Genomic DNA, 55,040 nt, shown 5'->3' with positions numbered 1-55,040 from the left:
TCGACCTGGTGGCGCGGGGCGAGGGCCAGTACGTGGCGGCGCCGCCCACCCGGGTGGGCGGGCACGGCGCGGTGCAGTGGGCGCGCCGGCCCACTCCGGCGAACCGCTGGCTGCCCGACGTCGAGGAACTGATCTGCCCCTTGGCGTACGCGTGCGCCCGGGAGGCCGCCGATGCCCGGTCCCGGCAGGGCTGACCGCGCCCGGCTGCCGGTCTCGCCCCCTGTCCGCGTCCCGGCGCGTACGTAGGCTGGCCCCGTATCGCCGGGGACCTACGGGAGGCAATGACCATGCCGGACCAGGTGGAGGACGGGCTCGCACCCGCTGTGCGGGTCGAGGGGTTGTGGAAGCGGTTCGGCGAGCAGATCGCCGTCGCCGGGATCGATCTGGCGCTTCCGGCGGGGCGGTTCATCGGGCTGGTGGGCCCGAACGGGGCGGGCAAGACGACGACCTTGTCGATGGTGACGGGGCTGCTGCGGCCCGACCAGGGGCGGGTCGAGGTGGTGGGGCACGACGTGTGGCGCGATCCGGCGGCGGTGAAGGCCCGGATCGGGGTCCTGCCGGAGGGGCTGCGGCTGTTCGAGCGGCTGTCGGGACGGGAACTCCTCGCGTACACCGGGCGGCTGCGGGGGCTGCCCGGGGACGAGGTCGACAAGCGGGCGGCCCAGCTGCTGGACGTGCTGGACCTGGCGGGGGCGCAGCACAAGCTGGTCGTCGACTACTCGACCGGTATGCGCAAGAAGATCGGGCTCGCGGCGGCGCTGCTGCACAACCCCGACGTGCTGTTCCTGGACGAGCCCTTCGAGGGCGTGGACCCGGTGTCGGCGCAGTCGATCCGCGGGGTGCTGGAGCGGTACACGGCGTCGGGTGCGACGGTGGTGTTCTCCAGCCATGTGATGGAGCTGGTGGAGTCACTGTGCGACTGGGTCGCCGTGATGGCGGGGGGCCGGATCCGGGCGCAGGGCACGCTGGCCGAGGTGCGTGGCGAAGCGCCGTCGTTGCAGGCCGCGTTCCTGGAGCTGGTGGGCGCGCAGGGGCGGGACGCGGGCGAGTCGCTGGACTGGCTGGGCGGTGCCCGGTGACGCTCACGGGGGTCTTCGTACGGCTCAAGCTGTCGCTGCTGCGCAATGGGCTGCGGCAGTCGGCGGGGCGCAGGGCGGCGTATGTGACGTCCGCCGTGCTGGCGTTGCTGTTCGCGGCGGGGCAGTTGCTGGGGCTGGTGCTGCTGCGGGGCAGTGAGCACGCGGCCACGGTCACGGTGTTGCTGGCGGGGCTGCTGACTCTGGGGTGGGCGGTGATGCCGCTGTTCTTCCCGAGTGGGGACGAGACGCTGGATCCGACGCGGCTGGTGATGCTGCCGCTGCGACCGGGGCCGCTGGTGCGGGCGTTGCTGGTGTCGTCGCTGGTGGGGATCGGGCCGCTGTTCACGCTGTGTCTGGCGGTCGGGTCGGCGGTCGCGCTGGCGCACGGGGCGTTCGCCGTGGTGGTGGCGGTGGCCGCCGTGCCGCTGGTGCTGCTGGTGTGCGTGGCGCTGGCGCGGGCGGTGGCGGCCGGCAACGTCCGGCTGTTGACGTCCCGCAAGGGCCGGGACCTGGCGGTGCTGAGCGGTCTGGTGATCGCGGTGGGCATCCAGTTCGTCAACTTCGGTGCGCAACGGCTCGGTCGGGCGGGTGGTCTGTCGGCGCTGGACCCGGCGGCGGAGGTGGTGCGGTGGATTCCGCCCGCGTCGGCGTTCGCGGCGGTCGACTCGGCGAGTGAGGGCGCGTACGGAGAGGCCGTTGCGGGGCTGCTGTTGTCGGTGGCGGCCCTGGGGGCGCTGCTGTACGCGTGGCGGCGGAGTTTGGTGAAGCTGATGACGGCCCCGGACGGTTCGACACTGGCGGCGGCGTCGCGTCCGTCGCGCCGCGAGTCGGCGTCGTCGGGGCCCGGCCGCCTGTGGCCCGAGGGGCGTACGGGCACGGTGATGCAGCGGAGTCTGCGTTATGTGGCGAGGGACCCGAAGACGAAGGCGGCGTGGGTGACGTCGCTGGCGATCGGCCTGATCGTGCCGCTCTTCAACGCCTTGCAGGGCACGGGGTCGGTGTACTTCGCGTGTTTCGCGGCGGGGATGCTCGGCGTGCAGATGTACAACCAGTTCGGCCAGGACACGTCGGCCTTCTGGATGGTCGCGATGACGATCTCCTCGGCGCGGGACGCCTATGAGGAGCTGCGGGCGCGGGCCTTGGCGCTGCTGCTGGTCACCCTGCCGTTCGTGGCGCTGGTGACCACGCTGACGGCGGCGGTGCTGGGCGACTGGCGGACACTGCCGGAAGCGCTCGGGCTGTCGTTCGGGGTGCTGGGCGCGATGCTCGGGACGGGCGCCGTGGCGTCGTCCCGCTTCCCGTACTCGATTCCGCAGGACAGCGGGTTCAAGAACGTGGCTCCGGGCCAGGCGGGGCTGGCGTGGATCTCCATCCTGGGCGGCATGGTCACGGCGGCGCTGCTGTGCGTACCGCTGATCGTCCTGACGGTCCGGCTGGAAGACGGCATGGCCGCGGGGCTGTTCCTGCTCGCGCTGGGCGCCGGCTGGGGCACGCTGCTGACGTGGGCGGGCCTGCGTCTCGCCGCACCGCGCACGGCCGCCCGGCTCCCGGAGATCCTGGCGGCGGTCAGCAGGGGCTGACGTCCTCCAGGAAGGACGTTATGGCGGTGCGCCAGCCCTCCGGCTGGTCGTAGTGGACGAGGTGGCCGGCGTCCGGGACCTCGGCGTACCGCCCCTGGGGGAGGACCCGGACCATCTCCTGGGCCTCCGCGCGGCCCAGTTCGCCGTCCAGGCCGCGGACGACGAGGGTGGGGCAGCGGACCTGGGCGAGGGAGTCCCAGTGGGCGTCGTGGACCCAGGTCTCGCGGGAGGTGAGCATCTGGCGGCGGGAGAACAGGGGGCGCCAGCCGTCGGGGCCCTCGGCCATGACCTCGGCGAAGAACTCGCCGCGTGCCGGGTTGGGGCGCTCCACCCGGGGGTCGTCCTCGCCGAACCATTTCCGTACGTCGGCCAGTGTGGCGAAGGGCAGCGGCCAGGAGCGGAACCAGTCCTCCCATTCGCGCTGGGACGCGGCGCCCAGGGCGGAGGCCCGCATGTCGCAGATGACCAGGGCCCGGACGAGGTCGGGGCGCTCGGCGGCGAGCTGCCAGGCCGTCAGGGCGCCCATGGCGTGGCCGATGAGGGTGACGGGCGCGAGCCCGAGCTGTTCGACCGCGGCGGCGGCGTCGGCGACGTACGCCTCGCGGGTGAAGGGGCCGTCGGCGGGCTTGTCGCTGTGTCCGTGGCCGCGCTGGTCGAGCGCGACGGCCCGGTGCCGCTCGGCGAGCCGGCGTGCGGTGGATGCCCAGTGCGAGGCGCGGCCCATCAGGCCGTGGAGGAGGAGCACCCCGGGCGCCTCGGCGTCCCCGGAGGCATGGCCCTTGGGCGGGTCGGCGAACTCCCAGGCGGCGAGGCGTAAGCCCTCGGCTCCGGTCAGGTCGATGCGTCGCACCATGAGTCCTGACACCCCCTTCTCTCTTGTGCGCGAGCCAGACTATCGAACCTGCATTCGAAAACGGGTGTCCCGCCCGCAACACCGCTCGTTCGAGTGACCCCCCTCAAGGATTGACGGCCGCCGTCGGGGGGAGATCTTCATCGGGAGGCGGGCCGCTCGGGGAAAAACGGTCCGAGGGGACGACCCTGAGAGCTCGGGGCTCCGGGTCAGCACAGGGGAGGTCGGGCCCCGGCGCCGATGGGCGCCGGGGCTCTCCCCATGTCCAGGCGGGCGCATCCACCTGCTCCCTCCCCAGGCGTGGAGCATCGGCTCACACCCACTCAGGTCATATGCCTGAGCCAAGACTGGCACGCGAGCCGGGCGGGCGCTGCGATTCCGGTCGAAAGCGCGTTCCGTGACCGGTGGGGGTCCCGTGACGGGTGGGACTCCAGGCGTCGCCCGGCCCGGGGTCCGGGCAGGGCATCGGGCGACGGTCCGAAGCCGCGTGCGAGGCGGCACCGCCCCGCACGCGTGGCTCAGCGCTTGGCGACGAAGACGTGCGACGCCACGTCGGCTCCCAGCTCCGCGGCCTCACCGCTGCTGCCGACGAGCACGCCGCCCGGCGATTCCGTCACGCTCACCACCGAGCCGGGCTGCACACCCGCGCGGCGCAGCGTGTACATCAGCTGGGCGTCCGTCTGGATCGGCTCGCCGATCCGGCGCACCACCACGGTCTTGCCCTCCGTGCCCGCGTCGAGCTCGGCCAGCGACACCATGCCCTCGTCCAGGAACGCCTCGGGCTCCGCCTTCTCGCCCAGCTCCTCCAGGCCCGGGATCGGGTTCCCGTACGGAGACTCCGTGGGGTGCCGCAGCAGCTCCAGCACACGGCGCTCCACCGCCTCGCTCATCACGTGCTCCCAGCGGCAGGCCTCGGCGTGGACCTGCTCCCACTCCAGGCCGATCACGTCGACCAGCAGGCACTCGGCGAGCCGGTGCTTGCGCATCACGCGGGTGGCCAGGCGGCGGCCCTCGTCGGTCAGCTCCAGGTGCCGGTCGCCCGCGACGGTCACCAGGCCGTCGCGCTCCATCCGCGCGACCGTCTGGCTGACGGTCGGCCCGCTCTGGTCCAGCCGCTCGGCGATGCGGGCGCGCATGGGCACCACACCTTCCTCTTCGAGCTCGAGGATGGTGCGGAGATACATCTCCGTGGTGTCGATCAGTCCGGACATACGTGCCCCTCGAAAGAATCGTGCGCTGGCCCTGACTCAATTCTTGCGCATCACGCCGACAACCGTGCCGCCCTGGGGGCAGGCCCGGTATTGACAGCGCAATGGTCCAGACCGCAACGTGATCCGCGACACGGAGAGAAGGGGCCTGACGCCATGCCTGACGCTACCGGCGAGAGCGCGAGCAGGAGCAAGCCGGCCGATCGGTTCTTCGACGCCGCCATCGGCCTGCTGAAGCGGGTGCGGGACGAGGAGGCGCCGAACATCGCCGCCGCCGGCGCGGCCATCGCCGACACCGTCGCCTCGGGCGGCCGCCTGTTCGCGTTCGGCGCGGGCCACTCGTCGCTCGCCGCCCAGGACGTGGTGTACCGGGCCGGCGGCCTCGCGCTGGTCAACCTGCTCGCCGTACCGGGCGTCGTCGGTGTCGACGTCATGCCCGCGACGCTCGGCTCGGCCCTGGAGCGGGTGGACGGCCTGGCCGGGGCCGTCCTGGACTCCTCGCCCGCCAGGGCCGGCGACCTGCTGATCATCGTCTCGCTGTCCGGCCGCAACGCCCTGCCCGTCGAGATGGCGATGAACGCCCGCGCGCTCGGCCTGAAGGTCATCGGGGTGACGTCGGTGGCGTACGCCGAGGAGACGAAGCCCCGGCACGTGTCGGGCACCTTCCTCAAGGACCACTGCGACATCGTGCTGGACTCCAAGATCGCCGTGGGCGACGCGGAGCTCACCCACGAGGGCGTCGAGGCCCCGTTCGCCCCGGCGTCCACGGTCGTGACCAGCGCCCTGATGCAGGCGGTGATGGCGGCCGCCACCGAGTCCCTGGTGGCCCGCGGCATCGAGCCGCCACTGCTGCGCTCCGGCAACGTCGACGGCGGTCACGAGTGGAACGGCCGCGTGATGACCGAGTACGCGGACCGGATCTTCTTCCGCCACTAGGACCAGGCGACCCGTACGGTCAGGCCGCCGTCCGGGGCCGGGTTCGCCGTGGCCGTCGCCGACGCGCCGTGGGCCGCCGGACACCGGCCGGGGCGGGGCCGTGCAGGGTCGCCCCCGCAGAGCTTGGGGGAGGCGTCGGAAGGGCTCCCGTGCACGAGACCCGAGGCCGCCGGCCTCGAGGAGGTGAGCCCGGAGGGGCCCCGCCCCCACCCACCCGGGGGTAGCCGCCGCCCGGGCGCCGCGCCGGGGGGACCGGGAAAGCGCACAGCCCTCGTGGGCACCGGGAAAGGGCACCGCCCCGTCCCGTTGTGCCCACCCGTCCCGCCCTGCGGAACGAATGCCCACAACGGGGGGGGGCGGGGCCCGGCGGGACGACTGGCCGCGACGGGAGCGCCGGGGCGGTGGGGGTTACCCCGCGAGGTCCACCGCCGCGGCCACGCGGACCGCGACGCTCTCCGCGTACACCGCGTCCGGGCGCTCGAAGGCGGGCCGGGTGCCCGAGCGGAGGAAGGTGACCACGCCGAGCGTCCGGCCCCGGCTGCGGAGCACCGTGCACAGGGCGTGCGTCGCCTCCCGGGGCCACTGGCGTTCGGTCGCCCACGCCTCCGAGGAGGCGCTCGCCCGCACGGACCCGGCCCGGTCGACCGCCTGGAGGGCGGGGTGCCCCGCCGCGTACCGGACCGGGAACCCGGCGCCGGCCAGGCGGGCCACCGGGCCGGGCGCGCCGGTCGGGGAGGCGGCCGCCCGGACGAGCCGGTCGCCCTCCACCAGGTCCACCAGCGCGTGGTCGGCGAACCCGGCCAGCGCGAAGTCCAGGTACGTGGCCGCCGCCTCCATCGGGTCCTCGCACTCCGCGGCCGCACTGCCCGCCCGGTGCAGCTGACTGGTCCGGAACCGCAGCCGGTCGGCCTCCTGTTCCGCCACCTTCGCGTCCGTGACGTCCTGGAACAGCCAGCCGACCCCGAGCGGCACCGGCTCCTCGGCGAGCGGCGACGCCAGCCGCAGGAAGCCGCTGCGCCAGCAGCGCCGCCGCTCCCCCTCCGGGGTCCTGAGCGTCACCCACAGCTCGACGAGCGCCCGGGGCGCGCCTTCCGCCAGCACGTGGTGGAGGGCACCCTCCAGCTCCTCCACGCCCTGCACGACCAGCTCACCGAGCGGCCGCCCGAGCAGGGACGTACGGCCGGTGCCCAGCGCCCGGGCGGCGTGGGCGTTCACGACGGTGGGGCGGAGGTCCACGTCGACGAGGACGACGCCCCAGGAGGCGTCCTCGAACAGGGCCTCGCTCAGCGCGATCGACCGCTCCAGGTCGATCTGGGCGTGCACCTCGCTGAACGCGCAGTAGACCCCGGCCGGCCGTCCGTCCGCGCCGCGCACGCCGGCCGACTGCGTCCGCACGAGGACCCGGCCGCCGTCCTTGCGGACGAGGGCGAACTCGTGGACCTGGCGGCCCGGCGCGTCCATGACGGCCATCAGCCGCTGGTGCACGTCGTCGGCGTCCGCGCTGCGCACGGCCCATCCGGCGAACCCGCTGCGCCCGACGGCCTCCTCGGCGCTCCACCCGAGGATCCGCTCGGCCTCCCGGTTCCAGTGGGTGATCACCCCGTCGCCGTCGAACGCGCACAGCGCGGCGTCCATCCCGTCGAGCAGCGCGGCGAGCAGATCCGCTCCGGGCCCCAGAGCCTTGGCGGTCTCGCTCCTGGACGCACTCATCCCGGCACCCCCTGCAGGACGTGTACTCACGTGCACGTGCACGCCATCGGCCATTCAACTGGAACGTGACTCAGAGCACACCCGGTTCCCGGAAATCACCTGGTGCGAAAAAACCGGTTGTGGGGCGCGGGGGCGGTTCCTAGGGTGTGGGGCACACGAAGAAAGGAGGTGATCCGGAAGTGGTTTCTTTTCGGATGCGTGAGGTGACTGCGGGCTGAGGCCTGCCGTCGCACTCTGTGCAATGTCGGCAGGCCTCCTGCCGCAATCTCCAGCAGTCACCGACCCGCGGGCTCGCCGGCTCATCCGGCCGGCCTCTCCGTCAGGAGAGCCAGAGCCCGCGGGTTTCTGCTGTGCCGTGAGCTGTGCCAGGAGCTGTGCCACGAACATGAGTACGCGGCCCGGCTGCACTGAGTACCCGTGACGATGCCCGGCGCCCCGGCCGCCGCCCAGGATGGCGGCATGAACTCGACCGAGACCGCCCGGCAGGCGAACGACCCCTTCACGCCCAGCACCACGGCCGTACGCGTCTTCGCCGGGACCGGCCTGCTGCTGCTGGCGTTCTCCTTCGTCGTGACCCTGGTCGTGCTGCTGCGGCAGGCGTACGTCGGCGACGGCGCGAACGGCCCCTTGACCGGGCCGGCCCTGTGGTCCCTGGGCCTGTCCGGCGTCGTGGGCCTGTGGGCGCTGTGCCTGCCCCGTGACGCGGTCGGCCACGAGGTGCGGCGTGGAGCGGTGTTCGTCCAGTACGCCCTGGTGGCGGGCGGTCCGGTGCTGGCCGTCGTGGACTTCTCGTAGCCCTACGGCGCCAGCCGCTCGATCCGCCAGGCCTCGCCGTCCCGTACGTACCGCAGCCGGTCGTGCAGCCGGTTCTCGTGGCCCTGCCAGAACTCGACCGCCTCGGGCGCGACCCGGAAGCCGCCCCAGTGCGGCGGCACGGGCACCTGCTCGCCCTCCGGGTAGCGGGCGGCGAGCTCCTCGTACCGGGCGAGCAGCTCCGCCCGGGAGGCGATCACCGAGGACTGCTCGCTGGCCCAGGCGCCGAGCTGGGAGCCGTGCGGGCGGGTGCGGAAGTAGGCGGCCGTCTCGTCTCGGCCGACGCGGGTGGCCGTGCCGGTGACCAGGACCTGGCGGGCGACGGGGTGCCAGGGGAAGAGGAGCGAGACGTACGGATTGGTCTCCAGCTCCGCACCCTTGCGGGAGCCGTAGTTGGTGAAGAAGACGAACCCTCGTTCGTCGTAGTGCTTGAGCAGCACCGTCCGCGAGGAGGGCCGGCCGTCGGGCGTCGCCGTCGAGACGATCATGGCGTTGGGCTCGATGATCGCGTCGCTGTCGACGGCCTCCTCGAACCAGCGCGCGAACTGTTCCATCGGCCCGTCCGCGAGGTCCGCCTCCAGGAACTCGGCGGTGCGGTACTGCTCGCGCATGTCGGCGGGATCGAGAGCTGCTGGGTCGAGAGCGTCTGTCACAGGGCCATCCTGCCGTAGCGATCCAGTCTGCCCGGCACCGCGTGCCACTAATCTCCCTGACCGGTTCGGCGCAGTGTGCCGGATGTCACGCTTCCCCGCATCGGGTGAACCCGACAGACTCATGCGCTGGGTCACTGTTCCCTCCCTACGACGGTGAGGATGACCACCAGCCGTACGGGGCATCACCGCATCACCGGAAGACACCCCGGCCTGTAGCAACCTGTCGTACACCTCACGAGGAGCCGCCTGATGTCCGACTTCGTACCCGGACTCGAAGGAGTCGTCGCGTTCGAGACGGAGATCGCCGAACCGGACAAGGAGGGCGGCGCGCTCCGCTACCGCGGCGTCGACATCGAGGACCTGGTGGGCCAGGTCTCCTTCGGCAACGTCTGGGGCCTGCTGGTCGACGGGGCGTTCAACCCCGGCCTGCCGCCCGCCGAGCCGTTCCCGATCCCGGTGCACTCCGGCGACATCCGCGTCGACGTCCAGTCCGCTCTCGCCATGCTCGCGCCCGTGTGGGGCCTGAAACCGCTCCTCGACATCGACGAGCAGGAGGCCCGCGACGACCTGGCGCGTGCCGCCGTCATGGCGCTGTCCTACGTCGCCCAGTCGGCCCGCGGACAGGGCCTGCCGATGGTCCCGCAGAGCGAGATCGACAAGGCGGAGTCGGTCGTCGAGCGGTTCATGATCCGCTGGCGCGGCGAGCCCGACCCCAAGCACGTCAAGGCCGTCGACGCGTACTGGACGTCCGCCGCCGAGCACGGCATGAACGCCTCCACCTTCACCGCCCGTGTCATCGCCTCCACGGGCGCGGACGTGGCCGCGGCCCTGTCGGGTGCCGTCGGCGCCATGTCGGGCCCGCTGCACGGCGGTGCGCCGTCCCGCGTCCTCGGCATGATCGAGGAGATCGAGCGGACCGGCGACGCCGGCGCGTACGTCCGCAAGGCCCTCGACAAGGGCGAGCGCCTGATGGGCTTCGGCCACCGCGTCTACCGCGCCGAGGACCCGCGCGCCCGCGTGCTGCGCCGCACCGCCAAGGAGCTCGGCGCGCCGCGCTTCGAGGTCGCCGAGGCGCTGGAGAAGGCCGCCCTGGAGGAGCTGCACAACCGCCGCCCGGACCGCGTCCTGGCGACGAACGTGGAGTTCTGGGCGGCGATCATGCTGGACTTCGCGGAGGTCCCGGCGCACATGTTCACGTCCATGTTCACCTGCGCCCGCACGGCCGGCTGGTCGGCTCACATCCTGGAGCAGAAGCGCACCGGCCGCCTGGTCCGCCCCTCGGCCCGCTACGTGGGCCCGGGCTCGCGCAGCCCCCGCGAGATCCCCGGGTACGAGGACATCGCCGGCTGACGGCGACGACGTACGACGACGGCGCCGCACCCGTGAAAGGGGCGGCGCCGTCGCCGTGACGCGGGTCAGCCGAGCGCCTCGTCCAGCAGCGCCGCCCACTGCGCCACCACCCGCTCGCGGCGCGCGGTGTCGTCCGTGAGCAGGTTCGCCAGGCCCAGGCCGCGCGCCATGTCCAGCAGGCCCTGGACCGTCTCCCGTACCCCCGGCCGGGACTCGTCGGCGCCGAGCAGCTCGACCGCGATGCGGTGGGTCTCGCGGCCTACGCGCGCCTCCAGCTCCGTCACCCGGGGGCGCAGCTGCTCCTCGTCGGAGGCGGCCACCCACAGGTGCAGGGCCGCCCGGAACAGCGGGCCGGTGTAGAGGTCGACCAGGGCGGCGACGACCGCCGCGCGGCCCTGGCCCGGCAGGGCGCGCAGCGCCTGGGAGCGTTCCTCGGCGACGTACTCGACCGCCGCCGTGAACAGGTCCTCCCGCGTCGGGAAGTGGTGCTGTGCCGCGCCCCGGGAGACACCGGCGCGCTCGGCGACGACGGAGACGGTCGAGCCCGCCCAGCCGTGTTCCGCGAGGCAGGCGACCGCCGCCGCGAGGAGCCGCTGCCGGGTGGCCCGGCTGCGGTCCTGCTTCGGCTCCTTCGCGGTGGTCGTCACAACACCCATACGGGGTCCCGTCGTTCGAGGAAGGCCGTCATTCCCTCGCGTGCCTCCGCCGAGGCGAAGAGCGAGGCCGAGCGCTGTACGAGGTCCTCCGCATCGCGCTCGAACATCTCCAGCACCCTAGCCGCGACCAGCCTCTTGGCCTCCGCCAGCCCCTGCGGCGACGCCCTGCGCAAGCCCTCCAGCACCGGGACGAGGGCGTCGTCCACATCGTCCCCGACGACCGTGACCAGCCCGATCCGCGCCGCCTCGGCCGCGTCGAACCGCTCACCGGTGAGGTAGTAGCGGGCGGCGGCGCGCGGGTCGAGGCGCGGCAGCAGCGACAGGGAGATCACCGACGGCGCCACCCCGATCCGCACCTCCGTCAGTGCGAAGTCCACACCCGCCCCCGCCGCCACGATGTCGCACGCCCCGACGATGCCCAGCCCGCCGGCCCGCACGTGCCCGTCCACCCGGGCCACCACCGGCTTGGGCAGCTCCACGATCGCCCGCAGCAGCGCCACGAACGTGTACGGGCTGGGCGGGGCCTTCAGATCGGCGCCCGCGCTGAACGTGGCCCCGCTGTGGGTGAGCACCACCGCCCGTACCGCCGGGTCCTTGCCACAGTCGTCCAGCGCCTCGGCCAGCTCGCCGACGAGCCGCGCCGACAGGGCGTTGCGGTTGTCCGGAGAATCCAGCGTCAGGGTCGTGATGCCCCGCTCGTGCGCGGTGGTGACGAGTCTCGTCATGCGCCTTCCCGCTCCCTCAGTTCGCGCCGGAGGATTTTCCCCGACGCCGCCCTCGGCACGCCGTCGATGAACTCGACGCACCGGATCTTCTTGTACGGGGCGACCTTCCCTGCCACGAAGCCGATGATGTCGTCTGCCGTCAGGTCGCCCGCGTGCGGCTGCCGGACGACGTACGCCTTCGGGACCTCGTTGCCGTCCTCGTCGTACACCCCGATCACCGCCGCGTCCGCGACGGCCTCGTGGGTCAGCAGCAGCGCCTCCAGTTCGGCCGGGGCGACCTGGAAGCCCTTGTACTTGATCAGTTCCTTGACCCGGTCGACGACGAACAGCCACCCGTCCTCGTCGACCCGCCCGACGTCCCCGGTGTGGACCCAGCCGTCGGCGTCGATCATCGCGGCGGTCGCGTCGGGGCGGCCCAGGTACCCCTTCATCACCTGCGGGCCACGGATCGCGATCTCGCCCTCCTCGCCGGGGGCGACGTCCTTGCCGGGATCGTCCAGGGACAGGATCCGCATCTCGGTGCTGGGCAGGAGCTTGCCCACCGTGCCGGGCGGGGGGTCGGGTGCGTCCAGCGGGACGACGTGCGTGCCGGGCGACAGCTCCGTCATCCCGTACGCCTGCCGTACCGGCGGCAGGCCGAGGCGGGCCGAGCAGGCCTGGGCGAGGCGCGCGTCCAGCGGGGCGGCGGCGCTGACGACGTACTCCAGGGAGGAGAGGTCGTAGCGCTCGACCGCCGGGTGCTTGGCGAGCGCCAGGACGATCGGCGGGGCGACGTACAGGGCGTTGATGCGGTGCTTCTCGATCGCCGACAGGAACTGGTCGAGTTGGAAGCGGGGCAGGACCACGACGGTGGCGCCCTGGCGGAGAGGGGCGTTCATCAGGGCGGTCAGCCCGTAGATGTGGAAGAACGGGAGAACCGCGAGGATCCGGTCGCCCGGCCCCATCGGGACGGTCGGCTCCAGCTGCGCCAGGTTGGTGGCGATGGAGCGGTGGGTAAGCATGACTCCCTTGGGGACGCCGGTGGTGCCCGACGAGTACGGCAGGGCGGCGAGGTCCTCGTCCGGGTCGATGGCGACGGACGGTTCGGGCGCGGTCGAGCCGAGCATGTCGAGGATCGAGCGGTGCCCCTCGGCCTCGTCGCACACGAAGATCTCGGTCACGCCGCCCGCCAGTTCGGCGGCCCGCCGCGCGGCGGCGAGGAGCGGCGAGACGGTGACGATCCAACGGGCGGAGGAGTCGCGCAGCTGCTTGGCGAACTCCTCGGGAGTGGCCAGCGGGTGGACGGTGGTGACGGCCGCGCCGGCGCGCGTCGCGCCGTAGAAGACGACCGGGTAGGCGACGGTGTTGGGGCTGTGCAGGGCCAAGACGTCGCCCTTGCGCACCCCCGCCTCGGCGAGCGCGGCGGCGACCCGCCGGTGGTAGGTGTCGAGCCTGCCGTACGTGAGGGTCAGGTCGCCCGCCCCGTCGACGAGGGCGGGCTCGTCGGTGTACGCGGCGGCCGAGCGGGCCAGCACCGCGTCGTGGATGGGGAGGGAGACGGTCGGGACGTCCGCGTACTCGCTGTGGAACACCATCACGGCTCCTGTCAGTACGACTTCGGGAGACCCAGGGTCTGGTGGGACACGTAGTTCAGAATCATTTCCCGGCTCACCGGAGCGATGCGTGCCACTCGGGACGCGGTGATGAGCGACGCGAGGCCGAACTCGCGGGTGAGGCCGTTGCCGCCGAGGGTGTGGACGGCACTGTCGACGGCCTTCACGCACGCCTCGGCGGCGGCGTACTTGGCCATGTTGGCGGCCTCGCCCGCGCCGATGTCGTCGCCCGCGTCGTAGAGGTGGGCGGCCTTCTGCATCATCAGGCGGGCCAGTTCCAGCTCGATGTGCGCCTGGGCAAGGGGGTGGGCGACGGCCTGGTGGGCGCCGATGGGGGCCTTCCAGACCTGGCGGTCCTTGGCGTACGCGACGGCCTTGGCCACGGCGTACCGGCCCATGCCGACGGCGAACGCGGCGGTCATGATCCGCTCGGGGTTGAGCCCGGCGAAGAGCTGGAGCAGCCCGGCGTCCTCGTCGCCCACCAAGGCGTCGGCGGGAAGGCGTACGTCGTCGAGGGTGAGCTCGAACTGCTTCTCGTGGGCGTTCAGCTCCATGTCGATCTGCCGGCGCCCGAAGCCGGGCGCGTCGCGCGGGACGACGAACAGGCAGGGCTTGAGTTTCCCGGTGCGGGCGTCCTCGGTGCGGCCGACGACGAGAGTGGCGTCGGCGATGTCGACACCCGAGATGAAGACCTTCCGGCCGGTGAGCACCCAGTCGTCCCCGTCGCGGCGGGCGGTGGTGGTGATCCGGTGGGAGTTGGAACCCGCGTCGGGCTCGGTGATGCCGAAGGCCATGGTCCGGGTGCCGTCCGCGAGGCCCGGCAGCCAGCGGGCCTTCTGCTCGTCGGTGCCGAACCGGGCCATCACGGTGCCGCAGATGGCGGGCGAGACGACCATCATGAGCAGCGGGCAGCCGGCCGCGCCCAGCTCTTCGAGGACGAGGGACAGTTCGGCCATGCCGCCGCCCCCGCCGCCGTACTCCTCGGGGAGGTTGACCCCGAGGTAGCCGAGCTTGCCGGCTTCCGCCCAGAGCGCCTCACGGTCGTGTTCGCGTCCGTGGCGCTGCCCGAGGGCGGCGACGGCGGCGCGGAGGGCCCGGTGCTCTTCGGTCTCGACGACGGTGCTCATAGGTCGGTCTCCTTCTCCGGTGCTTCCTGTACGACGGCGAGCAGGGCACCGACCTCGACCTGGCGGCCGGGGACGGCGTGGAGCGCGGTGAGCGTGCCGGAGGCGGGAGCGGTGATCCGGTGCTCCATCTTCATCGCCTCCAGCCAGACGAGCGGCTGCCCGGCCTCGACGCGGGCGCCGGCCTCGACGTCGGCGACCCGGACGACGGTTCCGGGCATGGGCGCGAGCAGCGAGCCGGGCGCGGTGCGCTCGGCCGGGTCGGTGAACCGGGGGCGGACGGCGAGCCGGTGGGGTCCGACGTGCACGGTGCCGTCGCCGTACGCGGCCACCTCGAAGCGCCGTACGACGCCGTCCACTTCGAGGCTCACCGACTCGGGTGATACGGCCACCACGCGCGCGTGCGGGTGGGATTCGACGGTGAACCCGCCGGCCCGGGTGGGCCGGTAGCGCACCTCGTGGTCGCCGTACCGGGCGCTCTGCGGCTGCGACGGTACGTTGCGGAAGGCGCCGAACCGGCCGGAGCGGCGGGACGCGGCGGCGAGGGCGGCGGCGACGGCCGCGTACTCCTCACCGGGCTCGGGGGCGGTCAGCGCGTCCAGGTTCCGCTCGTAGAACCCGGTGTCGAGGCGCCCCGCCACGAAGTCCGGGTGCCGCAGCGACCGCACGAGGAGGTCCCGGTTGGTGACGGGGCCGTGCACCCGGGCCCGCACCAGGGCGTGGGCGAGCCTGCGGACGGCCTCCGCGCGGGTGGGCGCGTGGGCGACGACCTTGGCGAGCATGGCGTCGTAGTGGACGCCGATCGGGTCCCCCGCGGCGTACCCGGCGTCGACGCGGAGCCCGGCACCGGTCACGATGTCCAGCGCGTGCAGGACGCCCGTCTGCGGGGCCCAGTCCCGGGCCGGGTCCTCCGCGTACAGGCGGGCCTCCACGGCGTGTCCGGACGGGGCCGGGGGCTCGGGAGGCAGCGCGTCGCCCTCCGCCACGCGCAGTTGCAGGGCCACGAGGTCCAGGCCGAAGACCGCCTCCGTGACGGGGTGTTCGACCTGGAGCCGGGTGTTCATCTCCAGGAAGTACGCCTGGTCACCGGCGACCAGGAACTCGACGGTGCCCGCGCCGACGTACCCCACCGCCTTGGCGGCGGCCACCGCCGAGGCGTGCAGCGTCTCGCGGAGGGCGGCGCTCAGGCCCGGTGCCGGGGCCTCCTCGATGACCTTCTGGTGCCGCCGCTGGAGCGAGCAGTCCCGGGTGCCCAGCGCCCACACCGTGCCGTGCGTGTCGGCCAGGACCTGCACCTCGACGTGGCGGCCCCGCTCGACGTACGGCTCCGCGAACACCTCGCCGTCCCCGAACGCCGAGCGTGCCTCGGCGGTCGCCGCCGCCAGCTCGCCGGGCAGCGCGGCCAGGTCCCGTACGACCCGCATGCCCCGGCCGCCGCCGCCCGCCGCCGCCTTCAGCAGGAGGGGGAGGTCCTCGTCCGTGGCCTTCACCGGATCCACGGGCGCGAGGAGCGGGACGCCCGCCGCCGCCATCAGCTCCTTCGCCCGCGTCTTGGACGCCATCGTCTCGATCGCCTTCGGCGGCGGGCCGACCCACGTCAGGCCCGCGTCCATGACGGCCCGCGCGAAGCCGGCGTTCTCGGACAGGAACCCGTACCCCGGGTGCACCGCGTCCGCGCCCGCCGCCAGGGCGGCCTTCACGATCAGGTCGCCGCGCAGGTACGTGTCCGAGGGCGCCGCCCCCGGCAGCCGTACCGCCGCGTCGGCCTCGCGTACGTGCAGGGCGCCCGCGTCGGCGTCGGAGTGGACGGCCACCGTGTCGATGCCGAGCGAGCGGCACGTACGGAAGACGCGGCAGGCGATCTCGGCCCGGTTGGCGACAAGGACAGAAGAGATCATGGAGTGGTCCTCACATCCGGAAGACGCCGAAGCCGCCGCGCGCGCCTTCGACCGGGGCGGTGTGGATCGCCGACAGGCACAGGCCGAGGACGGTCCGGGTGTCGCGCGGGTCGATGACGCCGTCGTCGTACAGCCGTCCCGACAGGAACACCGGCAGGGACTCGGACTCGATCTGCTGCTCCACCATGGCGCGCAGCGCGGCGTCGCCCTCGTCGTCGTACGGCTGCCCCTTGGCGGCGGCGGACGCGCGGGCGACGATCGACAGGACGCCGGCGAGCTGCTGCGGGCCCATGACGGCGGACTTGGCGCTGGGCCAGGCGAACAGGAAACGGGGGTCGTAGGCGCGGCCGCACATGCCGTAGTGCCCGGCGCCGTACGACGAGCCCATCAGCACGGACAGGTGCGGGACCTTCGAGTTGCTGACCGCGTTGATCATCATCGCGCCGTGCTTGATGATGCCGCCCTGTTCGTACTCCTTGCCGACCATGTAGCCGGTGGTGTTGTGCAGGAAGAGCAGGGGGATGTCCCGCTGGTTGGCGAGCTGGATGAACTGCGCCGCCTTCTGGGACTCGGCGGAGAACAGCACCCCTTGGGCGTTGGCGAGGATCCCGACCGGGTAGCCGTGCAGGCTCGCCCAGCCGGTGGTGAGCGAGGGGCCGTACAGCGGCTTGAACTCGTCGAAGTCCGAGCCGTCGACGATCCGGGCGATCACTTCGCGCGGGTCGAAGGGCACCTTGAGGTCGCCGGGGACGACGCCGAGGAGCTCCTCCGGGTCGTACTTCGGGGGTTCGGCCGGCTCCGGATCGGGGTGGGCCTTGCGGTGGTTGAGGCGGGCGACGATCCGGCGGGCCTGGCGGATCGCGTCGGCCTCGTCGGCGGCGTAGTGGTCCGCGAGGCCCGACACGCGCGCGTGCATCTCGGCGCCGCCGAGGGACTCGTCGTCGCTCTCCTCGCCGGTGGCCATCTTCACCAGCGGCGGGCCGCCGAGGAAGACCTTCGACCGCTCCTTGATCATCACGGTGTGGTCGGACATGCCGGGCACATAGGCGCCGCCCGCCGTCGAGTTGCCGAACACGACCGCGATCGTGGGGATTCCGGCGGCGGACAGGCGGGTGATGTCGCGGAACAGCGCCCCGCCGGGGATGAAGATCTCCTTCTGGGAGGGCAGGTCGGCGCCGCCCGATTCGACGAGGCTGACGCAGGGCAGGCGGTTGGCGTACGCGATCTCGTTGGCGCGCAGCGCCTTCTTCAGCGTCCAGGGGTTGGACGCGCCCCCGCGCACGGTCGGGTCGTTGGCGGTGACCAGGCACTCGACGCCTTCCACCACACCGATGCCGGTGACGATCGACGCGCCCACCGGGTAGTCGCTGCCCCACGCGGCGAGCGGGGACAGCTCCAGGAACGGGGAGTCGGGGTCCAGGAGCAGCTCGATCCGCTCGCGGGCGAGGAGCTTGCCGCGCCCCCGGTGCCGGTCGGTGTACTTCTCGCCGCCGCCTTTCAGCGCTTTCGCGTGCTCGGTCTCCAGCTCGGCGAGCTTGGCGAGCATGGCCTCGCGGTGGGCCGCGTAGTCGGGCCCGGTGGTGTCGAGGGTGGTGGGGAGGACGGTCACAGCAGGGCCTCCGGGATGTCGAGGTGGCGGGCGCGCAGCCATTCGCCCAGCGCCTTGGCCTGGGGGTCGAACCGGGCCTGGGCGGCGACACCTTCACCCAGCAGGCCGGTGACGGTGAAGTTGAGCGCGCGGAGGTTCGGCAGGACGTGCCGTACGACTTCCAGCGGTCCGGTTTCCGGGAGGAGTTCGCGCAGCCGGTCGACGGTCAGCGTGTGGGCGAGCCAGCGCCATGCCTCGTCCGTGGGCGCCCACACCCCGATGTTGGCGTCGCCGCCCTTGTCACCGCTCCTCGCCCCGGCGACCAGCCCCAGCGGGGCGCGGCGTACCGGGCCGTCCGGGAGGGGTTCGGGCAGGGGCGGCTGAGGGACGGGCTCCAGGACCTGGGTGCGTGCCGCCGCCGGGATCACCGCGCGTGCGCCGTCCGGGAGTACGGCGGTGTGCGTGACGGTGCCGGGATCGACGTACACCGCCTCGAACACCCCGTAGGGCGCGCCCTTCCCCGGCGGGGCGGTCATGTGGAAGCCCGGGTAGCTGCCGAGGGCCAGCTCGACGGCCGCGCCGCTCACCGCCCGGCCCACCACGTCGGGGTCGGCGTCCCGGACGACCAGCCGGAGCAGGGCGCTGGCCGTCTCCTCGGTGGCGGCGTCCGGCCGGTCGGTGCGGGCGAGCTCCCACCGCACCTCGGCGGGTTTCACCGCAAGGGCCCCCTCCAGCTGCTCGCGCACCAGCCGCGCCTTGGCCTCGATGTCGAGTCCCGTCAGCACGAACACGACCTCGTTGCGCCAGCCGCCGAGCCGGTTCAGCCCGGCCTTCAGCGTCGGCGGCGGCGCCTCGCCCCGTACGCCGGAGATCCGCACCCGGTCGGGGCCGTCCGCGTCCAGCGCCACCGTGTCGAGCCGCGCCGTCACGTCCGGTCCCGCGTACCGCGCGCCTCCCGTCTCGTACAGCAGCTGCGCGGTGACCGTGCCGACGTCGACGACCCCGCCCGTACCGTCGTGTTTCGTGATCACGGCGGACCCGTCCTCGTGCAGCTCGGCGAGCGGGAAGCCGGGCCGGCGTACGTCGTGGCGGGTGAAGAACGCGTAGTTGCCGCCCGTCGCCTGCGTCCCGCACTCCAGGACGTGCCCGGCGACCACCGCGCCCGCCAGCCGGTCGTACTCCTCCGGCCCCCACCCGAACCACCATGCCGCCGGTCCGCTCACCAGCGCCGCGTCCGTGACCCGCCCGGTCACCACCACGTCGGCCCCGCCGCGCAGGCACGCCGCGATGCCGCCGCCGCCGAGGTACGCGTTGGCCGTCAGCGCCCCCTCCGGCACCGGCAGCTGGTCGCCCTCGACATGGGCGACGCGCACCTCCGGCAGCCCGAGGCGCTCCGCGAGGGCGCGCAGGGCCTCGGCGAGCCCGGCCGGGTTGAGGCCTCCGGCGTTGGCCACGATCCGCACGCCGCGCTCGTGGGCGAGCCCGAGGCCCTCCTCCATCTGGCGCAGGAACGTCCTGGCGTAGCCGAGCCCCGGGTCCTTGAGCCGGTCCCGGCCCAGGATCAGCATGGTCAGCTCGGCGAGGTAGTCGCCGGTGAGGACGTCCAGCTCGCCGCCGGTGAGCATCTCGCGCACGGCGTCGAAGCGGTCGCCGTAGAACCCGGAGGCGTTGCCGATCCGCAGCGGCCGCTTCACGACGCGCCCTTGGCCGCCCGGCCGGGGCCCGCCGGTCCGGCGAAGGCCTGCGCGATGTCGAGCCACCGGTCCGCGTCGGGGCCGTCCGCCCGTACCGCCACGTCGTCGCGGTGGGCCCGCTGGGTGACCAGGAGGCAGAAGTCCAGGGCGGGGCCGGTGATCCGCTGGGGGGCGTCCTCGGGCCCGTACGCCCACACGTCCGAGCCGTCCGGTGCGGTCAGCTCCACCCGGAAGGGTTCGGCGGGCGGCTTGAGGCCTCGTACCGCGTACGCGTAGTCCCGGGCCCGTACGCCGATCCAGGCGACGTGCCGCAGCCGGGCGGTCGGGGGGCGTACGGCGCCGAGGGCGTCGGCGACGTCCTGGCCGTGCGCCCAGGTCTCCATCAGCCGGGCGGTCGCCATGGACGCGGCGCTCATGGGCGGCCCGTACCAGGGGAAGCGGGCGCCGGCGGGGGCGGCCCGCAGGGCGGCCAGGAGCCGTTCCCGGCCGTCCCGCCAGCGGGTGAGCAGCTCGTGGGGAGGTGCGGCGGCGCCCGCCTCGGCCCCGTCGTCGACGAAGGTGCCGGGCGCCTCGAGCGCCTCGTCGACGTGGGCGGTGAACCCGTCCGCGTCCGTGACGGCGAGCAGGGCCGCGTCGTCGGTCCAGGCCAGGTGGGCGATCTGGTGGGCGACGGTCCAGCGGGGCGCGGGGGTGGGGGTGGCCCAGCCGTCCGGTTTCAGGCCGGCGACCAGCCGGTCGAGCTCCTCGCTCTCGTCGCGTAGATCATCCAGCAGGGCATCGGACACGGTGCGCTCCCTCCGGGACACGGCAGTGCGGGCCCCGGAGCATGGCAGCGCCCCGAGAAACAAGCAAGCATGCTTGCTTTACTTTTTCGCCGACTGCGACCGCACCGCCCCCATGCTGGCCGCGATGACCAGCGCGATCGCCAACGCGTCGGTGACGGAAAGGGCCTGATGCAGGACGAGGAACCCGGCCGTCGCCGCGATCGCGGGCTCCAGGCTCATGAGGATCGCGAAGGTGGGGGCGGGCAGGCGGCGCAGCGCGAGCAGTTCCAGGGTGTACGGGAGGACGGACGACATCAGCGCGACGGCGAGGCCGAGCCCGATCGTCGACGGCACCAGCAGCCTGGACCCGGCCTCGGCGACACCCAGCGGCAGGGTCAGCACCGCGCCGACGGCCATTGCGAGCGCCAGCCCGTCCGCCTGCGGGAACCGCCGCCCGGTGCGGGCACTGAAGACGATGTACGCCGCCCACATCGCACCCGCCGCCAGCGCGAACGCCGCACCCAGCGGATCCAGCCGGTCGAACCCGCCGCCGCTCAGCAGCATCACGCCGCCCAGCGCGAGCCCGGCCCACAGGAAGCTGGCCGGCCTCCGCGAGGCGATCACCGACAGGACGAGCGGCCCGAGCACCTCCAGCGTGACGGCGGCACCCAGCGGGATGCGGTCGGCGGCCTGGTAGAAGAGGACGTTCATCCCCGCCATGGCGGCACCGAAGGCGAGGACGGTGCCCCAGTCGGCCCGCGCGTATCCGCGCACCTTCGGCCGGCACACCGCCAGCAGCACCACGGCGGCCAGGATCAGCCGCAGCGTGACCACCCCGAGCGCCCCGGCACGCGGCATGAGCAGCACGGCGACGGCGGACCCGAACTGCACCGACAACCCACCGGCCACCACCAGCGCGACCGGCCCGAGGGCGCCTCGCCGCCGTACGGCGCCGTCCGGGTGGGCCGCGGCGGCCTCGGGCAACGCGACGGAGGAGGCGTCTGCGCTACGGGCGGCGGCCTCCGTACGGGCGGCGTCGTTCACACCGGGACCCTCACGACTTTCTCTTCAGGCAGTAGTGTTCATTGGACTTCCAGTCCAACATACTGCACTGTCGGAGCGGAACCCACCCTTCCACCGTAAGCGCCGCCTTCAGCCCTCCAGCCTCTCCTCCAGCCCCTCCGCCAGCACCTCCGCCAGGTGCCGGGCCCGCACCCCCGCCAGCTGGGCGAGTTGGGTGCGGCAGGAGAAGCCGTCCGCGAGGAGCTCGGTGCCGGGGGCCGCCGCGCGGACGGCCGGGAGGAGCTGGTCCTCGGCACAGGCGGCCGAGACGTCGTGGTGGCCGCGCTCGAAGCCGAAGTTGCCGGCCAGGCCGCAGCAGCCGCCCGCGAGGTCGCCGGTGAGGCCCGCGCGGGCGCGCAGCCGGCGGTCGGGGGCGTCGCCGAGGACGGCGTGCTGGTGGCAGTGGGTCTGGCCGGTGACCGGGCGGTCCAGGCGCGGGGGCCGCCAGTCGGGGGCGTGCTGCTCCAGGGCCTGGGCGAAGGTGCGTACGGAGTCGGCCAGGCGGCGGGCGCGGGGGTCGTCGGGGAGCAGCTCGGGCAGGTCGGTCCTGAGGGCGGCGGCGCAGCTGGGTTCGAGGACGACGACGGGCGTGCCCAGGGCGGGCTCCATGGTGTCGAGGGTGTGGCGCATGACGGTGCGGGCGTGGTCGAGCTGGCCGGTGGAGACGTACGTGAGCCCGCAGCACACCCGGCCGGGCGGCAGGGCCGGGCGCAGCCCCGCCGCCTCCAGGACGGTGACGGCCGCGCGGCCCACGGACGGCGTCAGGTGGTCGGTGAACGTGTCGGGCCACAGGAGCAGGTCCGGCGCCGCCCCGGCTGCCCCCCGGCGGGCGAACCAGGCGCGGAAGGTCTCGGGCGCGAATTCCGGGAGGTCCCGCTCCGGCGCGATGCCCGCCACCCGCTTGGCCAGGGCCGCCAGCGGACGCACCCGTGCGGCGGCGTTGAGGACCCGGGCGAAGGGGGCCGCGAGGCGCAGCCACTGCGGCAGGCGGCCCATCGCGTAGTGGGCGGCCGGGCGCAGCCGCCCCGCGTAGTGGTGGTGCAGGAACTCCGCCTTGTACGTCGCCATGTCGACCCCCACCGGGCAGTCGCTGCGGCAGCCCTTGCACGACAGGCACAGGTCCAGCGCGTCCCGCACCTCCGCCGACCGCCACCCGTCGGTCACCACCTCTCCCGCCAGCATCTCGTGCAGCAGCCTGGCCCGGCCGCGCGTGGAGTGCTGTTCCTCCCCCGTCGCCCGGAAGGACGGGCACATCACGCCGGGCCCCTGGTTCGGTCCTTCCACCCGGCACTTGGCGACGCCGACGCAGCGCCGTACGGCGGTGGCGAAGTCGCCGCCGTCGTGCGGGTAGCCGAAGGCGACGTCCACGCGCTCGCGCGGGAGGACGTCGAAGCGGAGGTTCTCGTCGAGGCGGGCGGGGCGGGCGAGCATGCCCGGGTTCATCCCGCCGGCCGGGTCCCACAGGTCCTTGAACCGGCCGAAGAGGGCGACCAGTTCGTCCCCGTACATCTTCGGCAGCAGCTCGGCGCGCGCCTGCCCGTCGCCGTGTTCGCCGGAGAGCGATCCGCCGTGGGCGACGACGAGGTCGGCGACGTCCTCGGAGAACCGCCGGAAGCGCCGTACGCCGTCGGCCGTGACGAGGTCGAAGTCGATACGGACGTGGATGCAGCCGTCGCCGAAGTGCCCGTAGGGCGTGCCGCGCAGCCCGTGCTCGGCGAGGAGGGCGCGGAAGTCGCGGAGGTACGCGCCCAGGCGGGCGGGCGGTACGGCGCAGTCCTCCCAGCCGGGCCAGGCCTCGGCGCCGTCGGCCGTGCGGGTGGCGGTTCCGGCGGCGTCCTCGCGCACCCGCCACAGGGCGCGGCGGGCGTCCGGGTCGGTGACGACGGTGCCGTCCAGGGCGTCGGCGACGCGTACGAGACGTGCCGCGCGGGCGGCTGCCTCTTCGGGTGTCGTGCCGCCGGTCTCGGCGAAGAGCCAGGCGCCGCCCCGGGGCAGGGCGGTCCGGGCGGCCGGGTCGCGGACCAGGTCCTCGGCCATGCCCTCCACGGTGAGCGGGCCGTACGGGAGGAGGCCGGGTGCCGCCTCGGCGGCCGCGCTCTCGTCGGCGTACCCGAGGACGGCGAGCGCGCGGGCGGGCGGCGACTCGACGAGCCGTACGGTCGCCTCGGTGAGCACGCCCAGGGTGCCCTCGCTGCCGCAGAAGGCGCGGGCGAGGTCGGTGCCGCGCTCGGGAAGGAGGGCGTCGAGGGCGTACCCGGAGATGCGGCGCGGAAGGCCCGGCGGGAAGCCGGTGCGGATGGCCGCCAAGTGCCGCCCGACCAGGCCGGCGAGTCCGTCCGGCGCACCGCCCCAGCCGCGTCCGAGGCGCAGCTCGGTGCCGCCGTACGTCACGACCGAGAGCCGGTCGACGTTGTCGGCGGTGGTGCCCCACGCCACCGAGTGCGACCCGCACGCGTTGTTGCCGATCATGCCGCCCAGGGTGCAGCGGCTGTGCGTGGACGGGTCGGGCCCGAAGGTCAGCCCGTACGCGCCCGCCGCGCCGCGCAGCCGGTCCAGGACCACGCCGGGCTGGACGACGGCCGTCCGCGCCTCGGGGTCGACCGAGACGATGGCCCGCATGTGCCGGGTGAAGTCCAGCACCACTCCGGTGCCGGTCGCCTGCCCGGCGATCGACGTCCCCGCCCCGCGCGGCACGACCGGCACGCCGTGCTCGCGGCACACGGCCAGCGCCGCGGCCACGTCGGCGGCGTCGCGCGGGGCCACGACACCGACGGGGACGCGCCGGTAGTTGGACGCGTCCATGGTGTGCAGGGCCCTGGCCGCCGCCCCGAAGTCCACCTCGCCGCGCACGGCCTCCCGAAGCGCCCGCGCGACGGCCGCCGTCTCCCGTAGCTGATCACCCATGCGGTCAGGATGCCCTCGGCGGGGCCGTCGACGTCCTGCCCCTCGCCGAGGTCTCTGCGAGAAAGCACACAAGAACTTCCCAAAGTGATCGCCAATTCTCTTATAGTGACCCGGAATTGTTCGGGAATTGACGGCTCCAGCTGCCCCCACGCCCAGAGGACTGACGATTTGCGCCCCTCTCTCCGGCCGGTCGCGCCGACCCTGCTGATCTCCGCGGCCGTCACCGGCCTCGTGTGCGCGGGGGCGGTGGCCGCCGCTCCCGGCTCCGTGCGGGTCCCGCTGGCGTGGGGTTCGGCGGTGGCCGCCGTCCTGCTGACCGTCGCGGTCACCACCGCCGCGTACGCCCTGGACACCGCCCGCCGACTGCGCGCCCAGGCCGCCGCGCTCACCGCCGAGACCGCGCGCCGCGCCGCCGACACCGCCCGGACCGTCGCCGAGGCACGCGCGGAGACCGCCCGCGTGAAGGCGGAGGCCGACCGCGCCGTCACCGAGGCCCGGACGGAGGCCGACCGCGCCGTCGCGGAGACCCGCGCCGAGGCGAACCGCGCCGTCGCCGAGGCCCGGACGGAGGCCGACCGCGCCGTCGCCGAGGCCCGCGCCGAAGCCGGCCGCGCCCGGGCCGAGGCCGCGCGCAGCGAGACCAACCGCGCCGCCGCCGTGGCCGCCTGCGCCAACGCGGCCGGCCGTATGCAGGCCCTGGCCACGAGCATGCTCGCCGACCTCCGCGAGATGGAGCACCGGCACACCGACGAGGACGTGCTCACCGACCTCCTCCACCTCGACCACCGCACCGCCCAGGCCGGCCGGCTCGCCGACTCCGTCGCCGTCCTCACCGGCGCCCGCTCGGGCCGCCGCTGGGCGAAGCCGATCGTGATGGAGTCCATCCTGCGCGGCGCCATGAGCCGCATCGGCGGCTACCAGCGCGTACGGCTCCACACCACCAGCGACGCCGCGATCGCCGGCCACGCCGCCGAGGGCGTCATGCACGCACTCGCCGAACTCCTCGACAACGCGGCCAACTTCTCGCCGCCCACCGCCGAGGTCCATGTGTACGTCGAGGAGGTCCCCGCCGGGCTCGTCGTCACCGTCGAGGACAGCGGCCTGGTCATGAGCGACGTCCAGCTGCGCCGCGCCGAGCGGGCCGTCACCGCCGAACGGACCGACCTCACCGGCCTGTCCGGCACCCGCCTGGGCCTCGCGGTCGTCGGCCGGCTGGCCCGCAAGCACGGACTGACCGTGTCCTTCCGCCCCTCGGCCCGCGGCGGCACCGGCGCGCTGATGATGATCCCGCACGAGCTGATCACCCGGACCCGCCCGGAGGCCCTGCCCGCACCCGCACCCGCACCCCGGCGCCGGGAAGCCCACGAGCCCCAGGAGGTCCACGAGCGCCCCACCTCCCCCGTCCCGACCCACGTCCCGACCCCGGGCACTCCCGAAAGCCCCGACAGCCCCGACAGCCCCGCAACGCCCGCGACGTCCTCCCCCAGCGGCCTCCCCAAGCGCCGCCGGGGCCAGACCCTCGCCGCCGCACACCCCGAAGGCACCCCCACCGCCCCCGCCGAGCCCACCGACCCCGCCTCGCGGACCCGCTCGGCGGCTCGTTTCAGCAGCTTCCGCCAAGCGGTACGCACCACCACGGAAGGCACCCCTCGATGACCACCGGCACCACCACCGACGAGAAGCTCAACTGGCTGCTGGAGAACCTGCTCCAGCGCACACCCGGAGCCCGCCACGCGCTCGTGCTGTCCCGGGACGGCCTCAAGCTGTGCCGTACGCCGGAACTGTCCGTCGACCAGGCCGACCAGCTGGCCGCGATAGCCGCGGGCATCCAGAGCCTGTCGCAGGGCGCGTCGATGGAGTTCGGCGACGGCACCGGCGGCGTACGGTCCGCGATGGCCGAGTTCTACGGCGGCGTCCTGCTCATCGTCGAGGCCGGGGAGGGCGCCCACCTCGCGGTCGTCGCCGCCGAGGACTCCGACGTCGGCCTGATCGGGCACAACATGAGCGAGCTCGTCGAGCAACTCGGCGAGCACCTGCACGCCGAGCCCCGCACACCGTGAGTCCGGGCAGCCACAGGGACGAGTCCCCGGACCGGCTGTACACCCTGACCGGTGGCCGTACGCGCTCCACCCCCGACGCGCCGTTCGACCTGGTGACCCTGGTGGTGGCGGAGTCGGAGCCGGCACCCGGCATGCAGTCCGAGCACGCCGCGATCCTCCGGATGTGCCGGCGACCCACCGCGGTCGTCGAGGTGGCGGCCGAACTCGCCCTGCCGGTCGGCATCACCCGCATCCTGCTCTCCGACCTGCTCGGTACGGGCCGGATCAGCGCCCGCCACCCGCGCGCGTCAGCGCACGGCCTCCCCGCCCCCGACCTCCTGGAGCAGGTGCTCGTTGGACTCCGCAACCTCTGAACGGACACCGCTCACCAGCACCGCCGACAACGGTCTCAAGATCGTCATCGTCGGCGGTTTCGGTGTCGGCAAGACCACCCTCGTGCGCTCGGTCAGCGAGATCCGTCCCCTCAACACCGAGGAGACGATGACGCGCGCGGGCGAGGCCGTCGACGACGTCTCCCGGATCCACACCAAGACGTCCACCACCGTCGCCTTCGACTTCGGCCGCATCTCCCTCGACGCGCACAACGTCCTGTACCTGTTCGGCGCCCCCGGCCAGGAGCGCTTCTGGTTCCTGTGGGACCGCCTCTTCTCCGGCACCCTCGGCGCGGTCGTCCTCGTCGACACCCGCCGTCTCGCCGACTCCTGGTACGCGATCGACCGCCTGGAGCACCACGGCATGCCGTTCATCGTCGCCTGCAACGACTTCGGCGGGCCGGCCCACACCGAGCAGGAGATCCGCGAGGCGCTCGACCTCGCCGGCCACGTACCGCTGGTGGAGTGCGACGCCCGCGACCGCTCGTCCAGCAAGTACGTACTGATCACGCTCGTCGAGCACCTCAAGACCCTGTCCGCCGAGGAGACCAGAACATGACCGCCCCCGTGCCCCTGTCCGGGCCCCGGTTCCAGACCGAACCCGCCCAGCTGTACCGGGAGATGAGGCGCGAGCACGGAGCCGTCGCCCCGGTGCTCCTCGACGGGGACGTCCCGGCCTGGCTGGTGCTGGACTACCGCGAGCTGCACCAGGTGACCGGCGACCCGGCGCTCTTCAGCCGCGACTCCGAGCTGTGGAACCAGTGGGACCGCATCCCCGACGACTGGCCGCTCCTGCCGATGATCGGCCGCAGGCAGCCGTCGATCCTCTACACGGTCGGCGAGCGTCACCGCCTGCGCGCCGGGATGATCGCGACCGCCCTGGAGTCCGTCGACCCGTTCAGCCTGCGCCGGTACGCCGAGGAGTACGCCGACGGGCTCATCGACACGTTCTGCGGGAAGGGCGAGGCGGAGCTGATCGCCCAGTACGCCATGCTCCTGCCCGTCCGGGTCCTGGTGAAGATCTACGGGGTGCCCGACGAGCAGGGCCCCGGGCTGGTCACCGCGCTCAACGACATGATCGACGGCCGTGACCGGGCGCTGGCGGGCCAGCGGCACCTGGCCGAATCGATGTTCGGCCTGCTCGCCGCGAAGCAGGCCGAGCCGGGTGAGGACGTGGCCTCCCGCATGCTGGCCGACCCGTCCGGGTTCACGGTCGAGGAGATGGCGCAGGACCTGATGGTCATGATGGCGGCCGGGCACCAGCCGACGGCCGACTGGATCGGCAACTCGCTGCGCCTGATGCTGACCGACGACCGGTTCGCGGCCTCCCTGTCCGGCGGCCGGCACTCCGTCGCGGAGGCGATGAACGAGGTCCTGTGGGCCGACACGCCGACACAGAACGTGGCCGGGCGGTGGGCGTCGCGCGACACGCACCTGGGCGGACGGCACATCAAGGCGGGCGACCTGCTCCTGCTGGGCCTGGCCGCCGCCAACGCCGACCCTCAGGTCCACATCGACAACGCGGCCCTCACCGGCGGCAACGGCGCCCACTTCTCCTTCGGGCACGGCGAGCACCGCTGCCCGTTCCCCGCGCAGGAGGTCGCCGAGGTCATCGCCCGTACCGGGATCGAGGTGCTGCTGGACCGGCTGCCCGACCTGGACCTGGCCGTACCGGCCGACTCCCTCACCCGGCGCCCCTCGCCCTGGCTGCGGGGGATGACCGGCCTGCCCGTGACCTTCACCCCGACCCCCGCCCTCGGAGGCACCCCGTGATCCCCGTAGAGGAACCCATCGCCCTCGACCCGTTCGTCACCGACCTCGACGGCGAGAGCGCGGCGCTGCGCGCGGCCGGGCCGCTCGCCCGCGTGGTCCTGCCGGGCGGAGTGCCGGTGTGGGCGGTGACGCGTCACGCGGAGGCGCGAGCGCTGCTCACCGACAAGCGGCTGGTGAAGGACATCAATGTGTGGGGCGCCTGGCAGCGCGGTGAGATACCGCCGGACTGGCCGCTGATCGGCCTGGCCAACCCCGGCCGGTCCATGCTGACCGTGGACGGCGAGGACCACCGCAGGATGCGGGCGCTGGTCGCCCAGGCGCTCACCCCCCGCCGGGTGGAGCTGATGCGAGGGCGGATCACCGAGCTGACGGAGGGGCTGCTGGACGGCCTGGCCGCGCACGGGCCGGGCGCGGTCGTCGACCTCAAGGCCGCCTTCGCCTACCCGCTCCCCATGTACGTGATCAGTGACCTGATGGGCATCGACCCGGCGGACCACCCGCGCCTGAAGGTGCTGTTCGACAAGTTCTTCTCCACCCAGACGCCGCCGGAGGAGGTCGTGGCGACCCTCGGCGAGCTGGCGGAGATGATGGGGAAGGTGGTGGCCGCCCGCCGCGCCGAACCCGGCGACGACCTGACGAGCGCGTTGATCGCCGCCTCCGAGAACGGCGACCACCTCACCGACGAGGAGATCGTCTCCACCCTCCAGCTGATGGTGGCGGCGGGTCACGAGACGACGATCTCGCTGATCGTCAACGCCGTCGTCAACCTGGCGACCCACCCCGAGCAGCTCGCCCTCGTCCGTTCCGGTGAGGCCGGCTGGGACGCGGTCGTCGAGGAGACCCTCCGCTTCTCCACGCCCACCTCCCACGTCCTGATCCGCTTCGCGACCGAGGACGTGCGGGTCGGTGACCGGACCCTGCCCGCGGGGGACGCGCTGATCGTGTCGTACGGGGCGATCGGCCGCGACGAGGAGCAGCACGGCCCGAGCGCGGGTGTCTTCGACGTCACCCGCTCCCCCAACCGGCACATCTCCTTCGGCCACGGGCCGCACGTCTGCCCGGGCGCCGCGCTGTCCCGGCTGGAGGCGGGCGTGGCCCTGCCCGCCCTGTACGCGCGTTTCCCGGACCTCACGCTGGCCGTGCCCGTCTCCGAGCTGCGCAACAAGCCGGTCGTCACCCAGAACGATCTTTTCGAGCTGCCCGTCCGGCTCGGCTGACGTCTCATTTCCTCGTCTCACCGGACGGACACGGCCGTGCGCCGTGTCCGTCAGGGACTAGGCTCCGATCCGTGGCTGAGATCCAGATTCCCACCGACATCAAGCCCGCCGACGGCCGTTTCGGCGCGGGCCCCTCCAAGGTGCGTACGGAGGCGCTGGACGCCCTGGCCGCCACCGGCACCTCCCTCCTCGGTACGTCACACCGCCAGGCCCCGGTCAAGAACCTGGTCGGCGAGGTCCGCGCGGGCGTGCGCGACCTGTTCTCCCTCCCCGAGGGCTACGAGGTGATCCTCGGCAACGGCGGCTCCACCGCCTTCTGGGACATCGCGACCCACGGGCTGATCGAGAACAAGTCGCAGCACCTGTCCTTCGGCGAGTTCTCCTCCAAGTTCGCGAAGGCGTCGAAGCTGGCCCCGTGGCTGGCCGAGCCGACCGTGATCTCCTCCGACCCGGGCACGCACCCGGAGCCGGCGGCCGAGGCGGGCGTCGACGTGTACGCGTTCACGCACAACGAGACCTCCACCGGTGTCGCCGCCCCCGTCAAGCGCGTCGAGGGCGCCGACGAGGGCGCGCTGGTCCTCGTGGACGCGACCTCCGGCGCGGGCGGCCTGCCGGTCGACATCACCGAGTCGGACGTCTACTACTTCGCCCCGCAGAAGTCGTTCGCCTCCGAAGGCGGCCTGTGGATCGGCGTGTTCTCCCCGGCCGCGCTGGAGCGGGCCGCCCGGATCCACGCCTCGGGCCGCCACATCCCGGAGTTCTTCTCCCTGCCGACGGCGATCGACAACTCGCTGAAGAACCAGACGTACAACACCCCGGCCCTGTCCACGCTGTTCCTGCTCAACGAGCAGCTGAAGTGGATCAACGGCCAGGGCGGTCTGGACTGGTCGGTGCGCCGCACCGCGACCTCCGCGCGCACGCTGTACGGCTGGGCGGAGGAGTCCAAGTACGCCACGCCGTTCGTCGCCGACCCGGCGAAGCGCTCGCAGGTCATCGGCACGATCGACTTCTCGGACGAGATCGACGCGGCGGCGGTCGCCAAGGTGCTGCGCGCCAACGGGATCGTCGACACCGAGCCGTACCGCAAGCTGGGCCGCAACCAGCTGCGGATCGCGATGTTCCCGGCGGTCGAGCCGTCGGACGTCGAGGCGCTGACGGCCTGCGTCGACTACGTGATCGAGAAGCTGTAGCAGCGGTACGCGGGTGAGGGCCCCGACCCATTGGGTCGGGGCCCTTCCGTATGCGGCCGATAACCGCTCTATCGGGCCCCGTCGGCGGTCCCTACCATCCGAAGCACTCCGGCAGCTCCGGCACCGGACGTTTGACATGTATGCGCCATCCACGGTTGGACCCCCCACTTCGACCGGCAACCGATCGGAGCCCCATGTCCAGAAGATCCCGAGCCCTGCTCGCCGGTACGGCCGCCACCACGGCCCTCGCGGCGATCGTCCTCGCGCCGTCCCCCGCCTCGGCGGGCATCGTCGCCCCGCCCGACAAGATCGTGATCGAGGTCGCGACCGTCAATGGATCGGGCTGCCCCCAGGGCACGGCCGCCGTCGCCGTGGCCCCGGACAACACCGCCTTCACCGTGACGTACAGCGACTACCTCGCGCAGGTGGGCGTGGGCGCGCAGCCGACCGACTTCCGCAAGAACTGCCAGCTCAACCTGATCGTCCACGTCCCGGGCGGTTTCACCTACGCCGTCGCCGGCGTCGACTACCGGGGCTACGCCAAGCTGGAGTCCGGCGCCACCGCCATGCAGAAGGCGTCCTACTACTTCCAGGGCTCCCCCGACACGGCCCAGAAGAGCCACCCCTTCAAGGGCCCGTACGACAACAACTGGCAGGCGACCGACCAGACCGACTGGGGCCAGCTGGTGTGGGCGCCCTGTGGCGTGAAGCGGAACTTCAACATCAACACCGAGCTGCGGGTGAGCGCGGGCACCTCGGACCCGGCGAAGACCAACAGCTTCATCGCCATGGACTCCACGGACGGCGACATCAAGACGATCTACCGCCTGGCCTGGAAGGAGTGCCCGAAGTAGGCCCCTCCCGGTGACCGGGTGGGCCCGCGCCCCCTCCGCGGGCCCACCCTCCACCGCGGTACTACCGGCTCAGGCGCTGGAAGCGCCGTACCGCGAGGGGCAGGAACACCGCGGTGATCACCACCGGCCACACCACCGCCATCAGCACTGCGTTCTGCTCCACCCAGGTCCCGCCCCCGGCCCCGGGGTTGCCGAACAGCTCCCGGGTCGCCACCGCCGTGGAGGAGATCGGGTTCCACGCGGCGATCGTGCCCAGCCAGCCCGGCATCGTCTCCGGCTGCACGAAGACGCTGGAGATCATGGTGAGCGGGAAGGCAACCACGAACAGCCCGCCGGCCGCTTCCGGGTTCGGGACCAGCAGCCCGAGCCAGATACCGACCCACGTCAGGCAGTAGCGCAGCAGGAGCAGCAGCGCGAAGGCCGCCACGGTGCCGAGGAACCCGCCGTCCGAGCGCCAGCCCATCACGAACGCCGTCGTCGCGAGGATGGTCAGCTCGGCGGAGGCCACGATCGCGTCGGTGACGCCCCGCCCGGCGACCACCGCGGACGGCGCCATGGGCATGGAGCGGAACCGGTCGGTGACCCCCTTGTTGGCGTCGGTGACCACGGACGTCGCGGTGTTGATGAACCCGAAGGCCATCGTCATCACGAACATGCCGGGCATCAGGAAGTCCCGGTAGTCCGCCGCCCCGCCGCCGCCGGGCGGCTTCATCGCGCCGCCGAAGACGTACCCGTACAGCAGGACCGACAGGATCGGGAAGCCGAGCTGCCAGGCGATGTAGGCGGGCTTGCGCTGATAGATGGTCAGCGAGCGGCGCACCAGGTTCCAGCAGTCGGCGATCGCCCAGTAGGCGCGTCCGCGCCCGGTGACGGGCTGAAGGGTGCTGCTCATGCGGCCACCCCTTCCTTCTCCTCCTCGGTCGCGTGACCGGTCAGGCGCAGGAACACGTCGTCGAGGCTCGGCCTGCGCAGCCCGATGTCCTCGACCTGGACGCCCTCGTCCTGGAGGGACCGCGCGACCTCGGTGAGCGCCATGACCCGGTCGGCGACGGGCGCGTGGACGCGACGTTCGGCCTCGTCGACGCGCGGCTCGCCGTCGCCCACCCGGGCGACCGTCTTGGCCACCCGCGGCAGGTCGGCCGGATCGACGGCGACGACCTCGATGCGGTCGCCCCCGACACGGTCCTTGAGCGCCTCGGGGGTGTCGTCGGCGATGGCACGGCCCCGGTCGATGACGGTGATGCGCGAGGTGAGCTTGTCGGCCTCCTCCAGGTACTGGGTCGTCAGCAGGACGGTGGTGCCGCCCGCGACCAGGGCCCGTACCGCGTCCCAGACCTCGCCGCGGCCACGCGGGTCGAGACCGGTGGTCGGCTCGTCGAGGAACAGGACAGGCGGCGCCAGGATCATCGAGGCGGCGAGGTCCAGGCGTCGCCGCATACCGCCGCTGTACTCCTCGACGCCCCTGTCCGCCGCCTCGGCCAGCCCGAACTGCTCCAGCAGCTCGGCAGCGCGGGAGTGGGCCCGGCGCCCGCCGAGATGGAAAAGCCGGCCGAACATCTCCAGGTTCTGCCGACCCGTGAGGATCTCGTCCACGGCGGCGTACTGGCCGGTGAGCCCGATCAGGGCGCGTACGCGGCGGGGGTCGCGCGCCACGTCGACCCCGGCGACCTCGGCGCGGCCGCCGTCGAAACGGCGCAGCGTCGCCAGCGCGCGGACGGCGGTGGTCTTGCCCGCCCCATTGGGGCCGAGGAGGCCGTGGACCGTGCCGGGGCGCACCGCGAGGTCGAACCCGTCCAGCGCCCGTTTCTCCCCGTACCGCTTCTCCAGGCCCTCGGCCCGTACCGCCCAGTCCTCCACAGCACCCTCCCCAAACGAAACTGAGTACACCGTACCCAACGAGCGTACACCGTACCCAGTTTTGGTCCAGTGATTTACGCTGACGCCATGACCAGGGACAGCACCACGGCGACGAGCGGCAGCGGCGACATCGTCCGCAGCCTGGAACTGCTCTGGGGCACCGGTGAACCCCCCTCCAGGGGGCCGAAGCGCGGCCTGACCGTCGACCGGATCGTCGCCACCGCCGTGGAGGTCGCGGACACCGAGGGCCTGGACGCCGTCTCGATGCGGCGGCTCTCCGCCGACCTGGGCGTCGGCACGATGTCGCTGTACCGGTACGTCCCCGGCAAGGCCGAGCTGCTGGACCTGATGCTCGACCGCGTCCGGGGCCTGATGCTCGGCGACCAGCCGCCCGAGCCCTGCGACTGGCGCGCCGCCGTCGACGCCCTGGCGCGCGCCGAACTGGACCTCTACCGCCGCCACCCCTGGCTGCTCAAGGTCAACCAGGCCCGTACCGTCCTCGGCCCCAGCGCCCTGCGCGGCCTCGAACTCGCCCTGACGGGCCTGAAGAGCATGGGCCTCACCGACCCCGAGCTCATCTCGGTGATCATCGCCGTCCAGAGCTTCGTCACCGGCATCGTGCGCATGGAGGCCGAGACGGTCGAGGCGGCCAAGGAGACCGGCGTCAGCGACCAGGAGTTCTGGACGCGCCAGGAACCGTTCCTCGACCGCGCCATGCGCACCGGCGAGTACCCCGTGATGGCAGCCCTCTCCCCGGACGCCTTCTCCACCGACTTCGACCACTTCGAATTCGGCCTCCGGGCGCTCATGGGCGGCTTCGAGGCGATGGTCGCCCAGGCCGGCGCCCGGCGCGAGGTCTAGCGGGGCATCTGCAACGGCAGAAAAGGCCGGTACCCACGCGGTACCGGCCCTCGTCAAGCGCCCGGCCTCACCCCCGGCGCCGCGCCCGCCGCCACAGCAGGACCAGCGCGGCGACACCCGCCAGGACGAGGGCGCCCACCGTGGCGTCGCCGGTGCCGGCGCCACCACCCGGACCGGCCGGAGACGCACCGCCCCCTCCCGGGGCGGAGGGACTGCTGCCGCCGGGGGCCGGCCGCGACTCCCCCTCCAGGGGCACCCGCACGACCTCGCTGCCGGTCCCCTCCGAACCGAACATCAGCGCCGAGCCGTCCACGGTGTACGTCACCGACTCCGACTGCCGCTGGATCGGCGCGTTCAGCCGCTTCTCGGCGCCGAGCCGGCCGTCCTTCCACGCGTACGCCCGCGCGCTGAAGTACCCGCGCAGCACCAGCGCGTCGCCGTCCGGCGAGAACGCCCCGTCCGTGACCCACGGCACCTCGCCGATCCGCCGGAAGACGTTCGGGCCGCCGGTGCTCAGCCGCGCGGGACCCTCGTACAACCCGCCCCCGTCCTCGTTCTTGGACGCGATGTAGACCCGCCCGGTGGTGGGGTGCACCATCAACGCCTCGGCGTTCCGGGGCCCGTCGGCGTACGTCACCGTGTACTGGGTGGCGGCGACGGACTGGTCGCGCAGCTGCTTCGGCTCGGGGAAGCGGTAGATCCACACGTGCTTCCAGGAGCCGTCGAGGTTGTCGCCGATGTCCCCCACGTACACGTGACCGTCCGCCCCGACGGAGATCGCCTCCATGTCGCGCGGTGTGCCGACCCCGCGCAGCGTGACGGTGGCCACCGTCTCGCCGGTCCTCCCGTCGACGGCGAACACCCGTGGCCCGTCCTGGTCGTTGTGCGTCCAGTAGACGCCCGGGTGGGCGCGGCTCGCCGCGAGGCCGCTCGACTCGGTGATCCGGGGGTCCTTGACGGTGAACCCGCCGTCCTCACCTTCGGCCATGGCGGGAGCGGCGGACAGCACCACCGCGGCGAGGGCCGCACCCAGGGTCGTACGCAACGAACGCATGACCCCAGTGTCCATGGTCACATCGCACTTCCCGGGCGGGGTCGGCGATGATGACCCCCATGCGTTTCATGTTCGTCGGCGACTCCATGACCATCGGACGCGCCGGCGACTACACCTGGCGCTACCGGATGTGGCAGCACCTCGAAGCGGCCTTCGACGGCCCGTACGCGATCGTCGGCCCGCGCACGGAGCTGTACGAGGCGTCCGCCGACGCCGCCGTCTCCCACGCGTACGCCGACCCGGCGTTCCCCGCCCACGCCCGCAGGCACCTGTCCGGCTGGGGTGAGGGCTGGCTGCACATGGCGCCACTGATCCGCGAGGCAGTGACCACGGCGGAGGCGGACGTGCTGCTGGTGTCCCTGGGCCTGATAGACCTCGGCTTCTACACCAACAGCGCCCAGACGTCCGAGAACGTCCGCTCCTTCATCGCCGAGGCCCGCGCAGCCAACCCGCACGTCCGGGCCGTCCTGCTCCCGGTGATCCCGAACGTACGCGCCCGCTACGACGCGCCCTTCGCCGCCGAGTGCGCCCGCTTCAACGAGCTGCTGGCCAAGACCGTCGCCGACCTCGACCAGCCCGGCTCCCCGCTTCTCCTGGCCTCGCCGCCGGAGTCGTACGACATCGACACCGACACCTACGACGGCACCCACCCCGGCCCCTCGGGCGAGCACAGGCTCGCGGCCGCCTTCGCGACGGCGATGCACCAGGCGTGGGGCCTGGGCGGCCCGTACGCCCGCCCATCCGGGACGGGGAGTCAGCGTCAGACCGTCGGGGAACCGCTGAACAGGTGCTTCCCGAAGCCCTTGCCGTCGTTGTTCCAGTCCAGGAACAGCTCGCCGTCGGCCAGACCGCGACCCGAGCCGATCGCGTAGCTCAGGACCGGTGTCGTGTACGAGTTGTTGTAGTTGGCGTTGGAGTCGCTGTTCTCCAGCCGTGACTCGATGCCCCAGTAGTTCGCGGACTTCTTCACCGGGTCGGTGCCGGACTGCGACTTCTTGACCTGGAGCTTGAAGTAGGCGCCGTCGAATATGGTGCTGTCGTCGACGTAGCCGTACGCCGGGCCGTCCCAGCTGATCTTCGCGTAGGTGTAGACGGTGGAACCGGAGCGCTTGGCGCACAGGCTCACCTTGAAGTCCCAGTTGTCCGCCCAGGGGCCGTCGTACGACGCGTCGTCGACGGACTTGGTGCTGGTGGTGCACTTGTAGGTGGCGGCGGAGGCCGGGGTGGCGGTCGCGATGGCGGCGGTGCCGGCGAGCGCGGCGACGATGACAGCCGTGGACGTGGAGCGCTTGAGCTTGCGCATGCAATGCCTTCCGTAGGGGCGGGATGTCTGGCTGCAGATGGTGATGTGGCCGTTCAGAGACGTCACATGACAGCGCAGTACGTAAGATCAACTTTAGACCTGTGAATGGCGAAATCCTGCTGGTCGGGACAGACTTGAGACACCCCGTGGCGGAATCGTCGATTTCGTGGCGATCCCAGGACGGCTCCGCGCCACCCTTCACGAGCCCGCCGGCATGGCATGGGCTGAGCCGGTTGCGCCTACGGGCCTGCCGTGACCTCTTCGACGAGGGTGCGCCACGGTACGGCCCTGCGACGGGAGGGCTGCCCGGCCGACGAAGCGCGGGCGGCGGCCTCCTGGCGACACGGACCGCAGTGCGTCTCGTCGCCGACCGGCCGGAAGACGTGTTCATCACCGGGCCCTTCGCAGACGGCCAGTCCCCGCACGACAGGACGTGGCTCAAGCGGTACGGGGAGTTTCTGGACCAGCCGGTGCCGCAGGAACCCCACAGCCGAGCGCACACCGCCCGGCGGCAGTCCGGTCGTCAGCGCGTGGTGGAGATCAGCCGTCGAGAACCCACGCCGAAGCCACTCCGCCGCCGCGTCCGCGAGGCCCCGGGCCTCCCGCACACCCAGCCACAGCTCGCGGTGGCTGTGCCGCAGCGACAGCAACACCCGCTCGGCGGCGACCACTTCGGCGGAAGCGGGCGGCTCTTCGGGTGGGGGGTGGGGAGTGTTCTTCTCCCGGTCTTCCTCTTCCGGAGGAGAACCGGCGACCGCCCGGGGCTCCGGTTCACCGACCGTCGGTTCCGGGACACTCGGAGGCGGCGAGGCGGGCGGCTGAGGCTCCACCCCGTCCCGCAACCGGTTTGCCTCCTCGCCCGTGAGGGTGACGTTGGACAGCAGCTGGTCCGTGATCCACCGGCCCCGGCCGCTCTGCCGGCGCCAGTGGTGGAAGAACCCGCTCGCGAGCAGCTCTTCCTTGGCCCGCTGGAACGCCCGGGGCTTCATGCCCAGGTCCTCGGCGTGCTCCCCGAGCGGCTTGGTCATGGCTTCGTTTTCGGGGAGTCCCTGCACGTAGATGACCAGCAACTTCGCGTCGCTGCCGAGGCGACGGTGCCGGACGAGATCGTGCGAGACCTTGGTGAAGCGCCGTTCGGGCGCGATAACATGCCGAAGCATTTCTGGTGGACCGCTTTTCCACTAGTGGTGAAGGTCCTCGGACGGTGTTGCCGCACCCCCGGGGACCGCTCCATGTCTGCACACGGAGCGTGTTTGCGCGATCACCGTACAGCATGTTCGACCATTTCGTGCAACAAGTCCGGTTCCACGAAGGGGACTTCGTCGGTGGGCCGTGACCTCCAGTCCAGCGGCCACGTCAGCCCGTCGAGCGCGGGAATCCCGACGAACGCCATGCTGCGCCCGCCCCGGCTCAGCGCCCTCGCCCCGACCGGCCACGCGTACGCCGCCGCAGTCTGAGGCGGCAGCAAGAAGTACATGTTCTGCTCCCCGGTCAGCTCCCGGACGATCGGCCCCGCCTGGAAGCCCGTGAACTCCATCAGCCGGTAGGCCACTTCCTCGCCGAGCAACCCTCTGACGCGTACGGCGTCGAAGTGGATGCCCGCATGCCGCAGGGCGTGCCCGGACGCAGGAATCCAGGACGGAACCCTGTCAAGTGAAATGCGCGGATTCATGCGGCCAGCTTTGCGGTCCGGCTCTACTGTGACCAGCGCCACAAGGCGTTCGTGCAGCACTGTGCACGTGGGGAGGGCGGGCGTGAACATCGGAAACAACGGCAGTCCCGGCGCCGCGAAGGCCTTCGGCCGGTTGCTGCGGTTCCACCGCGAGCGGGCCAAGGTCTCCCAGGAGGCCCTGGGCCGGGAGACCGGTTACTCCAAGTCGCAGGTGGCCATGATCGAGCGCGGCGAGCGCCGCCCGAGGGGCAATTTCGTGGAGGTCGCCGATGCGCTGCTGGGTGCACAAGGTGCACTGGTGGAGGTGGCGGAGGAGGTGAAGGCGAGTGGGGTAGCGGCGTGGTTCGAGGACTACCTGGTGGAGGAGGCGCGGGCGGCCGGCATCCACATGTACGAGAACCACCTGATTCCGGGTCTGCTCCAGACCGAACGCTATGTGCGGGCCGTGTACGCCTGCGCCTGCCCACCGTGGGACCCGGACGAGCTCGAGGCCTCGATCACGGCTCGGCTCGATCGTCAGCAACTATTCCATCGGAAGCCCGCACCGCTTGTCAGTTTCGTCCTGGAGAAGGCCGCCCTCACCCGGCCGATCGGCGGACCGGCCGTGCTCAAGGAGAACCTCCTGCACATCCTGGACGTCGCCCGGTTGCTCAATGTGGAGGTCCAGGTCATGCCAGAGGGCTGCCGGACCCACGCCGGGCTCAACGGCCCGTTCACTCTGATCGAAACAGCAAAGCGACGAGAGCAACTCGTGTACGTGGAGGGGCAGAGCGGCCGGTATTTCGTCAGCGAACAGCCGGAGATGGGCGACGTGTTCGCTCGCTATGGCATTCTGCGAGCACAGGCCCTCAGCCCGGACGATTCAGCGAAGTACATCGAAGAGGTGGCACGAACGCTATGAGCACCGACCTCGTCTGGTTCAAGAGCAGCTACAGCGGAGATCAGCAGGGTAACTGCGTCGAGGTCGCCCTCCACCCCCACACGGTCCACGTCCGGGACTCCAAGGACGTGACCCGCCCCGCCCTCACCGTCTCCCCCTCCGCCTGGTCAGCCTTCGTGCTGGAAGACCACCTCCGCTGTGAATGACCCGGGCGCGCTCGGCCCTGGCCCGGGTGAGGTCTTCGTTCCTGGTGCGGTGGGCCTGTCAGCGGATCTCGTACCGGTCGCGCGGGATTCAACGGGTCCACACGGCTTCGAACGCACTGGCGCATAACTTTGGAGCGGCGCGGTACACGGACAGGATCTGCCCCGCCGACGCACCCTTCTCCGGTGAAGTGGTTCCAGCGGATGAACCGGTCGTCGAACAGCCAGAGACCATTGCCCGCCAGTGCGATGTCAGACGCTTCGCGACGGGGGCCACCGGGCCCGCTCTCCCGCCAGCGCGTCGACTGGTACGGCTGGCCCTGATCGACGATGGACCCCGCTCGCCGCCCCTCACACCAACGGGGCCTTCCGGGACGGCTCGGGCCCACACTGGGCAAGCCTATGAGAAGTTTGACTGATTACGAAACCATAACGGCGATCATCTAATCGGGCGAAGCATGTGGCCCCATGGTTTGATGAATCGATCGAAGCCGGACCTGACCATCCGTCTTCAAGATGCTCAGTGGGCTCGCTAAGCGAGCTTGGACAACAGACACGCGCCCCTCAGGCCTAATGAGACCTAGTCGGTTCCCTGGGGTGCGTTGCGAGGGGGAATTATGGGTAAGTCGCGGAAGTTCGCTGCCGTTGCGATGGGGGCGGTGGCAGCGGTCAGCCTGGGTACCGCACCCGCCTATGCCGAGGGGTACTTCAGCAGTTCCATCGGCGGCTGGTTGACGGGCAAGGAGTCGAGCCGTTGGAACGACAACAACAGAGATAGCGTTTCCACCTATATCAGGTTCTCCGGCTGCTCTGTGTCCGCTGGTACTTTTCGTTACGCTGGCCTGCAGTTGAAGCAGGATCGTGAATGGCTGCCGGACCCTGTTGTCGGCCGTGCCAACAACGCCTGCAATACTGTCTACTACGGTGACAAGCCGGCAGGCAAGTACTATTTCACCTACTCGAACCTTAACGGTGAGGCGACCGCATTTGCTGCGCTGACTGTTAACCAGGTCGTCGTCGCTTACTGACGGGCGGGTGCGGCCGGGGCCACAACGCTGGCCCGGGCCGCACCGGCTTCGTTTTTCTACCGTCCACTTCGGGGTCTCGCGTGCCGCTGCATTACATGGCTTGTTCGTTCTCCTATCGAGCAGGTTCACCTGTGCTGAATTCCTTGACCATGCAGTTCCCTTCAGGGTCCACAGTCCTTCTGGGGCCCAACGGGGCAGGGAAGTCGACTTTGTTGTCCCTTGGCGCAACATCGCTGGTTCCAGCCTCGGGGAGTATTCTCCTGGGGCGACTCGACGGCACTCGTGGAAGGTCCCGACGTCAGTACCGGCAGCGAGTGGGATGGCTTCCGCAACAGGTGCAGCCGGTCCCGTCCTTGACGGTTCGTGAGCAGGCGGCTTACGTAGGATGGCTGAAGGGCCTGTCCCGGAGTGAGGCATGGGACCGTTCAGCGCGGGCACTGGAGCGAGTGCGCCTTGCCGACCTCGGGCACCGCAGAAGTCACGAACTGTCCGGTGGCCAGCTGCGGCGCCTGGGTATCGCTCAAACCCTGGTGCACAACGCGGAGGTTGTCCTGCTGGACGAGCCTACGGCCGGCCTCGATCCGGTGCAGCGCGGCGTCTTCCGCGACCTGTTGGCCGAGCTCGCCGACTCGATGCACTTCATCGTCTCCACCCACCAGACCGAAGATCTCGCCGACATCTACGACACCGTCGTGGTATTCGACCACGGAAGCCCGGTCTTCCAGGGCAGCGTCCCCGCGTTCTTCGCCACGGCGCCGGCCTCCACCCCGGCGGATCGACGTGCAGAAGTCGCATACCGCAGCCTCGTGCGCGGGGAGGCGTAACCGATATGCGCGTCGTCACCATGCTCCGCACCAGCCCCGCTCTGTGGCTCGCCACAGTCCTGATACCCGTGCTGGTGTGGATCGGAACGCAGAACACGGACTCCGTGATCGCCTCCTGGACCTCTGTCAGCGCTCAGTCCACCTTCGTACTCGGCTTTGTCAACGCCGCCTGCGGGGCCGCTGCCGCCTGGGAAGCTGCCCGGCTTCGTCAGGGCAACGTCCTTGCCCTTGCACCAGCGCGCAGCCCCCTTGCCATCGCGCTAACGCACCTGCTTCCCGTGGCCGTGCTTGGCCTGGCAGGAATCATCGCCTCGCTGGCAGTCCATGCCGTGGCCGTGCCGCCCAGCCAGGGGTATCCGAGTCTCGGCATCTTGGGCACCGCCTACGTCGTGGTTCTGTCGCACATGGCGTTGGGTTGGCTCGTCGGCTCCCGCATGCCGCGGATTCTCGGTGCTGCGTGCATGTTGCTCTTCGGCTATGTGTGGGGATTCTGGCCCGCGGCACTCGGTTCCATGGCCTGGCTGCGGCACCTCAACGGTCAGGGCTTCATCGAGTGCTGCGGCCTGGACGCGGCCCCCTCAACCCGAAGCATGGCTGCCACCGTCACGCTGGCCGTCGGCCTGATCGCTGCCGCCGTACTCACTGCCACCTTCCGGCAGAGATCTCGACGCGTCCTGGCTTCCCTCGGCACTTTCGGAATCGCCCTGGTCGTCAGCCTCACCCTGGCCATCCCCCTGGACTTCGACGGCGACGAGCCCCGTGACACCGCACTGCGCAAGTGCACTGGGACTGCTCCCGCAGTCTGCCTGTGGCCCGAGCAGTCCAGCCGACAGGAGGAGATCGCCCGCTGGGCACGACAAGCCACCCAACGGCTGAAGACCGTGAACGTGACCCCGGCGTCGCAGATCGAGTTCGGCGAGGTCCGGCCGTCCGAGTCAAGTGTCCTTTCGAACGTTGCGACCAGCCCCTTGCCTTCTGAACCACCTGCGTGCGCCCTCTCACCGGGAGCGAAGTACCCGGGGAGCGAGGCGGCCACGGTCATCTACGCCTGGCTGGCTCTCACCGGTGGCGTGCCCGAAGCGGACCTGCGTAGCCGCTGGTCCCCTCAGGCCGTAGCACTTGCCCAGCAGGTCAAACAATTGCCACCCGATACGCAACATCTCTGGTACGAACGCAACATGCGGGCGGTACGTGACTGCTCGGTCAAACCCGCCCTCGCTCCATCCTCCTACGCGGCACCACGAGCGGATGCCTCGTGAACTGGTGGCTGCGTACCCACCTGGCACTCTTTTGCGCGGCGACTCTCGTCGGGACGATGCTCCTGGCCCCGTTGCTCGCGGGGTCGGCACTTCCCATCCCGTCACTGTTCTCAGGAGTCGGCAACGGCATCCCTATTCCGCTGGTGATCCCTGTGATCCCCGCGGCCATCGTGCTCCACGCGGTGAACCAGGTGCCAGAGGCTTACAACACGGTTGCCGTCAGACCGGTACAGCGATACCGAGCCTGCATGATCATCACGGCATGCATCGCTGCGGCGGTACTCGCCGGCGCCGAGAACTACCTGATCGACTTCCCTATAGCCTTCGCTGTAGCCAGGAACCTGGCGGGGTACCTGGGAGTCGGCCTTATCGTCCAGCATCTCTTCGGCCCCAGATACGGCCCCCTTTCCGTAGCGACCGTGCCGGTGTTCTGCGCTCTTGTTGGGCTGGGGCCGACCGGGCGTCCATTTGCATGGACCTGGCCCGTGCACGAGGCCGCATCAGCGCTCGCCGGTGCGACGGCCGTTTGCCTCTTCGGTATCGGCTTGGCAGCGAATCTACTTGGCGCCCGTGCCAGTCGGCGAGCCAGACGCAGATGACGCGTCCGAGGACCTGGACGGCATGGTGGACGCCTCGCCTGAGTATCTCGTGTGTGCGTAGAGATGGCCGGTGAAGTAGCCGTTGCCAAGGAAGGGTGCCTCTCCCCTATGCGGGTCGAGGCACCTCTCCCCGTCTGGTGTGACGTTGCTGATCAGAACCGACACCGAAGCGACGTTCTCTGGAGTTCCGCCACATTGTCGGGCCCAATCGCCAGGTAATCCGTGAGCAAGCTAAACGATCGGCGTCGGAGCGAGGCAAGAAACCGCAGCATCATGGCGAGCCGAAACCCGGCCGGGTGTCAGCGCCGCAGGGCGTCGACCGCCGCTGCGGCGAGCGGCGCCACCGCGCCCGGCGTCGGGGTCTTGGCCCGGGCGCCCGGCCGGGTGTCGGCCGGTGTGCCGCCGAGCGCGACGGTCATGTGGCGCAGCATCGCCGCGTCGATGGGGTGGGGCTTCAGTCGGCCCTGCTCGTCGAAGCGCTGGTACTTCATGAGGTTCCATCCGAGCGCGACCTGACGTCGGCCGTCCTCCGTGGACAGCGCCCAGGTACCGGCGCCGAACACGCCGCCGTCGTGGCCCCAGTACCACCGGCCGTCGGGCATCTTCAGCGTGTAGAGGCCGAGCCCGTACCGGAACGTCACCTCCTCGCCGGGAGACGGCTCGTGCGCGGGCACCGTGGTCTTCATGGCGCTCAGCTCAGTGGGGCCGAGGAGCTTGCCGCCAAGGAGCTGCCGGTAGAAGGAGTTGAGGTCGTCCATGGTCGACACCAGGGACCCTGCCGGGCCGCACCAGGACATGTCGTAGACGCTGTAGTCACGGGCGGGCTCGATCATCCCGTACATCGACTCGTACATCTTCGCGTGCGGGCCGGTCACGAATGGCGTGCGCGGGAAGTAGGTGTGGCGTAGCCCGGCCTTGCGGATGACGTTCCGGGCGATGTACTGCTCGGGCTCCTGGCCCGTCACCTCGCGCAGCAGCAGCCCGGCGATCACATAGTTGGTGTTGGAGTACGCGTGCGTGCCGCGCGGTGCCGCCGGTGGTGCGGCGAGTCCCAGGCGTACGAGCTCCTCGGGGGCGAAGTGGTGGAAGCGGCGCGCGTCCAGGGCCTTGCCCGGGTCCTCCAGGAGGCCGGGGAACGCGCCCATGATGTGGTCACCGAGGCCACTGGTGTGGTTGAGGAGCATGCGGACCGTGATGGTGCGGCCGCGCTCCCCGGGTATCAACTCGGGCAGGTAACGGCCGATGGGCGCGTCGAGTTCGATGCGGCCCTTGGCGACCTGCTGGAGGACGGCGACGGCGGTGAAGGTCTTGGTGATGCTGCCGACCCGGTGCTCGAAGTCGGCCCGTATCGGGCGCTGCGTACCGAGGTCGGCGGTCCCGGCGGCGCCCCGCCACGATGACGAGCCGTCACGGACGGCGGAGTACGTGCCGTACATGCCGGCCTGGTGGATCGCTTCGAGCGAGGATCGCAGGGCCTTGCGGTCGAGACTCCGGCCGCGGTCGAGCCCGTGGCTCGGGGTGGGCGCGGTGACTGCCGTGGTGGCCGCGGGCGCCGTGGGTGCGGCGTGTGCCGGGAGGGTTCCGGCGGCCAGGGAGAGCAGGGCGGCGCTCGACACGAGCGCGGCGCGGCGGACGTTGCGGCGGAGCGGGGAGGGGGCACGGCGAGCGGTGGGGTCCATGGGCCTTCCTGCACGGTCGACGGCGCACCGTTGTGTGCGCCGTCGACCATCCTCATGGCGCCGGTACGGCCCTTTCCTCCACCCAGGGGCCGATTGTGCGCACAGGAACGCATGACATTTGTCAGGGTCGTCGCCTGGTCAGCCGTGCTTGTGGAAGACCACTTCGGGGTGGTCGGTGGACGGACCGTCCAGGAGCTTGTGGTCCACGCCCTTCAGGTGCAGGTCGAAGAACGCCGTCACGTACGCCCGTGTGATCTCCTGCGACCGCTTGCCCGACAGGGGCTCGTCCGGGGGCAGGAGCCCGAGTTGGTCGGCGAGGACCGGCACGTCGGTGAAGGTGAAGTGGCCCGAGCCGGTGACGTTGGTCCAGCGCTTCCAGCCGTCCAGGAGCGGCCAGTCCCGTATCCAGGAGCGGTCGTCGTCGCCGGTGCCCAGCATCATGAAGGGGCGCCCGCCCAGGCCCTCGGCCGGGACCGGCTCCATGAAGGACCCGTCCATGTTGGCCCCGGCGCGTACGCGCTGATCACCCGCCATGGTCGTCGCGGCGGAGGCGCCGCCGATGGAATGGCCCGCCATGCCGATCCGCGTGTGGTCGATCATGCGGGCGTGCCGCCAGGAGGGGTGCCGGTCGGAGAGCAGCCGGTCGAGCAGGAACGACACGTCCTTCGCCCGGCCCTTGGGTACCACCCCGTACCCGCCCGGCTGGATCTTCTCGCAGGCGACGCAGTTCAGGAGTCGGCCACCGGGGAAGGCCGTGCCGACCGACTCGTAGGCGTGGTCGACGGTGGCGACGACGTAACCCTGACTGGCCAGCTCCTCGGCGAGCAGGGTCAGGGTGGAGCGGTTGACGGTGAAGCCGGGCGACAGCACGACGAGCGGGAACTTCCCGCGTACGGGCGCGGCGGCGGGGCGGGCGTGGGTGCGGGTGCCGCTGAGCGTCCCGGCGGACACCGCGTCGGTCAGTTCCCGGTCGTCGATGAAGGCCTGGGCCTCGGCGGCGGTCATGTACGGGGCCGTCCGGCCGCCACCGGGCCGTGCGGGGTAGTACATCGACACCATCAGCTCGCGCGCCCCGGCCTCGGGGACCCAGGGGTCGGGGCGGCTCTTGTCGACGAGGTGCAGGGTGTCACGGCCCACGGCGTACGAACCGGTGGGCGGCGGCAGTTCGAGGCGTACACGGGCGGTCTCGGCGGCCGGGGCCACAGGCGCGGCGTGGGCGGCGTGGGCGACGCCCGTGCCGAGCAGGGCGAGGGACAGGCCGAGTAAAGCGGCGGCTGTGCCGCGAGGCAGTCGTTGCATACCGGCGAGGCTAGGCAGCGGACCCCGCCCCGGTCGTCCCCCCACGGCCTGAACGGTGTGGGCCCCCGGACGTACGCGGATCTCCACCCGTGGACCTACCTTTCCGGTAAGGCAGTTGACCTCAATCGCGGTCGAGGTCCTACGGTCATCCGCATGACGACGACACCGACTCCCCCCGCCCCCGCCAACCCCGCCGCCACCGACGCCGACCTCGCCTCGCAGCCCATCGGCTACTGGAGCGGCGTCGTCCACAAGGCCGTCATCAACCACATCCGCGACGCGATGGCACGGGTGGACGTCACCCAGCCCCAGTGGTGGACGCTCAACCGTGTCGACGTCGGCGACCACGTCACCCGTGAGGTCGTCGTCACCGGGCTCGCCGACGTCGCGGACACCCCGCACGACGCCTCCCGAGCCGTCGACCACCTGCTCCACAGGGGCTGGCTGCGCCTGGACGACGAGCAGCGCCTGCACCTCACCGACGAGGGCCGCGCGGCCAAGGCCCGCATTAAGGAGCTGGTCACCGGCCTCCGGGCGCAGATCCACGACGGCATCACCGACGCCGAGTACGTGGCCGCGCTCAAGGTGCTGCGCCGCATGGCCGACAACGTCAAAGCCACGGCACTGTCGTAGAACCTCCTTCCGAACTGGCGCCCTAGGGTCTGTCGTCAAAGTGATGTCGCGTTGTGGATCACGGTGTCGTGATATGTCGCCATGAACTGTCCGATGCCGAGTGGGAACTCGTGCAACACTTTCACGACAACTCCTAGGCCGGCGGGGTCGGGGCCTCTCCGGGAGGAGCCGTCCTAGTCCCGCAAAACCTTCACGGCCCGGTCGAAGGCCGAGTCCTTGTTCTGGTCGAACTCCTCCGTGGTGAAGACCGGCTCGGTGAGGTGCGGCGGGATGCCCGCGCCGTCGAAGGTCCTGCCCGACCGGGTCAGCAGCTCCTCGTTCGGCAGCCAGACCGACATGCCGTTGGGGAGCTTGCGCACCATGACGTCCGAGAAGACGCCCTGCGTGGGCTGCCCGATCCGCACGGTCCGGCCGGGCCGGTCCATGAGGGCCTGGGTGAAGGTCTCTCCCGCGCTGACGGTCGAGCCGCCGGTCAGCACGGCGACCGGTCCGGTGTAGCGGGGACCCTGGGCGGGCATGACGTACAGGGGCTGGGGGCGCGTGTGCCGGGTGGGGTCCGCGGGATCGTTGCGAGCCCGCTTGGAGTAGGCGAGGTAGGGGGTGTCGGTCAGCCGCCCGGCGATGTGGAGCCCCATGGCGTCGGAGCCGCCCCCGTTGATCCGCAGGTCGATGACCAGGCCCTTCAGGTGCCGGGTGCGCTCCTGGCCGAGGACCGTGTCCAGCGCCTTGTCGAGCTCGGCCAGCTCGGCGGCGTAGGAGGCCTCGTCGCCCGCGTAGCCGCCGAAGCCGGAGATCCGCAGGTAGCCCTGCCCGCCGGGGAGGTCGGCGTAGGTGATCCGCCCGGCGGCGAAGTCCTGGAGGTTCCGGGCGTTCTTGAGGTCGCGCTCCACGACGAACTTCTTGACCTTGGCGTCGAGCTTCCCGTCGGGCCGGACGGTGCCTGGGCGGACCTGCGCGAAGGCCCGGTCGGGGTCACCGTCGCCGTCGCCGTCGACGTCCCAGACGGCGACGTGGGCGTCGTGGAGCGGCTCGACCATCTTGCTGAAGACGGCGAAGAGTTCGTCCGGGGTCGTCCCTTCGTGGACCGTGGGCCGGTACCGGTCGCGTACGGCGTGCCAGTCGATGTCCTTGGCGGCGAAGAAGGGGTAGTTCTCCTCGAAGGATTGCCAGAAGACGTCGAAGGAGGCGAGCGGACCCCCGGGGGCGGAACGCGTGCAGGCATCGGGCAGTTCCGTCATCCGGCGCAGGTTCCGTTCGCCGACGTCGCCGTCCAGCCGTACGGAAGCGCGGTCGCGGTCCCCGCGGGTGCGCACGGTGAGGACGGTGCCTCCAGGCGTGGTGTAGGCGCCGGGGCCGGTCCGCTGCGCGGTGTCGCCCGCGAGGCAGCTGACAGCGGTGGTCTGATACTCCTGGAGGGTTCCGTTCCGGATGGACAGCACGGTGCCGTAGCCGTCAGTGCGCCAGATTCCGTCGGTGACCGGCTGGTGGGCGGTGGCGGCCGGCGCGGCTGCGCCGACGAGGGCCAGGGCGACGGCGGTGGCCGTGATGATGCGCACGATCTTGCCTTCTCTGTAGGCGACTTGCTGGGTACCACCCCACCGTCGCCGACACGGGATCCACCGGGCCATCCGGCTGTCCGGCCGATCGAGGGTGAGGCCAGCCCCCGCTACCCGCGGTAACCCGGGACCACACACCTAGGGAGTGTCGTCAAAATAGCGCCAGCCAGACGAGACTTTGACGGGTTCGCTCACCTGGGACTGTCAGAGCCTGAAACGCTGGTCGAGGGGCTCCTGAGGGGAGATATCTGCCCGGCGGAGAGTACGACATCGGACGGGAGCGGTGACGGGCGCTGTATCGAGACGTTCTCTCATGAGTACAAGCCCGGCATGACGCGCATCTACCTCAGGTCCACGTTCGAGCCCGGCCTGACTCCACCCCCCGCTACGCCCGCGTGAGCCGGTTCGCGAACGTCGACATGGTGTATGTACCGATGCCCATGACGACCTCCAGGGCGTTGCGTTCCGTGTAGCCGCGGGTGAGGAAGGCGGCGAGGTCCTCGTCGGACACCTCGCCCGTGGTGGCGTGGACGGCGTCGACGAACCGCCGTACGGCTTCGAGCCGTTCGTCGGGCAGCGGGGTGCCGTCGCGGAGGGCGGCGATGACGGCGGGGGCGGCGCCCAGGGCGCGGAGCTTGCGGGTGTGGAGGTCGACGCAGACCTGACAGCCGTTGCGGGTGGCGACGGTCATGATGACCGTCTCGCGGGCGACCGGGTCGAGAGTGGTGCGGTCGAACAGGGCCGTGAGGGTCATGAAGCCCTCCAGCAGTTCGGGCGAGGCCGCCATGCGGGCGACGGCCGGCGGGACGTGGCCGCCCATCCGCTGCGAGATCGCTTCCATGACGGGGCGGGCGGCGGGCGGGGCGGACTCCAGGGTGTGGTCGACGAACATGGCCGCTCCTAGGATGGACAACATGGTTGACGAAAAGAAGGTAAACCGGGTTGTCGATCCGGGCAAGGGCTATGAGCTGCCCCTGCTCCTCTTCGCGGGCTTCCGCACCCTCATCGACCGCCTCCACGCCGAACTCGCCCGCCAGGGCCACCCGGACGTACGGCCCGCCCACGGGTTCGCCATGCAGGCGATCGGGCCCGGCGGCGCGACCGCCAGCGAGGTGGGGCGGCGGCTCGGGGTGTCCAAGCAGGCGGCCGGCAAGACCGTCGACCGGCTCGTCGCCCTCGGGTACGCCGAGCGCGCCGACGACCCCGCCGACGCCCGCCGCAAGGTCGTCCGCCTCACCCCGCACGGCCTGGACGCCCTCGCCCGCTCGGCCGCGATCTTCGACGAACTGCGGGCGGACTGGGCCCGCACCCTCGGGGCGGAACGCGTCCGGGACCTGGAGGCCGCGCTGCGGACCGTCGTCCCGGCGGAGGCGTTCCGCCTCGACGCGGCGGGGTGGCTGGGCGGGGCGTGACGCACCGGTTGGCGAGCTGTCGCCACGGGCGTGTCGGCCCGGGCGTGCGTATCGTTTTCTGAGGCGGCTGCATGCGATCACGCGGCAGCGGGGAGGAGCGCCACGATGACCGTCGTAGAGAACGACAGGATCGACATGGCCGAGAGCAACCACGAGTGGACCTTGGACGAGATGTTCGAGGGGCTCGAGCGGATGGGCGTCCCCGAGGGCTTCAAGACCGAGATCGTCGGGGGAAACATCTTCATGACGCCGCAGCGGGACACCCACTGGGACATCATTCTGGACATCGTCGAGCAGCTTCGGACGAAGCACCCCAGGCAGCGACTCAAGTCCGACGTCCGCATCGACTACCCGGGGTACCTCAACGGCCTTGCCTCTGATGTGACCCTGCTCGCCGAAGATGCGTCGATGACCGACAAGGGACTGTGGCGGTACCAGGACGTCGAATTCGTCGCCGAGGTGATCTCCCGCAGCACCGGCATGAACGACTACGGCCCCAAGAAAACCGCCTACGCCGCCGCCGAGGTGCCCGTCTACCTCATCGTCGACCCCTACACCGGCAGGTGCGTCCTCCACACCGTGCCCAAGGGCGAGGAGTACACGGCGGACGCCCGGTTCGATTTCGGCGAGCCCATCGACCTCACTAAGACCCCTGTTGGCCTCGTCCTCGACACCTCCGAGTTCCCCAGCCACTGACGCGCGACCCCCCCGCCCCACAGCGCCCCCTTGCTTCGAGCGCGCTCGAAGGCGTTGGCTGTACGTCCATGAAGTACACGCAGCTCGGACGCACCGGACTCAAGGTCAGCCGACTCGTCCTCGGCACGATGAACTTCGGACCCCAGACCGACGAGGCCGGCAGCCACGCCATCATGAACGCCGCGATCGACGCCGGCATCAACTTCTTCGACACCGCCAACGTGTACGGCTGGGGCGAGAACAAGGGCCGCACGGAGGAGATCATCGGCTCCTGGTTCGCCCGGGGCGGCGACCGGGACAAGGTCGTACTCGCCACCAAGGTGTACGGGAACATGGGCACCGACGGACGGGTCTGGCCCAACCACGACAAGCTCTCCGCCGTGAACATCCGGCGGGCCGTCGAAGGCAGCCTCAAGCGGCTCAACACCGACTACATCGACCTGTACCAGTTCCACCACATCGACCGGCGCACGCCGTTCGAGGAGATCTGGCAGGCCATCGACGTCCTCATCCAGCAGGGGAAGATCCTCTACGCGGGATCGTCGAACTTCCCCGGTTACAAGATCGCCCAGGCCAATGAGATCGCCGACCGGCGCGGCATGGTCGGCCTCGTCAGCGAGCAGTGCCTGTACAACCTGGCCGAGCGGCGCGCCGAGATGGAGGTCATCCCGGCCGCGCAGGACTACGGCGTCGGCGTCATCCCGTGGTCGCCGCTGCACGGCGGACTGCTCGGCGGGGTGATCAAGAAGGAGACCGAGGGCGGGCGCCGCACCAGCGGCCGTTCCGCGGACGCGCTCGCCAACAGCGACGTACGCCTCCAGATCCAGGCGTACGAGGACCTCCTCGAAAAGCACGGGCTCGAACCGGGCGAGGTGGCCCTGGCCTGGCTGCTGTCCCGGCCGGGGGTGACGGGGCCGATCGTCGGGCCGCGTACCGCCGAGCAGCTCGAATCCGCGCTGCGGGCGGTGGAGCTGGAGCTGTCGGACGAGGTCCTGACGGAGCTGGACGCGATCTTCCCGGGTCCGGGGCCGTCGCCGGAGGCCTTCGCCTGGTGACGCGTACGCGCGTACGCCGCAGCGGCCGTCGCTCGGTCAGCCGAGCGCGGCCGCAGCGGCGATCATCACGAACATCAGCACCAGCACACCGGCCATGATCCGGTTTCGCGTCTTCGGGTCCACCCTTCGAGGTTAACCGGCCCGTCCGAGCCGCCATGACCCGACCGTCTCGTAACGCGGTCCCCGGCCCGCGTCACCGCCGCCCGGGAGGTTGCTGCGCACGAGGGCGAGCTCGGTCACGTCCCAGCGGGTGCCCTCGAAGGGCTGGAGCCGCTCGACGAACGGGCGCAGGTCGGTGGCGTCCGTGCGACTGCGGGCCACCGTCAGATGGGCCTGGTAGCGGCGGTGCTCGTCCATCGGAATGCCCGAGCGCCGGGCGGCCGCGTCCGCGCGTTCGGCGAGCAGCCGCATCTCGTCCAGCCCGCCCGCCGCCCCCGCCCACAGGACGCGCCTCCCGAACCGGCCGCCCCCGTGGAACCGCAGCGGGAAGGGCTCGGTGCGGTGCGCGGCGCGGGCGAGCCGGGTACACAGTTCCGGCACCAGCCGCTCGTCCACCTCCCCCATGAACGCGAGCGTGAAGTGCCAGCCCTCACGCCCCGTCCAGCGGAGGTCGTCGGCGCCCGGGAGGGTCCTCAACCCGCCGACCACACCCGCGAGTTCGTCCACGGCCACCCGGCTCGGCAGCACGGCAGCGAAAAGCCTCATACCGCGAGTCTGGCATGATCCACGCCACGTATCGCCGTGCATTCCCGGCCGATCACATGGGGGACAAGGTGGAGATCAGGAAGGGCGGGGCGGACGACGTCCCCGCGATACTCGCCATGCTGGACAGCGCGGTCGCCTGGCTGAACGCACGCGGGATCACCGACCAGTGGGGCACCGAGCCGTGGTCGTCCAGGCCACGGGCCGTGCGGCGCGTGCACGAGACCGTCACGGAGGGCTCGCCGTGGATCGCCGAGATCGACGGCGTACCGGCCGGGGCACTGACGCTGACGCCGCACCCCGGGCCCGATGTCGCGCCCGCCGACGAACCGGAGCTGTACGTGCGGTTCCTGGCCACCGGCATCCGGTTCCACGGACGGGGCGTGGGCAGCGCGCTGCTGGCGCACGCGGTCGAGGAGACCCGGCGGCGGGGCGTCTCGCTGCTGCGGGTGGACTGCTTCGCGGGCGGCGAGGGGCGGCTCGTCGACTACTACGTACGCAACGGCTTCACGCCCACACAGGCCTACACGGTCGGCGACTGGCCGGGGCAGGTGCTGGAGCGGCGGGTGTGACGACAAGGGGGCCCGTCCTTCCGGTCCGGGCCCCTTGTCGCCGTTACGCGGCCGTGGCCAGCTCCTCGCGCGGGACGAACCGCACATGCGGGTGGCCCCGGCGCAGGTCGACCTTCAGGCGCAACCCGCCCACCCGGGCCAGCACCAGGCCGATCACCACGGCGGCGGTCAGCGAGACGGCACCGCCCGTGGCGAAGCCCACCCGAGCGCCGTACGTGTCGGTGATCCAGCCCAGCAGGGGCGCGCCCACCGGCGTACCGCCGACGAACACCATCATGTAGAGGCTCATCACCCGGCCCCGCATCACGGGGTCGGTCGCGAGCTGGACCGACGAGTTGGCGGTGACGTTGACCGTCAGGCCGAACATGCCGATCGGGACCAGCAGCAGCGCGAACAGCCAGAAGGACGGGGAGAACGCGGCGGCGATCTCCAGTACGCCGAAGGCGACCGCGCCGCCGACCAACAGCCGCAGCCGGGAGGTGCCGCGCCGGGCGGCGAGCAGGGCACCCACGAGGGAGCCGACGGCCATCAGGGTGTTGAGGAAGCCGTACGTCCCCGCTCCGGCGTGGAAGACGTCGTCGGAGAAGGCGGTCAGCCAGATCGGGAAGTTGAACCCGAAGGTGCCGACGAAGCCCACGAGCGCGATCGGCCAGATCAGCTCGGGGCGGCCGGCGACGTACCGCAGCCCTTCGCGCAGCTGACCCTTGCCGCGTGGTGCCCGCTCCACCTGGTGCAGCTCGCTGGTGCGCATCAGCATCAGGGAGACGAGCGGGGCGAGGAAGGACAGGCCGTTGACCAGGAAGGCGTAGCCGCTGCCGACCGAAGCGATCACGCCGCCCGCGACGGCGGGGCCGACGAGCCGGGCCGACTGGAAGTTGGCCGAGTTCAGGCTGACGGCGTTGCGGACCTGGGCGGGGCCGACCAGCTCGGAGTAGAACGACTGGCGGGCCGGGTTGTCGACGACCGTGACCATGCCGAGCAGGAACGCGATCAGGTAGACGTGCCAGACCTGGACGTGGCCGGAGAGGGTGAGGACGGCGAGGGCCAGACCGCACAGGCCCAGGGCGCCCTGGCTGAACATCAGCAGGTTGCGCTTGGGGTAGCGGTCGGCGATGACACCGCCGTACAGGCCGAAGAGCAGCATCGGCAGGAACTGCAGCGCCGTCGTGATGCCGACGGCGGCGGCGGAGCCCGTGAGGCTGAGGACCAGCCAGTCCTGGGTGATGCGGGCCATCCAGGTACCGGTGTTGGAGACGATGGCCCCGGTGAAGAAGAGCCGGTAGTTGCGGACCTTGAGCGAGGAGAAGGTCCGGTTGCGGGTCGTGTCGTGGTGGTTGGGGTTGTGTGCGGGTGCGGAGTCTGTTGCTCCGGGTCCCGTACTCAAAAGGTTCGCCTCCTTGGTGCGTCGTACGTCTTACAGGTGTGCGAGCTTCTCCAGCACGGGTGCGGCAGCACGCAGCTTTGCCCACTCGTCCTCGTCCAAACCTTCGGCGAGGGATGCCAGCCAGGCGTTCCGCTTGCGGCGGGACTCCTCGAGCATGGCCTCGGCCGTCTCGGTCTGGCTGACGACCTTCTGCCGGCGGTCGTCGGGGTGCGGCTCCAGCCGGACCAGTCCCTTGGCCTCCAGCAGCGCCACGATGCGCGTCATCGACGGCGGCTGGACGTGCTCCTTGCGGGCCAGCTCACCGGGGGTGGCGGTACCGCAGCGGGCGAGGGTGCCGAGCACCGACATCTCGGTGGGGCTCAGCGATTCGTCGACGCGCTGGTGCTTGAGGCGTCGGCCCAGCCGCATGACGGCGGAGCGCAAGGCGTTCACGGCGGCTGCGTCAGCGGGGTCGCCGTGGGAGAGGTCAGGCATGTATTTAGCGTAACTCATTACCCTGGCTAAATACCACCCGTGGAACGGGGAGTGGCAGGGGTCACCCGTACGAGTGAGAGCGGGCCGGAAAGTGACGCGCGGGGCGGGGAGGGGCGGCGAGTCTGGGCGGCATGGGATCGACGGTGCTCAGCCTGCGGATAGACGGAGAGCTGCTCGACAGGGTCCGGCGCCATGCCGCCCGAAGCGGGATGAGCGTCCAGGACTACGTGGTCCGGACGCTCGTCCGCGACGACTTCGACGAACGCTTCGAGGCGGCGGTCGACGAAACGACCCGCTTCTACGGCGCGCGCGGCGCGTAGCGGCCCGCCCGCCGGGGCCGGGCCGCCGGGGCCGGGCCGCCGGGGCCGGGCCCGCCGGGGCGGCAGC

General features: G+C 71.7%; 54 protein-coding genes and 1 pseudogene (1 of these 55 running past the window's edge). 28 read left to right on the top strand and 27 right to left on the bottom strand.

Going from position 1 to position 55,040, the window contains the following annotated elements:
- From ABT360_RS12075 to ABT360_RS12065, 3 genes are all read left to right on the top strand, one after another.
- Window positions 1–194, top strand: partial view of a bifunctional DNA primase/polymerase gene (locus ABT360_RS12075; protein WP_351814116.1) — the end only. Its footprint begins 484 nt before the window's first position; the window shows 194 of its 678 coding nt (coding positions 485–678); its start codon lies beyond the left edge, outside the window; it ends in the stop codon at window positions 192–194.
- A 93-nt stretch (window positions 195–287) separates the two neighbouring features.
- Window positions 288–1,079, top strand: coding sequence for an ABC transporter ATP-binding protein (locus ABT360_RS12070; protein ID WP_351814114.1), 792 nt, complete (start codon window positions 288–290; stop codon window positions 1,077–1,079).
- Window positions 1,058–2,659, top strand: a complete 1,602-nt coding sequence (locus ABT360_RS12065) for a transporter (RefSeq protein WP_444852225.1) — start codon at window positions 1,058–1,060, stop codon at window positions 2,657–2,659. The genes ABT360_RS12070 and ABT360_RS12065 overlap by 22 nt, the downstream gene beginning before the upstream one ends.
- Here the strand turns inward: ABT360_RS12065 and ABT360_RS12060 are convergent.
- Entirely contained in the window at window positions 2,646–3,512 is an 867-nt protein-coding gene (locus ABT360_RS12060) for an alpha/beta fold hydrolase (RefSeq protein ID WP_351814110.1), read from the bottom strand. The two genes, ABT360_RS12065 and ABT360_RS12060, sit on opposite strands and share 14 nt — an antisense overlap.
- Window positions 3,513–4,027: 515 nt before the next feature.
- Window positions 4,028–4,720, bottom strand: a complete 693-nt coding sequence (locus ABT360_RS12055) for a metal-dependent transcriptional regulator (protein ID WP_351814108.1) — start codon at window positions 4,718–4,720, stop codon at window positions 4,028–4,030.
- Between the two features lie 153 nt (window positions 4,721–4,873).
- On the opposite strand from ABT360_RS12055, the gene ABT360_RS12050 reads away from it, so the two are divergent.
- The gene (locus ABT360_RS12050; RefSeq protein ID WP_351814106.1) at window positions 4,874–5,653 is read left to right on the top strand and encodes an SIS domain-containing protein; all 780 of its coding nucleotides are present in this window, start codon (window positions 4,874–4,876) and stop codon (window positions 5,651–5,653) included.
- A 408-nt stretch (window positions 5,654–6,061) separates the two neighbouring features.
- On the opposite strand, the gene ABT360_RS12045 is transcribed toward ABT360_RS12050, so the two are convergent.
- The gene (locus ABT360_RS12045; protein WP_351814104.1) at window positions 6,062–7,363 is read right to left on the bottom strand and encodes a PAS domain-containing protein; all 1,302 of its coding nucleotides are present in this window, start codon (window positions 7,361–7,363) and stop codon (window positions 6,062–6,064) included.
- A 459-nt stretch (window positions 7,364–7,822) separates the two neighbouring features.
- Here ABT360_RS12045 and ABT360_RS12040 point away from each other — a divergent pair, with 459 nt between their 5' ends.
- On the top strand, window positions 7,823–8,158 hold the full coding sequence (locus tag ABT360_RS12040) for a hypothetical protein (protein ID WP_351814102.1): 336 nt from the start codon (window positions 7,823–7,825) through the stop codon (window positions 8,156–8,158).
- A 2-nt stretch (window positions 8,159–8,160) separates the two neighbouring features.
- On the opposite strand, the gene pdxH is transcribed toward ABT360_RS12040, so the two are convergent.
- Window positions 8,161–8,787, bottom strand: a complete 627-nt coding sequence (gene pdxH / locus ABT360_RS12035) for a pyridoxamine 5'-phosphate oxidase (RefSeq protein ID WP_351814197.1) — start codon at window positions 8,785–8,787, stop codon at window positions 8,161–8,163.
- 291 nt (window positions 8,788–9,078) lie between these two features.
- On the opposite strand from pdxH, the gene ABT360_RS12030 reads away from it, so the two are divergent.
- Window positions 9,079–10,179 carry a citrate synthase 2 gene (locus ABT360_RS12030; protein ID WP_351814100.1) on the top strand — a complete coding sequence of 367 codons (1,101 nt, stop codon included), beginning with the start codon at window positions 9,079–9,081 and terminating at the stop codon, window positions 10,177–10,179.
- A gap of 65 nt (window positions 10,180–10,244) precedes the next feature.
- Here ABT360_RS12030 and ABT360_RS12025 read toward each other — a convergent pair whose 3' ends face one another.
- From ABT360_RS12025 to ABT360_RS11980, 10 genes are all read right to left on the bottom strand, one after another.
- Complete coding sequence (locus ABT360_RS12025; protein ID WP_351814098.1) at window positions 10,245–10,835, bottom strand: TetR/AcrR family transcriptional regulator; 591 nt, start codon at window positions 10,833–10,835, stop codon at window positions 10,245–10,247.
- Window positions 10,823–11,560, bottom strand: a complete 738-nt coding sequence (locus ABT360_RS12020) for an enoyl-CoA hydratase family protein (RefSeq protein ID WP_351814096.1) — start codon at window positions 11,558–11,560, stop codon at window positions 10,823–10,825. Before ABT360_RS12020 ends, ABT360_RS12025 begins: the two co-directional genes overlap by 13 nt.
- Entirely contained in the window at window positions 11,557–13,134 is a 1,578-nt protein-coding gene (locus ABT360_RS12015; protein WP_351814094.1) for a 4-coumarate--CoA ligase family protein, read from the bottom strand. Before ABT360_RS12015 ends, ABT360_RS12020 begins: the two co-directional genes overlap by 4 nt.
- A gap of 11 nt (window positions 13,135–13,145) precedes the next feature.
- On the bottom strand, window positions 13,146–14,279 hold the full coding sequence (locus ABT360_RS12010; RefSeq protein WP_351814092.1) for an acyl-CoA dehydrogenase family protein: 1,134 nt from the start codon (window positions 14,277–14,279) through the stop codon (window positions 13,146–13,148).
- Entirely contained in the window at window positions 14,276–16,174 is a 1,899-nt protein-coding gene (locus tag ABT360_RS12005; RefSeq protein ID WP_351814090.1) for an acetyl/propionyl/methylcrotonyl-CoA carboxylase subunit alpha, read from the bottom strand. Before ABT360_RS12005 ends, ABT360_RS12010 begins: the two co-directional genes overlap by 4 nt.
- A gap of 10 nt (window positions 16,175–16,184) precedes the next feature.
- Window positions 16,185–17,783: an acyl-CoA carboxylase subunit beta gene (locus tag ABT360_RS12000; protein WP_351814088.1), complete on the bottom strand. Its 1,599-nt coding sequence runs from the start codon at window positions 17,781–17,783 to the stop codon at window positions 16,185–16,187.
- On the bottom strand, window positions 17,780–19,456 hold the full coding sequence (locus ABT360_RS11995) for an acyclic terpene utilization AtuA family protein (protein ID WP_351814086.1): 1,677 nt from the start codon (window positions 19,454–19,456) through the stop codon (window positions 17,780–17,782). Before ABT360_RS11995 ends, ABT360_RS12000 begins: the two co-directional genes overlap by 4 nt.
- The gene (locus ABT360_RS11990) at window positions 19,453–20,241 is read right to left on the bottom strand and encodes a TIGR03084 family metal-binding protein (protein WP_351814085.1); all 789 of its coding nucleotides are present in this window, start codon (window positions 20,239–20,241) and stop codon (window positions 19,453–19,455) included. The genes ABT360_RS11995 and ABT360_RS11990 overlap by 4 nt, the downstream gene beginning before the upstream one ends.
- A 78-nt stretch (window positions 20,242–20,319) precedes the next feature.
- Window positions 20,320–21,264 (bottom strand): EamA family transporter, encoded by a 945-nt coding sequence (locus ABT360_RS11985; RefSeq protein WP_351814083.1) that lies wholly within the window; start codon window positions 21,262–21,264, stop codon window positions 20,320–20,322.
- Window positions 21,265–21,372: 108 nt separating this feature from the next.
- Window positions 21,373–24,186, bottom strand: coding sequence for an FAD-binding and (Fe-S)-binding domain-containing protein (locus ABT360_RS11980; protein WP_351814081.1), 2,814 nt, complete (start codon window positions 24,184–24,186; stop codon window positions 21,373–21,375).
- A 168-nt stretch (window positions 24,187–24,354) separates the two neighbouring features.
- On the opposite strand from ABT360_RS11980, the gene ABT360_RS11975 reads away from it, so the two are divergent.
- The 8 genes from ABT360_RS11975 to ABT360_RS11940 all read left to right on the top strand — a co-directional run bounded on the left by ABT360_RS11975 (window position 24,355) and on the right by ABT360_RS11940 (window position 31,651).
- Window positions 24,355–25,842 (top strand): sensor histidine kinase, encoded by a 1,488-nt coding sequence (locus ABT360_RS11975; protein WP_351814079.1) that lies wholly within the window; start codon window positions 24,355–24,357, stop codon window positions 25,840–25,842.
- On the top strand, window positions 25,839–26,246 hold the full coding sequence (locus tag ABT360_RS11970; protein ID WP_351814077.1) for a roadblock/LC7 domain-containing protein: 408 nt from the start codon (window positions 25,839–25,841) through the stop codon (window positions 26,244–26,246). Before ABT360_RS11975 ends, ABT360_RS11970 begins: the two co-directional genes overlap by 4 nt.
- Window positions 26,243–26,599: a DUF742 domain-containing protein gene (locus ABT360_RS11965; protein ID WP_351814075.1), complete on the top strand. Its 357-nt coding sequence runs from the start codon at window positions 26,243–26,245 to the stop codon at window positions 26,597–26,599. The genes ABT360_RS11970 and ABT360_RS11965 overlap by 4 nt, the downstream gene beginning before the upstream one ends.
- Window positions 26,580–27,176 carry a GTP-binding protein gene (locus ABT360_RS11960; protein ID WP_351814073.1) on the top strand — a complete coding sequence of 199 codons (597 nt, stop codon included), beginning with the start codon at window positions 26,580–26,582 and terminating at the stop codon, window positions 27,174–27,176. Before ABT360_RS11965 ends, ABT360_RS11960 begins: the two co-directional genes overlap by 20 nt.
- Window positions 27,173–28,390: a cytochrome P450 gene (locus ABT360_RS11955; RefSeq protein WP_351814071.1), complete on the top strand. Its 1,218-nt coding sequence runs from the start codon at window positions 27,173–27,175 to the stop codon at window positions 28,388–28,390. The genes ABT360_RS11960 and ABT360_RS11955 overlap by 4 nt, the downstream gene beginning before the upstream one ends.
- Window positions 28,387–29,607 carry a cytochrome P450 family protein gene (locus tag ABT360_RS11950; RefSeq protein WP_351814069.1) on the top strand — a complete coding sequence of 407 codons (1,221 nt, stop codon included), beginning with the start codon at window positions 28,387–28,389 and terminating at the stop codon, window positions 29,605–29,607. The genes ABT360_RS11955 and ABT360_RS11950 overlap by 4 nt, the downstream gene beginning before the upstream one ends.
- A gap of 71 nt (window positions 29,608–29,678) precedes the next feature.
- A complete protein-coding gene (gene serC, locus ABT360_RS11945; protein WP_351814067.1) occupies window positions 29,679–30,797 on the top strand; it encodes a phosphoserine transaminase in 1,119 nt (372 codons plus the stop codon).
- 194 nt (window positions 30,798–30,991) lie between these two features.
- On the top strand, window positions 30,992–31,651 hold the full coding sequence (locus tag ABT360_RS11940; RefSeq protein ID WP_351814065.1) for a DUF4360 domain-containing protein: 660 nt from the start codon (window positions 30,992–30,994) through the stop codon (window positions 31,649–31,651).
- A gap of 61 nt (window positions 31,652–31,712) precedes the next feature.
- Here the strand turns inward: ABT360_RS11940 and ABT360_RS11935 are convergent, their stop codons facing one another.
- Both ABT360_RS11935 and ABT360_RS11930 read right to left on the bottom strand, forming a co-directional pair.
- A complete protein-coding gene (locus ABT360_RS11935) occupies window positions 31,713–32,543 on the bottom strand; it encodes an ABC transporter permease (RefSeq protein WP_351814064.1) in 831 nt (276 codons plus the stop codon).
- Window positions 32,540–33,508, bottom strand: coding sequence for an ATP-binding cassette domain-containing protein (locus ABT360_RS11930; protein ID WP_351814062.1), 969 nt, complete (start codon window positions 33,506–33,508; stop codon window positions 32,540–32,542). Before ABT360_RS11930 ends, ABT360_RS11935 begins: the two co-directional genes overlap by 4 nt.
- A gap of 87 nt (window positions 33,509–33,595) precedes the next feature.
- Here ABT360_RS11930 and ABT360_RS11925 point away from each other — a divergent pair, with 87 nt between their 5' ends.
- Window positions 33,596–34,369, top strand: coding sequence for a TetR/AcrR family transcriptional regulator (locus ABT360_RS11925; RefSeq protein WP_351814060.1), 774 nt, complete (start codon window positions 33,596–33,598; stop codon window positions 34,367–34,369).
- A gap of 67 nt (window positions 34,370–34,436) precedes the next feature.
- On the opposite strand, the gene ABT360_RS11920 is transcribed toward ABT360_RS11925, so the two are convergent.
- Window positions 34,437–35,423, bottom strand: a complete 987-nt coding sequence (locus tag ABT360_RS11920; RefSeq protein WP_351814058.1) for a WD40 repeat domain-containing protein — start codon at window positions 35,421–35,423, stop codon at window positions 34,437–34,439.
- Window positions 35,424–35,482: 59 nt separating this feature from the next.
- On the opposite strand from ABT360_RS11920, the pseudogene ABT360_RS11915 reads away from it, so the two are divergent.
- A pseudogene (locus ABT360_RS11915) lies at window positions 35,483–36,157 on the top strand (GDSL-type esterase/lipase family protein); the annotation flags it as partial.
- Window positions 36,158–36,183: 26 nt separating this feature from the next.
- On the opposite strand, the gene ABT360_RS11910 reads toward ABT360_RS11915, so the two are convergent.
- From ABT360_RS11910 to ABT360_RS11900, 3 genes are all read right to left on the bottom strand, one after another.
- Window positions 36,184–36,726 carry a hypothetical protein gene (locus tag ABT360_RS11910; protein WP_351814056.1) on the bottom strand — a complete coding sequence of 181 codons (543 nt, stop codon included), beginning with the start codon at window positions 36,724–36,726 and terminating at the stop codon, window positions 36,184–36,186.
- Window positions 36,727–36,965: 239 nt separating this feature from the next.
- Window positions 36,966–37,886, bottom strand: a complete 921-nt coding sequence (locus tag ABT360_RS11905) for a hypothetical protein (protein ID WP_351814054.1) — start codon at window positions 37,884–37,886, stop codon at window positions 36,966–36,968.
- Window positions 37,887–37,987: 101 nt separating this feature from the next.
- A complete protein-coding gene (locus ABT360_RS11900; RefSeq protein WP_351814195.1) occupies window positions 37,988–38,398 on the bottom strand; it encodes a hypothetical protein in 411 nt (136 codons plus the stop codon).
- Window positions 38,399–38,480: 82 nt separating this feature from the next.
- Between ABT360_RS11900 and ABT360_RS11895 the strand changes: the two genes are divergently transcribed.
- The 6 genes from ABT360_RS11895 to ABT360_RS11870 all read left to right on the top strand — a co-directional run bounded on the left by ABT360_RS11895 (window position 38,481) and on the right by ABT360_RS11870 (window position 43,191).
- The gene (locus tag ABT360_RS11895; protein WP_351814052.1) at window positions 38,481–39,299 is read left to right on the top strand and encodes a helix-turn-helix domain-containing protein; all 819 of its coding nucleotides are present in this window, start codon (window positions 38,481–38,483) and stop codon (window positions 39,297–39,299) included.
- Entirely contained in the window at window positions 39,296–39,484 is a 189-nt protein-coding gene (locus ABT360_RS11890; RefSeq protein WP_351814050.1) for a DUF397 domain-containing protein, read from the top strand. The genes ABT360_RS11895 and ABT360_RS11890 overlap by 4 nt, the downstream gene beginning before the upstream one ends.
- A 656-nt stretch (window positions 39,485–40,140) precedes the next feature.
- Window positions 40,141–40,509, top strand: coding sequence for a hypothetical protein (locus tag ABT360_RS11885; RefSeq protein WP_351814048.1), 369 nt, complete (start codon window positions 40,141–40,143; stop codon window positions 40,507–40,509).
- A 95-nt stretch (window positions 40,510–40,604) separates the two neighbouring features.
- Window positions 40,605–41,333 carry an ATP-binding cassette domain-containing protein gene (locus tag ABT360_RS11880; RefSeq protein ID WP_351814193.1) on the top strand — a complete coding sequence of 243 codons (729 nt, stop codon included), beginning with the start codon at window positions 40,605–40,607 and terminating at the stop codon, window positions 41,331–41,333.
- A gap of 5 nt (window positions 41,334–41,338) precedes the next feature.
- Window positions 41,339–42,592, top strand: coding sequence for a DUF7224 domain-containing protein (locus ABT360_RS11875; RefSeq protein WP_351814046.1), 1,254 nt, complete (start codon window positions 41,339–41,341; stop codon window positions 42,590–42,592).
- Window positions 42,589–43,191 carry a hypothetical protein gene (locus tag ABT360_RS11870; RefSeq protein ID WP_351814045.1) on the top strand — a complete coding sequence of 201 codons (603 nt, stop codon included), beginning with the start codon at window positions 42,589–42,591 and terminating at the stop codon, window positions 43,189–43,191. The genes ABT360_RS11875 and ABT360_RS11870 overlap by 4 nt, the downstream gene beginning before the upstream one ends.
- A gap of 299 nt (window positions 43,192–43,490) precedes the next feature.
- On the opposite strand, the gene ABT360_RS11865 is transcribed toward ABT360_RS11870, so the two are convergent.
- Together ABT360_RS11865 and ABT360_RS11860 are read right to left on the bottom strand one after the other, a co-directional pair.
- Window positions 43,491–44,870, bottom strand: a complete 1,380-nt coding sequence (locus ABT360_RS11865) for a serine hydrolase domain-containing protein (protein ID WP_351814043.1) — start codon at window positions 44,868–44,870, stop codon at window positions 43,491–43,493.
- Between the two features lie 138 nt (window positions 44,871–45,008).
- Complete coding sequence (locus ABT360_RS11860) at window positions 45,009–46,169, bottom strand: alpha/beta hydrolase family protein (RefSeq protein WP_351814041.1); 1,161 nt, start codon at window positions 46,167–46,169, stop codon at window positions 45,009–45,011.
- Between the two features lie 153 nt (window positions 46,170–46,322).
- Here ABT360_RS11860 and ABT360_RS11855 point away from each other — a divergent pair, with 153 nt between their 5' ends.
- Complete coding sequence (locus ABT360_RS11855) at window positions 46,323–46,802, top strand: MarR family winged helix-turn-helix transcriptional regulator (protein WP_351814039.1); 480 nt, start codon at window positions 46,323–46,325, stop codon at window positions 46,800–46,802.
- Window positions 46,803–46,975: 173 nt separating this feature from the next.
- Here ABT360_RS11855 and ABT360_RS11850 read toward each other — a convergent pair whose 3' ends face one another.
- Both ABT360_RS11850 and ABT360_RS11845 read right to left on the bottom strand, forming a co-directional pair.
- Window positions 46,976–48,358: a S41 family peptidase gene (locus ABT360_RS11850; protein WP_351814037.1), complete on the bottom strand. Its 1,383-nt coding sequence runs from the start codon at window positions 48,356–48,358 to the stop codon at window positions 46,976–46,978.
- 385 nt (window positions 48,359–48,743) lie between these two features.
- A complete protein-coding gene (locus ABT360_RS11845) occupies window positions 48,744–49,250 on the bottom strand; it encodes a carboxymuconolactone decarboxylase family protein (protein WP_351814035.1) in 507 nt (168 codons plus the stop codon).
- A gap of 13 nt (window positions 49,251–49,263) precedes the next feature.
- On the opposite strand from ABT360_RS11845, the gene ABT360_RS11840 reads away from it, so the two are divergent.
- The 3 genes from ABT360_RS11840 (at window position 49,264) to ABT360_RS11830 (ending at window position 51,521) form a co-directional block, all read left to right on the top strand.
- Window positions 49,264–49,770 (top strand): MarR family winged helix-turn-helix transcriptional regulator, encoded by a 507-nt coding sequence (locus tag ABT360_RS11840; protein ID WP_351814033.1) that lies wholly within the window; start codon window positions 49,264–49,266, stop codon window positions 49,768–49,770.
- 105 nt (window positions 49,771–49,875) lie between these two features.
- Window positions 49,876–50,466 carry a Uma2 family endonuclease gene (locus tag ABT360_RS11835; protein ID WP_351814031.1) on the top strand — a complete coding sequence of 197 codons (591 nt, stop codon included), beginning with the start codon at window positions 49,876–49,878 and terminating at the stop codon, window positions 50,464–50,466.
- 68 nt (window positions 50,467–50,534) lie between these two features.
- Window positions 50,535–51,521, top strand: a complete 987-nt coding sequence (locus ABT360_RS11830; protein WP_351814029.1) for an aldo/keto reductase — start codon at window positions 50,535–50,537, stop codon at window positions 51,519–51,521.
- Between the two features lie 132 nt (window positions 51,522–51,653).
- On the opposite strand, the gene thpR is transcribed toward ABT360_RS11830, so the two are convergent.
- Window positions 51,654–52,226: an RNA 2',3'-cyclic phosphodiesterase gene (gene thpR, locus ABT360_RS11825; RefSeq protein WP_351814027.1), complete on the bottom strand. Its 573-nt coding sequence runs from the start codon at window positions 52,224–52,226 to the stop codon at window positions 51,654–51,656.
- 56 nt (window positions 52,227–52,282) lie between these two features.
- Between thpR and ABT360_RS11820 the strand changes: the two genes are divergently transcribed.
- On the top strand, window positions 52,283–52,795 hold the full coding sequence (locus ABT360_RS11820; RefSeq protein WP_351814025.1) for a GNAT family N-acetyltransferase: 513 nt from the start codon (window positions 52,283–52,285) through the stop codon (window positions 52,793–52,795).
- Between the two features lie 43 nt (window positions 52,796–52,838).
- On the opposite strand, the gene ABT360_RS11815 is transcribed toward ABT360_RS11820, so the two are convergent.
- The gene (locus ABT360_RS11815; RefSeq protein WP_351814023.1) at window positions 52,839–54,179 is read right to left on the bottom strand and encodes an MFS transporter; all 1,341 of its coding nucleotides are present in this window, start codon (window positions 54,177–54,179) and stop codon (window positions 52,839–52,841) included.
- Between the two features lie 30 nt (window positions 54,180–54,209).
- A complete protein-coding gene (locus ABT360_RS11810) occupies window positions 54,210–54,653 on the bottom strand; it encodes a MarR family winged helix-turn-helix transcriptional regulator (RefSeq protein ID WP_351814021.1) in 444 nt (147 codons plus the stop codon).
- A 131-nt stretch (window positions 54,654–54,784) separates the two neighbouring features.
- Here ABT360_RS11810 and ABT360_RS11805 point away from each other — a divergent pair, with 131 nt between their 5' ends.
- Window positions 54,785–54,973 (top strand): ribbon-helix-helix protein, CopG family, encoded by a 189-nt coding sequence (locus ABT360_RS11805; protein WP_351814019.1) that lies wholly within the window; start codon window positions 54,785–54,787, stop codon window positions 54,971–54,973.
- The last annotated feature ends 67 nt before the right edge of the window (window positions 54,974–55,040 follow it).

The sequence above is a fragment of the Streptomyces sp. NPDC000229 genome, from assembly GCF_040300825.1.
Lineage (GTDB): Bacteria > Actinomycetota > Actinomycetes > Streptomycetales > Streptomycetaceae > Streptomyces.
Note: the sequence above shows the minus strand (reverse complement) of the source record. Positions and strands in the feature narration are given on the sequence as shown.

What these genes read in the sequence shown, in the direction of transcription:
- ABT360_RS12070 (WP_351814114.1), top strand. Translation starts at nt 288, where the DNA reads ATGCCGGACCAGGTGGAGGACGGGCTCGCACCCGCTGTGCGGGTCGAG.
- ABT360_RS12060 (WP_351814110.1), bottom strand. Translation starts at nt 3,512, where the DNA reads ATGGTGCGACGCATCGACCTGACCGGAGCCGAGGGCTTACGCCTCGCC.
- ABT360_RS12055 (WP_351814108.1), bottom strand. Translation starts at nt 4,720, where the DNA reads ATGTCCGGACTGATCGACACCACGGAGATGTATCTCCGCACCATCCTC.
- ABT360_RS12050 (WP_351814106.1), top strand. Translation starts at nt 4,874, where the DNA reads ATGCCTGACGCTACCGGCGAGAGCGCGAGCAGGAGCAAGCCGGCCGAT.
- ABT360_RS12045 (WP_351814104.1), bottom strand. Translation starts at nt 7,363, where the DNA reads ATGAGTGCGTCCAGGAGCGAGACCGCCAAGGCTCTGGGGCCCGGAGCG.
- ABT360_RS12040 (WP_351814102.1), top strand. Translation starts at nt 7,823, where the DNA reads ATGAACTCGACCGAGACCGCCCGGCAGGCGAACGACCCCTTCACGCCC.
- pdxH (WP_351814197.1), bottom strand. Translation starts at nt 8,787, where the DNA reads ATGCGCGAGCAGTACCGCACCGCCGAGTTCCTGGAGGCGGACCTCGCG.
- ABT360_RS12030 (WP_351814100.1), top strand. Translation starts at nt 9,079, where the DNA reads ATGTCCGACTTCGTACCCGGACTCGAAGGAGTCGTCGCGTTCGAGACG.
- ABT360_RS12025 (WP_351814098.1), bottom strand. Translation starts at nt 10,835, where the DNA reads ATGGGTGTTGTGACGACCACCGCGAAGGAGCCGAAGCAGGACCGCAGC.
- ABT360_RS12020 (WP_351814096.1), bottom strand. Translation starts at nt 11,560, where the DNA reads ATGACGAGACTCGTCACCACCGCGCACGAGCGGGGCATCACGACCCTG.
- ABT360_RS12015 (WP_351814094.1), bottom strand. Translation starts at nt 13,134, where the DNA reads ATGGTGTTCCACAGCGAGTACGCGGACGTCCCGACCGTCTCCCTCCCC.
- ABT360_RS12010 (WP_351814092.1), bottom strand. Translation starts at nt 14,279, where the DNA reads ATGAGCACCGTCGTCGAGACCGAAGAGCACCGGGCCCTCCGCGCCGCC.
- ABT360_RS12005 (WP_351814090.1), bottom strand. Translation starts at nt 16,174, where the DNA reads ATGATCTCTTCTGTCCTTGTCGCCAACCGGGCCGAGATCGCCTGCCGC.
- ABT360_RS11980 (WP_351814081.1), bottom strand. Translation starts at nt 24,186, where the DNA reads ATGGGTGATCAGCTACGGGAGACGGCGGCCGTCGCGCGGGCGCTTCGG.
- ABT360_RS11970 (WP_351814077.1), top strand. Translation starts at nt 25,839, where the DNA reads ATGACCACCGGCACCACCACCGACGAGAAGCTCAACTGGCTGCTGGAG.
- ABT360_RS11955 (WP_351814071.1), top strand. Translation starts at nt 27,173, where the DNA reads ATGACCGCCCCCGTGCCCCTGTCCGGGCCCCGGTTCCAGACCGAACCC.
- ABT360_RS11940 (WP_351814065.1), top strand. Translation starts at nt 30,992, where the DNA reads ATGTCCAGAAGATCCCGAGCCCTGCTCGCCGGTACGGCCGCCACCACG.
- ABT360_RS11935 (WP_351814064.1), bottom strand. Translation starts at nt 32,543, where the DNA reads ATGAGCAGCACCCTTCAGCCCGTCACCGGGCGCGGACGCGCCTACTGG.
- ABT360_RS11925 (WP_351814060.1), top strand. Translation starts at nt 33,596, where the DNA reads ATGACCAGGGACAGCACCACGGCGACGAGCGGCAGCGGCGACATCGTC.
- ABT360_RS11920 (WP_351814058.1), bottom strand. Translation starts at nt 35,423, where the DNA reads ATGCGTTCGTTGCGTACGACCCTGGGTGCGGCCCTCGCCGCGGTGGTG.
- ABT360_RS11910 (WP_351814056.1), bottom strand. Translation starts at nt 36,726, where the DNA reads ATGCGCAAGCTCAAGCGCTCCACGTCCACGGCTGTCATCGTCGCCGCG.
- ABT360_RS11905 (WP_351814054.1), bottom strand. Translation starts at nt 37,886, where the DNA reads ATGCTTCGGCATGTTATCGCGCCCGAACGGCGCTTCACCAAGGTCTCG.
- ABT360_RS11900 (WP_351814195.1), bottom strand. Translation starts at nt 38,398, where the DNA reads ATGAATCCGCGCATTTCACTTGACAGGGTTCCGTCCTGGATTCCTGCG.
- ABT360_RS11890 (WP_351814050.1), top strand. Translation starts at nt 39,296, where the DNA reads ATGAGCACCGACCTCGTCTGGTTCAAGAGCAGCTACAGCGGAGATCAG.
- ABT360_RS11880 (WP_351814193.1), top strand. Translation starts at nt 40,605, where the DNA reads ATGGCTTGTTCGTTCTCCTATCGAGCAGGTTCACCTGTGCTGAATTCC.
- ABT360_RS11875 (WP_351814046.1), top strand. Translation starts at nt 41,339, where the DNA reads ATGCGCGTCGTCACCATGCTCCGCACCAGCCCCGCTCTGTGGCTCGCC.
- ABT360_RS11865 (WP_351814043.1), bottom strand. Translation starts at nt 44,870, where the DNA reads ATGGACCCCACCGCTCGCCGTGCCCCCTCCCCGCTCCGCCGCAACGTC.
- ABT360_RS11860 (WP_351814041.1), bottom strand. Translation starts at nt 46,169, where the DNA reads ATGCAACGACTGCCTCGCGGCACAGCCGCCGCTTTACTCGGCCTGTCC.
- ABT360_RS11855 (WP_351814039.1), top strand. Translation starts at nt 46,323, where the DNA reads ATGACGACGACACCGACTCCCCCCGCCCCCGCCAACCCCGCCGCCACC.
- ABT360_RS11845 (WP_351814035.1), bottom strand. Translation starts at nt 49,250, where the DNA reads ATGTTCGTCGACCACACCCTGGAGTCCGCCCCGCCCGCCGCCCGCCCC.
- ABT360_RS11840 (WP_351814033.1), top strand. Translation starts at nt 49,264, where the DNA reads ATGGACAACATGGTTGACGAAAAGAAGGTAAACCGGGTTGTCGATCCG.
- ABT360_RS11835 (WP_351814031.1), top strand. Translation starts at nt 49,876, where the DNA reads ATGACCGTCGTAGAGAACGACAGGATCGACATGGCCGAGAGCAACCAC.
- ABT360_RS11830 (WP_351814029.1), top strand. Translation starts at nt 50,535, where the DNA reads ATGAAGTACACGCAGCTCGGACGCACCGGACTCAAGGTCAGCCGACTC.
- thpR (WP_351814027.1), bottom strand. Translation starts at nt 52,226, where the DNA reads ATGAGGCTTTTCGCTGCCGTGCTGCCGAGCCGGGTGGCCGTGGACGAA.
- ABT360_RS11820 (WP_351814025.1), top strand. Translation starts at nt 52,283, where the DNA reads ATGGGGGACAAGGTGGAGATCAGGAAGGGCGGGGCGGACGACGTCCCC.
- ABT360_RS11810 (WP_351814021.1), bottom strand. Translation starts at nt 54,653, where the DNA reads ATGCCTGACCTCTCCCACGGCGACCCCGCTGACGCAGCCGCCGTGAAC.
- ABT360_RS11805 (WP_351814019.1), top strand. Translation starts at nt 54,785, where the DNA reads ATGGGATCGACGGTGCTCAGCCTGCGGATAGACGGAGAGCTGCTCGAC.